The sequence below is a fragment of the Gordonia sp. QH-12 genome, from assembly GCF_001578675.1.
GTDB lineage: Bacteria > Actinomycetota > Actinomycetes > Mycobacteriales > Mycobacteriaceae > Gordonia > Gordonia sihwensis.
On record NZ_KQ969283.1, the window covers coordinates 227,817 to 284,032 of the forward strand.

Below are 56,216 nucleotides of genomic sequence, written 5' to 3' on the forward strand. Positions count from 1 at the left end.
GCGGGCGATCAGATCCCGCTGAAGCAGACCGAGCCCGCTCTGGACCTCGACAACCTGCTCGGCGGATTCAAGCCGCTGTTCCGGACGCTGGACCCCGATGAGGTCAATCAGCTGACCTCCTCGCTGATCGCGATCTTCCAGGGGCAGGGCGCGGGACTGAACACGCTGCTGGCCAGCACCTCGGAGTTCACGAACAAGATCGCCGACCGCGACCAGCTGATCGGCAGCGTCATCGACAACCTCAACAAGACGCTCTCCACGCTCGAGGCCGACCACAAGGGCCTGGACCAGAGCGTGGACCGGATGCAGAAGCTGATCTCCGGACTCGCCCAGGACCGCGGTGTGTACGGCGAGGCGATCAGCCAGGCGAGCCAGGCCACCACCGGATTGGCGAGCCTGATGAACGCCACCCGCCCGGATCTCAAGGAGACGGTGTCGGCGCTCGGGCGGACCAGCGAGCAGGCGCTCAAGGCCGAGCCCTTCATCCGCAATCTGCTCGGTCGCCTGCCCGGCGACTTCAAGATGCTCTCCAACCTCGGCAGTTACGGGGCCTGGCTGCAGATCTACTTCTGCCGTATCCGGCTGCTGCTGCCCGGTCCGGGCAACACCCAGTACTACTTCACGGCGATCGACGCGATGGGCGATCAGACCAGAGCGGGCGGGAGGTGCGCGAGTTGAGTGAGAACGTGAATCCCGAGCCCGCAGAGTCGCAGGATCCGGACGTCGACGTCACACAGGCCGAGACCAAGCCCTTCCACCGTGCGGGGCGGCCCAAGTATCAGGTCGGAATCATCGGCGCACTCATCACCGCGATGGTCGTGATCATGGCCATGCAGATGGACCGGCTGCCGTATCTCTCGCAGATCAGCACCTACGACGTCTACTTCGACGACGCGGGTGGTCTGGTCACCGGGGACGTGGTGCTGGTGGCCGGCGTCAACGTCGGCACCGTCGAGGGCATCAGCCTGGCCGAGACCGATCAGGGACTCAAGGCCAAGATCAGGTTCCGGCTCAACGACACGGTCGTCATGGGCGATCGCACCCGCGCGGCGATCAAGACCGAGACCGTCCTGGGACGGCGCAATCTGACGATCACACCGATCGGCACCGGCCGGATCAAGCCCGGCGGGTCGATCCCGGTGGACTCGACCGTGTCGCCGTACTCGCTGTCGGACGCTCTGGAGGATGCGACCTCCACCCTGGCGACCACCGACACCGATCAGCTCAACAAGGCGCTGGAAACCCTCACCGAGACGTTCTCGAAGACACCGGCCAATGTCAGCGGGGCCGTCGAGGGGGTGAGCCGGCTGTCGAAGGCGATCGCGGATCGCGACAACGCGCTCAGCGACCTGCTGCGGCAGGCCCGCGGGGTGACCCAGATCGTCGGTCAGCGCAGCAACCAGATCCGCGACATGTTGATCGACGCCAATGCACTGCTCGGCGAGCTCAACATCCGCCGCGAAGCGCTGCGTCAGGTGATCAAGGGGACCAAGGACGTCACCGCCGAGATCACCGGGTTCGTCGAAGACAACAACGCTCAGCTGAAGCCGGTGCTCGACAAGTTCAACGGCGTGCTCGACATCCTCAACGACAACGAGGAGAACTTCGGCAAGGCGATCGACAACCTCGGTCCGTACGCCAACATCCTCGGTGAGGCGGTCAGCTCGGGACCGTACTTCTCCTCGCTCGTCGGACTGCCGACGTGGGGCGACTACTTCGGCACGTTCCTGAAGGTCCTGCAGCGCAAGTACCCCGAGGCGGCGAAGTACTTCTACCAGTACTCGGGTAACCCGCTGTTCCCGAAGAACTGGAACCAGGGGCCGGATGCGGGCGCCCCGGACGTGGGACGTCCCTCGCCCAAGCGTCAGTACCCGACGCCCATCCCGCAGCAACCGCAGAACAACAATGACCTGAACCCCAGCCAGCGTCACGGAACGGGAGGCTGACGTGGGCATCTCGAAACGAGTGTGGGCGATCATCGCCGGAGTCGTCGTACTGGTGCTGCTGGCCGTCGGGGTGTTCCTCGGCGTCCAGAAGGCGACCACGCGGACCATCACCGCCTATTTCCCGTCGGTGAGCGGCCTCTACAGCGGCGACCCGGTGCGCGTGATCGGCGTCAATATCGGCAAGGTCTCGTCCATCGAGACCCGTCGCGGCGATGTCAAGGTCACGATGCGCATCGACGACGACACCCCGATCCCGGCCGATGCGCGTGCCGTGATCGTCGCGCAGTCGCTCGTGTCCGGCCGGTTCATCCAGCTGACTCCGGTGTACGACAAGGGCGCGAAGCTGCAGGACGGCGACTCGATCCCGATGGAGCGGACGGCCGTGCCGATGGAGTGGGACGACGTCAAGAAGCAACTCGACGAGCTCACCAAGGCCGTCGGCCCGCACGGCGCCGAGCCGGGCACCGCCGCCGACGCCATCAACGTGATGGATAAGAACCTGTCGGGCAACGGCCAGGCGATCGCCGACTCGATCAAGCAGATGTCGACGGTCATGGGCACGCTGTCGGACAACCGCGACGATGTCTTCGCCACCATCAAGAGCCTGCAGAAGCTGACCGACGCACTCTCGACGAGCCACGAGCAGTTGGTGCAGTTCAACGGGCGGATGGCCAGCGTCAGCAGCGTGCTCGAAGGCAGCAGCGACGATCTCGGCGATGCGATGACGAATCTGAACGAGGCGGTCGGTGAGCTCGAGGGCTTCCTCGGGACCAACAGCGGCGTCGTCACCTCCACGATGAGCAAGTTGGCGCAGCTGACCGGCACGCTCAAGCGCAAGGACGAGCAACTGCGCGGCCTGCTGCACTCCGCACCCAACCAGCTCGCCAACTTCTTCAACATCTACAACCCGCTGACCGGGTCGCTCGACGGCGTCTTCGGTCTCGGCATGGGCAACAACCTGATCACGCTGCTGTGCGGATCGATGGCGTCCACCGCTCGCCCCGGCGACACCGAGAAGGACATCGAGCAGTGCGTCGACATCATCGGTCCGGTGATGAAGGACGTCGTGGTCAACTACCCGCCCTTCATGGCGAACCCGGTGATCGGGCGTACGGCGAATCCGGACCAGATCACCTACCAGAACGAGAGCGTGAAGCAGCGCGCCCAGGCCGGCGTGCGTGAGCGCGATGCGGCCAGCCGCAACGCCAATCCCGATCCGCTGGGGAAGCTGCTGGTGCCGTTCGGAGGTGAGGGCTGATGAGGTCGAAGAAGTTGGTCGCCGCCGTGGCGTGTGCGGGCCTCATCGTCGTCCCCGTCATGGCGGGCTGCAGCAGCGGCACCATCTCCACGGTGTCGGCCGTCGGCGCCGCGGGAACGGGTTCGGACGCCTACCGGATCACCGCTCGCATCCCGTCGGCCGCGGGCCTGGTGCGCAACGCGCCGGTGATGATGAACGACGCGACCGTCGGCAGCGTCGGCGACATCACGATCGACGACTGGACCGCGAAGGTGACGCTCCGACTGAACGGGGACGTCAAGGTGCCGGTCGGTTCGCACGCGATGATCGGGATGACCAGCGTGCTCGGCTCGTCGCACATCGCGATCGTTCCGCCCGACCACCCGAGCGGGCAGTATCTCCGTGAAGGCGGCTCGTTGGCGCTGCCGAACTGCCCGGAGCAGCAGAACCTGGCCCAGACCGATCCCAAGAAGATCCCCGACATCACCTCGGCGCAGACGGTCGATCCGTGCATGTATCCGACCACCGAACAGGTGCTGAGCTCGCTGTCGGTGGTCCTCAACGGCGGCGGACTGTCGCAGATGGGCGACGTGGTCCACGAATTGGACCAGATCGTCGGAGGTAACGAGGGGACGCTCAAGAGCCTCATCCCGCGGCTGAACACCCTGGTCTCCGACTTGAACACGCAGACGGACAACATCATCGACGCCATGTCCGGCCTCGATCGGCTGGCGGAGACGATCAACCGCCAGACGCCGACCGTCCAGCGTGCGCTGGAGAGCGGCCCGAGGATTCTGCAACTGCTCGTGGATCAGCGCAAGAATCTGACCAGCGCGATGGACGGGGTCGGCAAGCTCTCGGCCACCGCCAACGAGGTGCTCCGCGAGAACAGCGACGACATCAAGACGATCGTGCCGAATGTGCGCGAGTTGCTCGATCAGCTGTCGATGACGGGTCCGGCGCTCACCAACTCACTGCGGATCCTGCTGACCTTCCCGTTCGTCGAGGATCTGATTCCGACGATCGTGAAGGGCGACTACGTCAACTCCGATCTCGTGCTCGACCTGACCTGGAACCGACTGGGCAAGACGATGGTCGCCTCGGTGACCGCGGCCGGGCCGGAGACCGTCGTCGGCAAGCCGGCGGGTGGGGCCAAGCAGGGTGCGAATCCGTACTCGGCGCCCTTGAAGAAGGGGCCGACAGAGCGTAAGCAGCAGAATTCGGCGAATCCCTCGCCGCTCGACCTGCTTCCGAAGATCCAGGGCGGCAACTGATGAAGATCACGCATTTCGTCCGTGTGCAGCTGATCATCTTCAGCATCGTCACGGTCATCTCGATGGTCGCGATGGCGGTGTTCTACATCCGGCTCCCGCAGATGTTCGGGATCGGCACCTACACGATGACGCTGGAACTGCCGTCGACCGGTGGCCTCTACGAGAACGCCAACGTCAGCTACCGCGGGGTGGACGTCGGCAAGGTCACCGGCGTCCGTCTGACGCCGACGGGCGTCTCGGCGACGCTGACGATCGACTCCGGCACCGACATCCCTGCGAACTCCGCGGCCTCGGTCCGCAGCGTCTCGGCGGTCGGCGAGCAGTTCGTGAACTTCGAGCCGCCCAAGAACCCGTCGAGCGACAACCTGGGCAATGGTGCGACGGTCACGAGCAGCGATGTCCCGGTGGAGATCTCCTCGATGCTCGACCAAGCCGACGCGCTGCTCAACCAGGTCAGCGACACCAAGCTCCGCTCGGTGATGGACGAGGCTTTCACCGCGTTCAACGGCACCGGTGAGGATCTTCAGCGATTGATGGACTCGATGGTGCTCTTCGTCGGCGCGTTGAACAAGAACGTGGACGCCACCATCGATCTGGTCGATCAGGCCGGGCCGATACTGGCGACCCAGAACCGCACCGCCGACCAGATCCGCTCGTGGACCAAGGATCTGACGAAGGTGACCGATCAGCTCCGCGCCAGCCGCCCCGACATCACCGACATCCTCGCCAAGGGTCCCGGTGTGGCGTCGCAGGCGCAGAAACTGTTCGAGGACATGAGTGACTCGTTCCCGCTGGCGATCTCGAATCTGTCGGTGGCCGCGCACACGCAGGCGGTGTATCTGCCGAATCTGCGGCAGACGATCGTGTTGTATCCGCGCGTGCTCTCCGCGCTGATCACCGCGATCAACTCCGGCTCCAACCGGCACGGTCCCAACGTGAACTTCACGCTCGGCTTCCAGGATCCGCCGACCTGTACTGTCGGGTTCATGCCGACCGACCAATGGCGTTTCCCGTCAGAGCAGGATGCCCGCGACCTGCCGCCGGGCCTGCTCTGCCGGCTTCCGCAAGACGCTCAGGCCGCGGTCCGAGGCGCACGAAACTTCCCGTGCGTCGAGTATCCGGGCCGCCGTGCTCCGACACCCGAGGAGTGCAAGACCGGTTTCGTTCCCTCCAAGCGCGACAACGTCGCCTTCCCGAACGGCCTGCCGGGCACCGACCTGCCGAAGCAGCCGGCCGGGCGCGTGGTGCCGGGAACCCCGAGCGACTACGATCCGTCGCCGGCGGTCTACGCGACCACCTACGATCCGCAGACGGGACAATTCATCGGACCCGACGGAAAGACCTATGTGACCGCTGAGAATCAGCAGGCGCAGGGCAAGAAGCAGAAATGGTACGACCTGATCACGAAGACGGTGGAGTCCTGAACTCGCCCGAAGACGACGTTGTCCGCCGCTCCAGTCCGCTGAGCCGACGACGCAAGAAGCCGAAGAAGTCCGAGGCCGAACCGGCCGTGGAGACCGAGACCGAGCAGCCGGCCGAGCCGGTCGACGAGGCCCCGGCCGCCGAACCGGAACCGGAGCCCGACCCCGAAGAGGTGGAGCGCAGCGCCGGATACCGTGAGCGTCGGCGCAGCCGCGGTGTGGTGCGCAAGTCCACGCGGCAGAAGGCCGGCGACGGCTCGAAGCTGATGATCGTCGCGGTGGTGCTCACGTCGCTCGTCCTGGTGATCGGCGCGGTGCTGTCGGGCGTGTTCGGCTACCAGTACCACCAGATCGAGCAGCAGCGGCAGTGGCGGGCCGAATACTCCACCTTCGCCCAGCAGATGGTGGTGTCGATGACCACGCTCGACCCGCAGAACGCCGACCAGATGTACAAGAACGCGATCGACAAGACCAGTGGCCGCGCGAAGCAGATGTTCCAGGAGAACATGAAGCAGGTCGCGGACATGGTCCGCAAGGGCGACCTGGTCACCAAGACGACGATTCTCGCCGACGCGGTGTCGAAGGCCGACGAGGACGAGGGCTCGGTGCTCATCGTGTACGGCTGGGAGGGCCACCCGAAGAACGACCCGAAGAGCAGCGAGTCGACGACCTTCCGCGCCCGCGTGGACATGACACGCATCAATGGTGAGCTGAAGATGACGTACTTCGATTGGGTGGCGTGATGAGTCGAGTGCAGCGCTGGCTGCTGCCGGTACTGGGATTGATCGTGGTGATCGTCGTCGGCGTGACGATCGCGCTGGGCATCGTCTACGCGAACGCGGCCGCGCAGGAGCGGGCGCGTGACTCCGCGCTGTCGGCTGCGCAGACGTACGTCGTGGACATGTTCTCGTGGAACTCGAAGACCGTCGACGCGCACATCAACACCACGATGGGCCGGCTCACGGGCGGGGCCCAGAAGGACTATCAGAAGCACATCGTCGAGTCGAAGGTGGCCGAGGGCGTCAAGCAGGAGGGGGTCTCGACCGTCGTGACGGTTCAGGACTCCGGCGTCATGGAGAACACCCGCGACACCGCGAAGGTGCTGCTGTTCATCAACCAGTCGTCGACCCGGAACAATGCCGAAGACGTTCAGGTCGACAAGAGCCGCCTGATCTTCGGCATGGAGAAGCAGGGCGACGACTGGAAGATCAACGAGATCGACATCCTCACCGACGACAGTCTGCAGAAGAACGTGCAGTCCGGTGGCGAGACGCCGCCGTCGAACGCCGTGCCCATTCCGAGCGCCCCGAGCTCTCCGGCACCGCAGTCGACGCCCGCGGGCTGAGCCTCGCGCCGCTCTCCGAGCGGCTCCGGTCTGGTTGAAGCCCTCGGCAGGCTGGTCCCAGGCTGGTTGAGCGGGTCCATCCCAGGCTGGTCCAGTGGCTCTTCCCAGGCTGGTTGAGCGGTCTTTCCCCCAGGCTGGTTGAGCGAGCGAAGCGAGTCGAAACCGCGTGACATCCGCTGATCCGCGAACCGCCACCGCGGCACTCACTCGAGCCCGTCCAACCGGTCAGGCGGAGAAGGCTCCTTCGATCCAATTGCTGAACTCGCACGCGAGATGCCAGCGGTGTTCTTTAACCATCTGCGGTGCCATGAGTTTCGGGAACTCCACGCACGCGCGGAGGTGAAAGCCGTACCTGTCGTCGCGAAGCTGATGACGTACGCCGCCGACTGCCGTATCCGCGCCGGTCCGAGCGACTCCGGCGAGTTCGAGTGCGAACGCCGGATCCCGCGCGGTGGTCAGCCGGGAGGTGTCGTCGTAGTCGACGAAGAACCGGGTTGCGAAGGGACTGCCACCGGTCGTCTCGATCACCTCCTGCCTGCCGTCCGCCGTGCTGTCGATGATGAAGTGGTCCGGACTCGCGACGACCATGCTCCACGCATAATCGTCGCGGCCCGCATCCGAGAACCAGTCCACGAACCCCTGAGCGTCCCCGCCCTCTACATACAGATCACAGACGCTGGTGGCTCTGCGACCTCCCGACAGCCCGCCGGTGACGCGTGCGACCGCATCCGACAGTCGGATGTCGCGGGCCAGGCGGCGCCGGATCTCATCGACCCCCAGCTCGAACTTGCCATCGCAGAACGCGCGCCGCATATCTTCGACCGGACCCGAGGGAGCCTTCATGCCGAGTTTCCTTGAGGCTCGCGGGATCCGGCGCGCCTCCCAGGCGAGCACTTCGTCGCGGCCGACTCTGCGGCCATCGATCACGGCTGTGATCGTCACATCGTTCTCGTTCACTCGAAAGCTCCGTCCGTCGGTCGCCAATGGAATTTAAAGCAACTATAGTTGCGTTTGTCCGGAGGTGCGACGAGTGCGGCGATGAAAGGGGCTGAGCGGAGATGACCGGCGATGCGGTATCCGAACGTCGACGTCCGGGCGGTCGTTCCGCCCGGGTGGTCGCAGCGGTTCACCAGGCGACGCTCGAGATCCTCGCGGAAGTCGGGTACGCGGGACTGCAACTCACCAACGTCGCGGATCGCGCTGGTGTCAACAAGACGACCGTCTACCGCCGATGGTCGACGAAAGCGGCACTCATCGGCGACATCCTGACTCGGTTCGCTCGCACGAACGTCGCGACGCCCGACACCGGCTCGTTGCGAGGCGACCTCGAACTGCTCCTGTCGGGCATCGTCGAGGCGCTGGGGGACCGCGCGATTCGCGCGGTCGTGCAGGCAGCGGTGACGGTGGACGTGGCAGAGGACGACGTACGCCGCGCTCGCGCCGCCTTCTGGGATGAGCGGTTCCTGCGCAGCGGTGTCATCGTCGAGCGCGCTGTCGCTCGAGGGGAACTCCCGTCGACTACCGATGTGCGGGAGTTTCTGGAGACCGCCGCGAGTCCGCTCTACTTCCGGATCCTGATGACTGACGACGTCGCCGATGCCGCGTACGTCGCGGCTGTGGCGGAGCGGACTGTCCGGGCGTTCGCTGGGGTGTGAGCCGCAGGCGCTGAATGAAATGGCGCCCGCCTCCGGGGTGATTCGGAGGCGGGCGCCGGCTCTTGGGAGGGAGCGCTACGAGGTGTAACCCATCGGCATGAGGATGGCCTTGTGCTCGAGGTAGCTCTCGAGTCCTTCGCGGCCGTTCTCTCGGCCGATGCCGGACTTCTTGTAGCCGCCGAAGGGCGACGACGGGTCGATCGCGTACCAGTTGATGCCCATCGTTCCGGTGCGGATCTGCTTGGCGACCTCGACACCCTTGTCGATGTCGGTGGTCCAGACCGAGCCCGCGAGACCGTAGTCGGAGTCGTTGGCGATGGCGATGGCCTCGTCGAGATCGTCGTAGGCGATCACGCTGATCACCGGACCGAAGATCTCTTCGCGGGCGATTGTCATGTCGTTGGTGACGCCGGTGAAGATGGTGGGACCGACGAAGTTGCCGGTGCCGATCTCCGGTGCGGGCACCTCGAGAACGGCGGTGGCCCCCTCCGACTTGCCCTTGGCGATGTAGCCGGTGACCTTGGCGTGCTGCTTGTCGTTGATGATCGGGCCGACCTTCGTCTCCGGGTCGTCGGGCAGTCCCGGGGTGAAGGTGGAGGCAACCGCGACCATCGCGTCGACCACCTCGTCGTGCTTGCTGCGGGGGACCAGCACGCGCGTCTGTGCGACGCAGGCCTGACCGGAGTTCAGGATGCCCGAGAAGACGAGCATCGGCGCGCTGGCGGCGATGTCGGCGTCTTCGAGGACGATGGCCGCGGACTTGCCTCCAAGTTCCAGCGAGCAGCGCTTGAGCTGGTCACCGCAGCGTGCGGCGATGGCGCGGCCCGCCGCGGTGGAGCCGGTGAACGTGATCTTGTCGACGTCGGGGTGATCGACGAGCGCCTGGCCGGTCTCGACGCCGCCGGGTACCACGGAGATCACGCCCTCCGGAATGCCCGCCTCGGTGAAGATCTCAGCCAGGAGATTCGCGTTCAGCGGCGTCTCGGGGGCGGGCTTGAGCACGATGGAGCAGCCGGCCGCCAGAGCGGGGCCGAACTTGTTGCAGAAAAGGAACAGCGGGACGTTCCACGCGATGATCGCACCGACCACCCCGACGGGCTCGCGGACCACGAGGCTCTCGCCGAACAGGCCGGTCCGCTTCTCCTCCCATTCGTATGCGTCGGCGGCGTCCGCATAGGCGTTCAGGACCCCGGTCCCGGCCAGCTGCTGCAGGGTCGCGACGTCGCCGGGAGTGGCGCCCATCTCGGCCGAGACGAGGGCGCCGATCTCGCCGCCGCGCTCATTGATCAGCTCCGCTGCCCGACGGATCACCGCAGCTCGCTGGGCCGGCGGCGTGTTGCGCCACACGCCGGAGTCGAACGCTTCGCGGGCGGCGCGGACGGCGTTGTCAACGTCGACCTCGTCGGCCAGCGGGACCGAGCCCACCTTCTCGCCGGTGGCGGGCGAGAACACCTCGAGAATCTGCGAGGAATGCGGTGCGACCCACTTCCCGCCGATGTAGAGCTGGGTGGTCTCGATGGGCTCGGTCATACGTGCTCCTAGTATCGGGAAACCTTATTTCCTCGATACTAGAACACGTTCTAAATCACTGCCAGCGTCTTGGCGCGAAAGACGTGTGCGTGACGATCCGTCAGGACTTCGGCTCGACCTCGATCACGACCTCGAACTCGAGGAGGTCGGCTCCGGTGGCGACGGGTTTGCGGTCGCTCTTGTGCGCGGCGCGGGCATCGCCACCGGCCCACGCCTGGTAGCTCGCGTCGTCCTTCCAATGCGTGACGACGAAGTACCGGTCCTCGCCCTTGACCGGACGCAGCAGATGGAAACCGAGGAATCCCTCGGCCTCGTCCACCACTCCCGCACGCGCGGCGAAGCGCTTCTCCAGTTCGGGGCCGGCGCCTTCGGGGATCTTGATCGCGTTGATCTTCACAATTGCCATGCCGTCCAGCCTACTGACGAACCGCCCGCCGGATTAGGGTCGAGAGTCGTGAATGGACTCCTGGACTACGGCGGCCTCGACAGGGACGAGGGCGGGCTCGGGGCGATCGTTCTGCTGCACGGACTGATGGGCCGCGGACGCACCTGGAGCCGTCAGATTCCCTGGCTGCGCCGCTACGGACGAGTGTTCACCTTCGACGCCGCCTACCATCAGGGCCGGTTCGACGATTCGCGCCCGCCCGCGCCCGAGGACATCGCCACCGAGCGGTTCGTCGCGGACGTCGGAGAGGTGATCACCTGGATCGACCGCGGACCCGCCGTACTCGTGGGTCACTCGATGGGCGGGCTGCACGCGTGGTGCGCGGCAGCCGAGTTCCCCGAACTGGTGAGCGCGATCGTGGTCGAGGACATGGCGCCGGATTTCCGCGGCCGCACCACCGGCGACTGGGCCCCGTGGTTCGACAGCTGGCCCGAACGATTCGCCGGGCTCGACGAGGCGGTCGCGATGTTCGGAGACGTCGCCGGCCGGTACTTCTACGAGGCCTTCGACGACGGTCGCCTCCACGGCAGCATCCCCGTCTGGGCAGCGATAGCCGAGGAGTGGGGCACCAGAGACTTCTGGGCGCAGTGGGAGGCGGTCGACGTGCCCGCGCTGCTGGTGGAGGCGGAGCACTCCGTGACGCCGCCCGGGCAGATGGCAGACATGGCCGTCCGCGGCGGTCAGGCGCGGTACCCGCAGTCGGCCTATCTGCGAGTTCCCGGCGCCGGGCACCTGGTTCACGACGACCGCCCCGGCGTGTACCGGGGCGCGGTGGAGGCCTTCCTGTCAGGCCTCGCCGGCTAGGCAGAACAATCCGTCGTCGTTGACCTCGATGAGCCCGTCGACGAGCAGTGAGTCGAGCGCGCGGTCGCGCTGGGCGGGGTCGGCGGTCCACGCGAGGTCGAGGCGGGCGCGTTCGACGGGGCCGCGACCGCTGCGCAGCACATCGAGGAGCCGTCCGCGGGCCTGGCGGTCGGTGCCCTCGAACTTCTGGGTGCGACGCGGGGGACCGTCGTGGGCGGGTCGTCCGCGCGCCACCCAGCGGCAGCTGCCGAGCAGGGGGCATTCCTCGCACCGCGGGTTGCGCGCAGTGCACACGAGCGCCCCGAGCTCCATCACCGCGGCCGAGAACGTCGGCGCGGTGCCGTCGTCGGGCAACAGTGCCGCGGCCTCCGCCAGATCGCGCTTGGCGGGATTTCCGGCCTGCGCCCGGCCGTGCACCGCGCGGGCTATCACCCTGCGCACGTTGGTGTCGACCACCGGGACCGATCGGCCGTAGGCGAAGCACGCGACGGCGCGGGCGGTGTAGTCGCCGATCCCCGGCAGCGCGAGCAGGGTGTCGACGTCGTCGGGGACCACGTCGCCGTGCTCGGCGGCCAGGACGCCCGCGCATTCGTGGAGCCGCATCGCGCGCCGGGGATACCCCAGCCGGCCCCACGCGCGGACCACTTCTCCGGTGGTCTCGGCGGCCATCGCGGACGGAACCGGCCACCGCCGCACCCATTCCTGCCAGGGCTCGAGGACGCGCGCGACTGGAGTCTGCTGGAGCATGATCTCGCTGATCAGAATGTGCCAGCCGGGTATGCCCGGTTCGCGCCACGGCAGCGGTCGACGGGCACGGGTGAACCAATCGAGTACATCGCGCGGTGGCATACTTGCGCTCATGGAGAACTTAACCCCCGCGCAAGCATGGCAGGTCATCAAAGAAGGCAACGAGCGTTTCGTCGGTGGGGGGTCGATTCATCCGAACCAGAGTAGCGACCAGCGGGCCGCTCTGGTCTCCGGCCAGAAGCCGCACGTGGTTCTGTTCGGCTGCGGCGACTCGCGGCTGGCCGCGGAGATCATCTTCGACCAGGGGCTCGGCGACATGTTCGTGGTCCGCACCGCCGGCCATGTGCTCGATGAAGCGGTTCTCGGAACCATCGAGTTCGGCCCCGACGTTCTGAATGTTCCGCTGATCGTGGTGCTCGGCCACAGCAGCTGCGGTGCCGTCGGCTCGACGCTCGAGTCCCTCGACAACAACACCCTCCCGAACGGCTACGTGCGGACGATCGTCGAGAAGGTGATGCCGAGCATTCTGGCCGGACGCGCCGAGGGCATCGACGACTACTACGGGTTCATCGGCAGGCACGTGAAGGAGACGGTGCATCTGCTGATGGACCGCAGCCAGATCATCGCCGACCGGGTCGAGAAGGGGACGCTCGCCGTCGTCGGCCTCACGTACCGTCTCGAAGACGGTCAGGTCGAGATGGTCGAGGTGATCGGCGACATCGGCGAGTGAGCCCTCGGTCGGCGGAATCGACGACACGCCGGACGGCCTCGCTGCTCTTGACAGGGGAGCGGCGATACCGTTGAGGGCGTGATTGAACCGCAAGGACCACTGCCGCCCGAGGTGTATTGGCGCCGGCGCCTCGTCGCCGGCGTCGGGGCGGTCGTCGCGATCGTTGTGGTCATCCTCCTGATCGTCTGGCTCAGCGGCGGTTCCGACAGCACCCCCGACTCGAAGAACGCCGCGGCGAAGTCCTCGACCGAGCCCGCGGCGCCTTCGACCGCAGTGGAGAGCGCCCCGCCGAGCAGTGAGGCGCCAAGCGGCGGAGGCGAGCACGGCCAGGGCGGCGATCCGAGTGCCACGCCCTCGGCTCCCGCCCCCGCGCCCGCGCAGCAGTCCGACGCACCCGCCGCGGACGCCGGTGCTCCCGGATGCTCCGACCAGAGCCTGTCGGTGGTGCTCTACACGGACAAGCCCACATACACCGTCGGCGACCAGCCGGTCTTCACGATCGTCACCACCAACGGCGGACTCGCCGCCTGTTCGCGCGACGTGGGCAAGGCCGCCCAGAACGTCATCGTCCGCACGCTGGACGGAAGCCGGACGCTGTGGTCGGCGCAGGACTGCGCGCCGGACAAAGGCGTGAACATCCAGGTTCTTGCGCCGGGCCAGCAGGTCACCGACACCATCACCTGGTCGGGCACCACCAGCAATCCCGGATGCACCAAGAAGCGCGTCCAGGTGGCGGCGGGCGGCTACCAGGCCACCGCGAAGCTGGCCGAGCGCGAGTCGGCGCCGATCACGTTCAACTTCGTCGCTCCGGCGCAGGCACCCGCACAGCAGTAGCGATCCGACGTCAGTCGAACCGTTCGAGGCTGCTCTCGGCGAGCCGCGAGAGCCCCTCCCGGATGTGCCGGGCCCAGATGCTCCCGATGCCCTCGACCGACTGAAGATCGGCTGCGCTGCTCGCGAGCAGCGACTGCAGGGTGCCGAAATGACGGACGAGCCGGTCGATGTGGCCGAACTGCAGGCGGGAGATGCGGGCCAGCAGACGGTAGCCGCGGGGGCTCATCGCGGTGTCCTGGGCCTCGAGCGAGGTCGGGTAGCCGAAGGCCCCGGCCACCATCGTCAGATCGAGCAGATCGGCGTCTGAGAGCGACTCCACCGCTTCGAGTATCTGGCGCACCTGTTCGGTGCTGGCCGGCTCCGGGCTCGCGTGGTAGTCGCGCACCAGCAGTTCGCGCATCGTGTCGTTGTCGTTGATCAACTCCTCCAACTGCAGCGACACCTGCCTGCCGTTGACTCCGAGTTCGAGGACGTACTCGTCGATCTCGACCGAGACGCGTCGGACCATCTCCATCCGCTGGGCGGCACTCATCGCATCGCGCAGCAGCACGTAGTCCTCGATCTCCGCGCGCGAGAGCTGGCTGCTGACCTCGTCGAGGCGAGACTTGTAGCGTTCGAGCGTGGTGAGCGCGACGTTGGCGCGCGAGAGGATGGCGTCCGGGTTCTCGACGACGCGACGCTGCCCGCCCACGTACACGCTCACGATCGACATCGACGCACTCACTGAGATCACCGGGACCCCGGTCTGGATGGCGGTCCGCTCGGCGGCGCGGTGCCGTGTGCCCGACTCCTCGGTGGGGATGGTGGGATCGGGCATCAGCTGGACGTTGGCGCGCACGATCCGTTTGCCGTCGTCGGAGAGCACCACGGCGCCGTCCATCTTCGACAGTTCGCGCAGACGGGTGGGGGCGAACTCGATGTCGAGGTGGAAACCGCCGTCGCAGAGCCGCTCGGTGTCGTCGTCGTATCCGAGGACGATCAGCGCGCCGGTGCCGCCGCGGAGGATGCGTTCGAGTCCGTCGCGAAGCCCGGTCCCCGGAGCCACGCGGCGGAGCGCGGAACGGATCTGCTCGGCGCGGCTGGACTCGGGGATAACGGTGTCGGTCACCTGAACTAGGGTAGCGGTACGTGAAGACCTCATTCGTGCTGCCCGCAGACATCGAGCCACTGTCCCGCGACCCGAAGGCGACGTCGCCCGGCCGTCGAATCAACCTGCATCACAGTATGTGTTTCGGATGCGGCGCCGACGCGCCGGTGGGCCTGCGAATCGACGTGATCGCGGGCGAGGGGCTCACGGTGTCCGCATCGATGAAGGTGGAGGACTGGATGCAGGGCGGTCCCGGCGTGATCCACGGCGGACTCCTCTCCACCGCCTTCGACGAGGTGATGGGAACCTCGCCGCTGCTGCTCCGCATGCCGGTGGTGACCGGGCACCTGGAGATCGACTACGCCAAGCCGATTCCGCTGGGCTCCACCGTGCAGTTCACCGGTGAGATCCTCGGGGGCGTGCGCCGCAAGGTCTACACGCGCGCCGTCGCCCATCTCGGCGATCCCCAGGAGCCCGTCGCCGCGGCGCACGGGCTGTTCATCGCCATCGATCTCGAGAAGCACTTCGCCGGATACCGCGATCGCGCGGTGCATCCCTCAGGGCATCAGAACGGGGCCTGAGCGTAGTCCGACCGCGCCGTCGCCGCCGACTGTGCCTCCAGGAGGTTGTTGACCCGGCTGATGCGGATTCCGCGCGGCAGATCCTCGTCCTGCGTTCCGGCGGGAATGATCGCGTGCCCGAACCCGAGCCGTTTGGCCTCGGCGACTCGGCGGCCCACCGACGACACACGGCGGACCTCGCCGGCGAGGCCGACCTCGCCGATCGCGACGGTCGACGACGGTACCGCGACGTTGTGGTGCGACGAGTAGAGCGCCAGGAAGATCGCCAGGTCGGCGGCCGGCTCGGTGACTTTCATCCCGCCGACGGTGGAGGCGTAGACCTCCTTGGTGCTGGCCTTGATGCCCGCGTGCTTCTCGGCGACGGCGAGCATCATCGCCACACGCGCCGAGTCCAGACCGGAGACCGCGCGCCTGGGCGAGGTCATCTGGGTGTCGTTGAGCAGCGCCTGGATCTGGCCGACGAGGGCGCGGCGGCCGTCCATCGCGACCAGGGCGGCGCTGCCCGCGACATCGGACTCGTGGTGGTGTACGAAGATGCCCGACGGGTCGCTGACCTGATGGATGCCGTCGGACCGCTGCTCGAAGCAGCCGACTTCGTCGGAGGGGCCGAATCGGTTCTTGATGCCCCGGATCATCCGCAGCGACGAGTGGCGGTCGCCTTCGAAGGCCAGCACCACGTCCACCAGATGCTCCAGTGAGCGGGGACCGGCCACGGTGCCGTCCTTGGTGACGTGACCGACCAGGATCACGGCGATTCCGCTCGTCTTGGCGAGCGAGACCAGTGCGGTGGTGACCGCCCGGATCTGCGTGACACCGCCGGTGACGCCGTCGGTGCCCGTCGCGACCATCGTCTGCACGGAGTCGACGATCAGCAGGGTGGGCGCCACCGCCTCGACGTGTCCGAGCACCGTCGCGAGGTCGGTCTCCGACGCCAGGTAGATGTTCTCGTGCACCGCGTCGGTGCGTTCGGCGCGAAGCCGGACCTGGCCGGCCGACTCCTCCCCGGTGACGTACAGGGCCGTCTTGCCTTGCGCCGCCCAGTGTTTCACGGTTTCGAGCAGGAGTGTCGATTTGCCGACCCCGGGCTCGCCCGCGAGCAGGATCACCGAACCGGGGACCACTCCGCGGCCGAGCACGCGGTCGAACTCGGCGATGCCGGTGGGGCATGAGCCCACCGCTCCGGAGACCACCTCGGTGATGCGGACGGCCGGACTGGACGGTGCCACCGACGTGGTGCCGGTGCGTGCGGCGGCGGCCGCCGGCGCCGATTCGGCGATGGTTCCCCATTCGCCGCACTCGGGGCATCTGCCGAACCACTTCGCCACCTGGTGACCGCATGCGGAGCAGCGGAACACCGATCGGGTCTTAGCCATGTCTTCCCCTGTCCGCCGACGCGCTCGTCACCCGGTCCGTCCGGCCACGCAGACACTGTAGGCGACCGGTACGACAAGAGCGGCGCCCCGGGTCGAGTGACCGGGGCGCCGCTGTGAGGAGTTCGGTGCGGCTCAGTGCTCGCTCTCGCCCTGCACGTCGCGGACGACGTCCTGGCGCTCGTTGAGCGTGCCGCCGTCGACCGGGGTGTCGACGGTGGTCGACACGGTCTCGACCTGCTTGCCGCCCAGGTCGTAGACGGCGAAGTTGAAGGTGATCGGGACGGTCAGACCGGCGGCGACGGTGTCGCCGGCGTTGGTGAGCTCCACCGTCCAGCGGCTGTCCGCTCCGGCGGCCAGATCCGGATCCGAGCCGGACGGCTGTCCGGCCAGCAGGGCCTTTCCGGGGGCGATGGAGGCGGGGTCGCCGCCGGTGGTCGAGGTCGGCGGCGTCAGCTTGATGTTGCCGGTCTTCGCCGAGACGCTCTGCAGCTTGACCACGCGAGTGGGGCTGTCGTTGGCGATGTTGAACGCGAGGGCGAACGGTCCGCCGTCGCCGAAGATCTGGTCGGCCTTCGAGACCGGGTACAGCACATGCGCATTGCGGATCGCGATCGATCCGTTCGACATCTCCTGGCCGTCGTACTCGGACGGGGTCAGAGTGATGGATCCGCTCGCGCCGTTGACGGCCGGCTCCTGATTCGCGGTCTGCGAGATCTTTCCCGCACCGCAGGCCGTGGTGCCGAGGGCGATCGCGATGCCGAGCGCGCCGACAGCGGCGGCCGAGGCCAGACGGCGGGTGGACCGATTGAGCACTGACACCATTTCCTCCGGGGTGGTCGTCGCGTTGTCCGCCGGTGATGCGAACTCTCACTACGCAGCGTAGTTGGCGAGGCCGGGAAAAGTTCGCCCGGGTCGCCAGATTGTCCCGATGATATTAGCGCCGGGCCGTTCGGTTCAGGCGTGCAACTGTGCTTCCCGAAGGTGGCAGGCGGGGCGCAAATACCGTCGTTCACCTGCTTGCACCTCGGTTGACCTGCACCGTTGGAGAAGGCTGTCGGCCCTCGCGTGTTAGACTGGTTACATTCGAAAGGGGCAGTGGACATTGAATTTCAAAGTTGGCGACACCGTTGTATACCCCCATCACGGTGCTGCTCGAGTCGAAGACATCGTCATTCGGACCATCAAGGGTGAAGAGATCGAGTACCTGGTCCTGAAGGTTGCCGACGGTGACATGACAGTTCAGATCCCGTCCAGCAAGCTCGATTACGTCGGTGTGCGCGACGTGGTCGGCCAGGAGGGTCTGGATCAGGTCTTTCAGGTGCTGCGCGCACCGCACACGGAGGAGCCCACCAACTGGGCCCGCCGATTCAAAGCCAATCAGGAGAAGCTGATCTCCGGCGACATCATCAAGGTGGCCGAGATCGTCCGCGATCTGTGGCGCCGCGAGCAGGACCGCGGTCTGTCGGCAGGCGAGAAGCGCATGCTGACCCGGGCCCGGCGCGTGCTGGTCGACGAGCTCTCGCTCGCACAGCACACCAACGACGCCAAGGCCGACAGCATGCTCGACGAGATCCTGGCTGCGGCGTCCTGACAGCAGGCAGTGGCCCGGTAGCCGCACTGATCCCGGCAGCGGGAAGAGGTACGCGTCTCGGTGAGACCGTGCCGAAGGCGTTCGTCGAGCTCGACGGCGTCACGCTGCTCGAGCTGAGCGCCTCGGCGGCACGCAGGTCCGGCGTCGTCGACGTCATCGTCGTGGCCGCACCTCCGGAACTGCTCGACCGCGCCGCAGCGCTCGTCCCGGACGCCGTCGTGGTGCCGGGCGGAGCCGAGCGGAGCGATTCGGTCCGGGCCGGTCTGGCGGCCGTGCCCGAAGCGGAACTGATCCTGGTGCACGATGCGGCCCGGGCTCTCACCCCGCCGGCCCTCTTCGCCTCGGTGGTCACCGCGCTCCGGGGCGGCGCCGACGCGGTGGTCCCGGGGATCGCGGTCGCCGACACGCTCAAACGGGTCGACGTCCACGGCTTGGTGCGGGAAACTCCCGACCGGTCGGAGCTGCGTGCCGTGCAGACCCCGCAGGGTTTCACCGCACAGGTGCTGCGCCGGGCGCACGACGCACAGGCAGACGCCACCGACGACGCCGGACTGGTCGAAGCCCTGGGCATCCCGGTTCGAGTGATCCCGGGCGACGCGATGGCGTTCAAGGTGACCACCCAGTTCGACCTGGCACTGGCCAGGCTCATCACCGCACAGGAGCACTGAGTGTCTGCGATGGACATGCGCGTCGGCGTCGGGACCGACGTCCACCCGATCGAGGCCGGCCGACCCTGCTGGATGCTGGGGCTGCTCTTCGACGACGCCGACGGCTGCTCGGGGCACTCCGACGGCGACGTCGGCGTTCACGCACTCTGCGACGCACTGCTCTCGGCCGCCGGGCTGGGCGATGTCGGCGCGGTCTTCGGCGTGGGGCGACCGGAGTGGTCCGGGGTCACCGGCGCGGCGATGCTCGGCCACGTCCGCGGCCTTCTCGACGAGGCGGGCTTCGCTCCGGTGAACGCCTCGGTGCAGATCATCGGGGAGCGGCCGAAGGTCGGGCCGCGTCGTGCGGAGGCCCAGCGGGTGCTGTCCGATCTGCTGGGGGCACCGGTCTCGGTCTCCGGCACCACCAGCGACGGACTGGGTCTGACAGGACGCGGCGAGGGCATCGCGGCGGTGGCCACCGCACTGCTGGCCCTCAAGTAGAATCGCAGGCCGTGACTCTACGCCTCTACGACTCGGCTGCCCGCGAGGTTCGCGACTTCGTTCCCCTTCGTCCCGGAACGGCATCGGTGTACCTGTGCGGTGCGACGGTTCAGGGCGTTCCCCACATCGGTCACGTCCGGAGCGGCATCGCGTTCGACGTGCTGCGGCGGTGGCTCGCCTACCGCGGGTTGGACGTGCTCTTCGTCCGCAACGTCACCGACATCGACGACAAGATCTTGAACAAGGCCGCCGAAGCGGGCCGTCCGTGGTGGGAATGGGCGGCCACGCACGAGAGGGAGTTCACCCGGGCCTACGACGCCCTCGGTGTGCTGCCGCCCTCGGCGGAGCCGCGTGCCACGGGCTTCATCACCCAGATGGTGCAGTACATGGAGCGTCTCATCGAGCGCGGTCACGCGTACGCCGCCGACGGCAACGTCTACTTCGACGTGCGCAGTCTGCCCGACTACGGAAGCCTCTCCGGCCACCGGCTCGAGGACGTACACCAGGGTGAGAGCGCGGGCACCGGCAAGCGCGATCCCCGTGACTTCACGCTGTGGAAGGCCACCAAGCCCGGGGAGCCGTCGTGGCCGACGCCGTGGGGCGACGGGCGTCCCGGCTGGCACCTCGAGTGCTCGGCGATGGCGACCTCGCTGCTCGGTGCCGAGTTCGACATTCATTGCGGCGGAATGGATTTGATCTTTCCGCATCACGAGAACGAGATCGCTCAGAGCCACGGTGCCGGCGACGGCTTCGCTCGGTACTGGCTGCACAACGGCTGGGTCACGATGAGCGGCGAGAAGATGAGCAAATCGCTCGGCAACGTGGTCGCCATCCCGGCGATGCTGGAGCGGGCCCGGGCCGTGGAACTGCGCTACTACCTCGGGAGCGCGCACTACCGGTCCATGCTCGAGTACTCCGACGGCGCGCTGGCCGAGGCCGCGGCCGGCTATCGGCGTATCGAGTCGTTCGTGCATCGCGTCGCCGAACGCGTCGGCGACGTCGAGGTCGGCGAGGTGAACGACGACTTCGCCGCCGCCCTGGACGACGACCTCGGAGTTCCGGCCGCGCTCGCGGCCGTGCACAACGCCGTCCGCGAGGGCAACACCGCCCTGGAGTCGGGCGACGGTGGCCGCGCGAGGCAGATCGCGGCGCAGGTGAGGGCCATGACCGCGGTCCTCGGGACCGATCCGCTCGACCCGCACTGGGCCGCCGAGGGCGTCGATGACGACGCTCACGCTGCGCTCGACGTGCTCGTCAAGGCAGAATTGGACCGGCGGGCGCAGGCCCGCGCCGCCAAGGACTGGACCACCGCGGACGAGGTCCGCGACCGGCTCGCCGCAGCCGGCGTCGAAGTGACCGACACCCCAGACGGCGCCCAGTGGGCGCTCAAATCGAAGGAACACTGATGGCCGGAAACTCACAGCGTCGCGGGGCGACCAGGAAGGCCGGAAGCAAGAAGGGCCAGGTCGTCGGGTCCGGCGGGCAGCGCCGGCGCGGTCTCGAAGGCCGCGGAGCCACTCCGAAGGCCGTCGACCGCACCTACCACCCCGCTCACAAGAAGGCGAAGGCCGCGGCCAAGGCCGCGGGGCGTCGAAATCACCGCAAGTCCGAGGACGGCGGTCCGGAGTACGTCGTGGGCCGCAACCCGGTCGTCGAATGTCTGCGTGCCGGGGTGCCCGCCACCGCGCTGTATGTGATGACGACAGTGGACGCCGACGAGCGCGTCAAGGAGGCGGTGCACACCGCGGGAGACCGCGGGATCTCGATCCTCGAGGTCGCGAAGCCGGAACTGGACCGGATGTCGCCGAACGGGCTGCATCAGGGGCTCGCACTGCAGGTGCCGGAGTACCAGTACGCGCACCCGGACGATCTCATGGCGGATGCCCTCGCCGCGCCGCAGGCGCCGTTGCTGGTGGCGCTCGACAACATCACCGACCCGCGCAACCTCGGTGCGGTGATCCGCAGTGTGGCCGCGTTCGGCGGACACGGTGTGGTGATCCCGCAGCGGCGCAGCGCGGGGATGACCGCCGTCGCGTGGCGCACCAGCGCGGGTGCTGCGGCCCGGATGTCGGTGGCGGCCACGCCGAATCTGAACCGCACCCTGCTCGACTGGGCCAAGAAGGGCGCCCAGATCGTCGGACTCGACGCGGGCGGCGACGTCTCGCTCGACGACTACGACGGCACGGGCCCCACGGTGATCGTCGTCGGTTCGGAGGGCAAGGGGCTGTCGCGTCTGGTTCGCGAGAACTGCGACTCGATCCTGTCGATCCCGATCGCGGGCGAGGTGGAGAGCCTCAACGCCTCAGTCGCGGCAGGTGTGGTCCTGGCGGAGTTCGCCAGGCAACGCCGCGTCGGCTGAGTGCTGCGGGTCACGTTGTTCGTTCGGTTGAATGACGATTGCGTCACTCTGATTCCTACTGTTAAGTATTCGTTTACTAACGTGTAAGGAATGTTTGCTGAGGATTCCTTGCGGTCGATGTGGGCGCAGCTGCGTTCGGGGCGCCGTCTCGAGTTCTCGGGCCGTGTCTGGGCGCTCATCGTCGGAATCCTGGTCGGGTTCGTCATCCTGATCGAGGTCGTCGCTCGGCTGAACCACCTGCGCGGACCGCTGGATCTCCTCGCCACCGATCTGGTGGGACGGCCGCAGATCGGTGAGATCAAGATCGCGGGCATGCTGCTCGCACTCGTGTGCATGCCGTCGCGGATGCGACTGCCCGTGGTGGGCGCGGCCGTCGCACTCGAACTCGCCTGGAACACGCAGCGTCTGATCGTCGGCAACGCCCCGACCGTCGGGAACGGCATCCTGTTCGCGTTGATCGGCACGGCCGCCTTCGCGGGATGGCGACTGCACGGGCGCGAGCGGGCCGGAACTCTCAAGGCGGTGGGCCTCGGGCTGCTGTTGATCGTGATGGGTCGCGTCGGCGACGTGTGGCTGGTGCTGTCGAGCCGGGCCAACCCGAACGTGCTCGACGAATACGTCGAACTCGCCGACCGGGCCCTCGGCAGCCCGTCGTGGGCGATCGGCTCGGTGGTCTCCGGCACCCCGTGGCTCACAGAGGTCCTCAGCAAGGTCTACGTGTACCTGCCGGTGGCCGCGGCGGTGATCGCCTTCTTCCAACTCCGCAACAGCACCCGCGACGGCTTCCCGCGGCATCACATCGTGCGGACCTTCCTGCTGATCGGGCTGATCGGTCCGGTGATCTACTTCCTGTTCCCCGTCGTAGGCCCCACCTACGCCTTCGGTCACGAGCTGCTGGGCGCGGACTGGCAGGACGTGTGGCCGCAGCAGTTGCCGGTGATCGGCGATCCCGCGGCGCACTACTACAACCAGAGCGTGGCACGGAACTGCATGCCGAGCCTGCACACCGCATGGGCGATGTGCATCTTCCTGCACGGATGGCGGGGTCCGGTGCTGTCGAAGGTGTTCGGCACGTTCTGGTTGATCTGCACCACCGGCGCGACCCTCGGCTTCGGCTTCCACTACGCGATCGACGTCCTCGCCGGAGCGATCTTCACCCTCACGCTGGAGGCGGCGCTCACCCGCCCCGAACTGGGCTGGTCGCGTCACCGGCTCGCGGTGGTCGTCTTCGGCACCGCGGCCTTCTCCGGGCTGCTTCTGGCCACGCGGTACCTGGCCGTCGAGATGTCCGACAGCGGCGTGCTCGGCGGGCTCGCGCTGATCGCCACCGTGCTCGCGGTGGCGGCGGCCTTCCTCACCGTGGAGATGCACCCCGGTCGCGATCGGATCCCGGCCGGCGAGATCCCCGCCGAGACCGGCCCGATGGTGCGGAGGGGACGCGAATGGGCCGCCGCGGCGCGGACCTGGGGAAGCGAGGCCTGGTCCTCGATCACGCGCGAGGCGAAGAAGGCCGGTTCCACCAAGCTCTGAGGACGCTGTCGGTCGCCAGCAGCGCCAGCGCCACCCACACGATCGCGAATCCGATCCAGCGTTCGGGCGGCAGGTGTTCGTCGAGGATCAGCACCGCGCACAGCAGCTGCATGATCGGTGTGACGAACTGGATCAGCCCGACGGTCACCAGCGGGATGCGACGGGCGGCAGCGGCGAACAGCAGCAGCGGCACCGCGGTCGCGACGCCGGAGAACACCAGCAGGCCGGTGTGCCCGACGCCGTCACCGAACGTGAGACCGGCCGGAGTGAATGCGACGACCACCAGGATGACGGCCGCGGCCGGCGCCAGTATCGCCGTCTCCAAGGTGAGTCCGTGAAGCGCGGGCAGAGTGTCGCCGACCTTCTTCTTGACCAGCCCGTACAGGGCGAACGACGCGGCCAGGGCCAGCGCCGTGGTCGGAAACACGCCCGCGGCGAAGGTGAGATAGCCGCCCGCGACCACGCCGACCGCCACCGCCGCCCATTGCAGTGGCCGCAGGCGTTCCCGCAGCAGCACCACGCCCAGGGCCACGGTGACGATCGGATTCAGGAAGTAGCCGAGGGCGGCGTCGCTGGTGTGGCCGGAGGTGACAGCTGCGACGTACACGACCCAGTTGGTGGCGATGAGCAGGGCGGCGGCGGTGACGCCGGCGATCAGCCGGGGTCGTCGGCGGAGCGGCGCGATCCACGACCAGTCGCGCAGCACGGCGAGAATCGCAGCGCACAGCACGAGCGTCCACAGGATGCGGTTGGCGAGGATCTCCCACGGACCGGCCGGGAGCATCGCGTCGAACAGGATCGGGAACAGGCCCCACAGCGCGTAGGCGCCGAATCCCGCGGCCACCCCGCGGGCGCTGTCGGCGGGTACGGGGGTTCTCACCGAGCGCGCACGTCGACGCCGGCGCGTGCGAGCGCGGCGCGGACACGACGGGCGTGCTCCACCGCGCCGGGGGTGTCGCCGTGCAGGCACACCGAGTCGGCGACCACTTCCACCACCGTGCCGTCGATCGCCGTGATCCGTCCGGTCTCCGCCAACTCGAGCACTCGCGATGCCACCTCGGCCGGATCGGTGAGCAGGGCACCGGGCTCGGACCGGGGCACCAGCGTGCCCTCGGGGGTGTAGCCGCGATCGGCGAAGGCCTCGCGGATGACCGGCACGTCCGCTGAGCCGGCGATCCGCTCCACCTCCGATCCGGGCAGGCACATGAGGGGGAGGCCGGACGCGGCCGCCGCCTCGACGACGACGCCGGCCTGCGTCGTGTGATGCACCACCGCGTTGTAGAGCGCGCCGTGCGGCTTCACGTATTCCACGGTGGCGCCGACGGATTCGGTGAGCGCCCGCAGAGCGCCGATCTGATACACGATGTCGGCGAACAGGTCGTCGGGGGCGAGATCCATGAAACGGCGGCCGAACCCGGACAGGTCCGGGTAGGAGACCTGCGCGCCGATCCGCACGCCGGCGGCGGCGGCCTCGCGGCAGGTGGCCAACAGTTCGCGCGGAGTGCCTGCATGGAAGCCGCACGCGACGTTAGCGCTCGTCACCAGGGTGATCATCGCCGAGTCGTGGCCGACCCCCTCGCCGAGGTCGGCGTTCAGATCGATGACGCGAGAAGAGAGGCCCACGGTGTCGATGGTAATGACCACGCTCGGGTTAGGGTCGACGCCATGGCAGTAATGGACACTGTGGTTCAGACCCTCGACGGTGCGGTCGACGGCAAGCGCGGGCGCGGAGCGCGTCGCGGCACCATCTCATGGCGGGGCATCCCCTTCGCGGAGCCGCCCGTGCGGCAGCACCGGTGGCGGGCACCGCGCCCGGTGACACCCTGGCCGGGGGTACTCGAGTGCTACGACTACGGGGCCGCACCGATCCAGGACAAGCTCTTCACGGCGCGCGGGGCCGGTAAGTTCCAGCCGCGCAGCGAGGATTGTCTGACCCTGAACGTCTTCGCGCCGTCGACCGTCTCGGCTACGCCGCGCCCTGTGATGGTGTTCAACTACGGCGGTGCCTACATCCTCGGCGGCACGTCGACACCGATCTACGACGGCGCGTACCTCGCTCGGGCGCGCGACGTGATCGTGGTGACGGTGAACTACCGCTACGGTCCGCTCGGATTCCTCGACTTCAGCGAGTACTCGACCGACGAGCGGCCGTTCGACGCCAACGTGGGGCTGCGCGACATGGTCGCCGGTCTGGAGTGGGTGCAGCGCAACATCTCCGCGTTCGGCGGGGATCCGTCGCGGGTGACGGTGTTCGGTGAGAGCGCGGGCGGGTCGGCGGTGCTCACGCTGCTGTCCACGCCGTCCGCGAAGGGACTGTTCTCCGGAGCAATCTCGCAGAGCCCTGCCCCGGACCTGATCGTCAGCAAGGACAATGCGCGCCTGTTCGCCGACGAGTTCGTCCGGATACTGATCGATCCCACCCGGCGCAAGGGGCCCGAGCGCGACGAGCCGCCTCACGATCCGGCGCTGGTGGCACGCGTCCTCGGGGGCGCCACCGCGACCGAACTGCTGCGCGCGGGCAACAAGCTGATCGGCTTCACCCGCGGTGCCCGGCTCACCGACCCGATTCCCTTCGCCCCGGTGGTCGACGGCGACTATCTCCCGCAGCATCCGCTCGACGCGGCGCGCGACGGCAACACCATCTCGGTCCCGACCATCATCGGCAACAACAAAGACGAGGGCGAACTGTTCGCCCGGTTCTGGAACATCCTTCCCGACAGCGACCAGGCACTCGTGGGGCTCGGCGACACCGGCGACGCCGATCTGCTGCAGAACCTCTATCCGGTCAAGCGCCGCGATGTGATGATCGCCGCCGATGCGACGTTCTGGACCCCGACGATCCGGTTCGCCGGGTATCACAGTGACCACGCGCCCACGTACGTGTACCGCTTCGACTACGCGCCGCTGCTGCTGAAGGCCACCGGAATCGGTGCGACCCACGCGACCGAACTGCTGGCGGTGTTCGGCACGTACCGGGATCCGATCGGCGTCGGTCTCGCCGCCGCGGGCAGTTGGGGGTCGACGAAGCGGATCACCGCGACGATGCAGTCGATGTGGAGTTGGTTCGCGCGCACCGGCGTGCCCGCACCGGACTGGCCGCGCTATTCGCGCGAGGATCGCAGGGTGATGGTGCTGGACGATCCGACGCGCGTAGAGATCGATCCCGACCGGGACCGCCGCGAGGCGTGGGACCGAATTCATCTGGGGGAGCCTTCGTGAGACGTCCCGCGATGCTCGCGGCGGTGACGTGCACCGCCGCGATCGCGCTCGCGGGATGTTCCGGCGGGAACGAGTCGGCGGTGTCGCCTTCGGACTCGACCCCGACCCGGGTCACGGCCTCGTCCTCGGTCACGAGCAGCGCCCCGACTCCGGTGCTTCCGCCGCCGTACATCGCGTCGGCCGATTGGGTGCAGACCGAAGTGGGACCGAGCCTGCAGATCGCCCCCACTCCCAACGGCCGGAGGGTGCAGTCGCCGACGGCGGGCGACGAGGCGTGGCGCGAGGTCCTTCGACTCGATCCGGGCGCGGACACCCCGGGGATGAAGGCGCAGTTCGACTGTCACTGGACGTTCGCCCGCATAGTCCAGCCGGACAAGCCGACCTGGAACATCGAACCGAACCGTCCCGTGGTGTCGCCCGAGGAGATGATCTCGAGCCGCTGCAATCCGGGCGGTCCGGAGGAGTAGGGGACTGAGGTTCCCAGGCCGGTCGAGCGAGTCGAGGAGCGTCGCTCGGCCGCCGCCTCAGTCGCGCGACCGCATCCCCACCACGCGGCAGACGAGGTAGATGGCGAACGAGATGGTGGTGACCATCACCGACACCGGGAGTTCTGGCGCGAGCGACAGGATGAGCCCGCCGATGGCGGAGACTCCGGCGAAGACGACCGACAGCACCACCACGACCGTCGGATTGGCCGACAGCCGGACCGCCGCTGCGGCCGGAGTGATCAGCAGGCTCATCACCAGCAGGGCGCCGATGATCTGCACGCCCTGCGCGGCCGCGAGACCGACCAGGATCGCGAACACCACCGACAGCAGCCGTACCGGGACGCCGGACGCCGCGGCGACCCGCGGATCCAGGCTGGCGAACATCAGCGGACGGTAGATGATCGCGTACACCACCACCACGACCGCCGCGGTCACCGCGACGGCGATCAGTCCGGTGCGTCCGACACTCGCCACCTGCCCGGCCAGCAGTGCGAAGCCGGTGCCGACCCGGCCGTAGAGGCTCAGGAACAGCACGCCGAGACCGAGGCCGAAGGCCATGACGGCACCGATCACCGAGTCCCGTTCCCTCGCGCGACGACCCAGGAGCCCGAACACCGCGGCCGCGAACACCGCGCCGATCACGCCGCCGATGTTCACCCCCACGCCGGCGAGCAGCGCGGCGGCCGCACCGGTGAACGAGAGCTCTGCGGCACCGTGGACGGCGAAACTCATCTGCCGTGCGACGATCATCGGACCCAGCAGGCCACCGAGCAGCGCGAGCAACGCGATGGCGAGCACCGACTGCTGAACGAAGTCGCGGGAGAGCAGGTCTGCCGTCTGCGAGAAGTTCCAGAAGTTGCCGATGTCGGCGGCGAGCACGGTCGTCGTCGGCGCGATCACAGATCCTCCCCGGCGACCGCGAATCCGGCGTCGGTCCCGAGGACGTCGCCCGGATACTGATGAGCGACGCAGTGGTGATCGTCCTCGCCTCCGATCACCACGAGCCGCCCGCCGATCCGGAGCACCTCCACCGGGCTGCCGTACAGCTCGGTCAGGGTGCGCGTGTTCATCACCTCTTCGACGGCGCCGATGCGGAACGATCCGCCGGCCAGGTAGAGCACGCGGTCGACGAACGGCAGCACCGGATTGAGTTCGTGAGTGACGAACAGGACCGCGGTGTCATCACGCCGCCTCCGGGCGTCGAGCAGATCGACCACCACCCGCTGGCTCGCGAGATCGAGACTGGCGAGCGGCTCGTCGCACAGGAGGATGGCCGGGTCGCGGGTGAGCGCCTGCGCTATCCGGAGCCGTTGCTGCTCGCCGCCCGACAGCAGCCCCAGCGGCCGGTTCGCGAAGCCGGTGGCGCCGACCTGTCGGAGCGCCGAGTCGACGGCGGTGCGCCGACGGGACATACCGCGCAGCCCGATGCCCCAAGCGGAGCCGTCGACGCCGAAACCCACCAGGTCGCGGCCGCGCAGCATCATCGTGTCGGAATCCTCGGCGTGTTGCTGCGGCACGTATCCGAGACTGCCGTGAGCGGAGATGGTCCCGGTGGTGGGTTCGGTCTGGCCGAGGATCGCGCGCAGCAGTGAGGTCTTGCCCGAACCGTTGGGGCCGAGGACGGCGATGAACTCGCCGGGCGCGATGTCGAGATCGAGGCCGCGCCAGAGGACGCGGTCGCCGAACTGCAGTCCGACGTCGCGAAAGCTGAGTACCGCGTCGGTCATCCGTTCAACGCCTTCGCCAGCGCGTCGATCTGGCCGCGCTGCCACGCGATGTAGTCGGTCACGCCCTCGGGCAGGCTCTCGGTGAACTCGACCACCGGGATTCCCGCCTTGCGGGCGGTGTCGAGCACGGCCTGAGTGCTCGGGTCGACGGCCTGGCGGTTGTAGATCAGGACCTTGGCGCGGTGCTGGGTCAGCAGATCATCGAACTTCGCGCGGTCGGCGGCCGACGGCGACTGTCCCTGCTCGACGGCGTCGACGAAGCCCGGGGGAGCGATGTCGACCAGTCCGGCGTCGGTGAGGACGGCCGCGGCGAGCGGTTCGGTGGACGCCACCTCGGCGCCGTCGTGGTGCGCCTTGATGTCGGCCAGAGCGGCCCGCAGTCCGTTGATCTGGCTGTTGAAGACGCCGGCGCGGTCGCGGTAGTAGGCGGCGTTGGCCGGGGCGATCTCGGCGAGCTCGTTCGCGATCGCGTTCGCGGTGTCGGCGACGGCGGCGAGGTCGTAGAAGACGTGCTCGTTGCCGCGCGTCTTGTCCGACCGCACGTCCGCGGCCACCACCTCGGCACCCTTCGCGTCGGCGGCCGCCTCCTCCATGAAGTGGTCGTAGTGGTCGCCGTTCATGACGATGAGGTTGGCGTCCTGGACGCGAGCGGTATCCGCACTCGACGGCTCGAACTCGTGGGGATCGCCGTCGGGCGAGGTGTACAGGGCGCTGACGTCGGCGTGTTCGCCGCCCACCGCGCTCGCGACGGAGGCCCACACGTCGGTGGACGCGACGACGACGGGTTTGTCGGTGGGCGCGGGACCGTCGTTGCCGCCGCATGCGGCGGTGGCGACGGCGATGAGGAGGGCGAGGGGCGCCAGGAGGGCGCGGCGCGCGGACCCGGTCTTCGTCATCGGGAGGTTCCTTTGGAAGATAATGAAAATCGTTACCGGGAAAGTGTATTACCGGGGTGCCGTTGATGTCGAAGCGATGCTCAAGTGCGCATGAGTCGCCGCCTGCGCATGTGTCGAGCGCGGCCGGCCGCATTAGTCTGGGGTCATGACCGCTGGCTCCGCCCCGAGACGCATCGCTCTGATCTCGGTGCACACCTCCCCGTTGGCGCAGCCGGGCACCGGTGACGCCGGAGGAATGAACGTCTACGTCTGGCAGACGGCCACCAGGCTGGCGCGCCGCGGTGTGGAGGTCGAGATCTTCACGCGTGCCACGTCGTCGGCGGACGCGCCGGTGGTCGCGGCCGCCCCCGGGGTCACCGTGCGCAATGTGGTCGCGGGTCCCTTCGACGGCCTCGACAAGCGTGACCTGCCGAGCCAGTTGTGCGCGTTCTCGGCGAACGTACTGCGGGCGGAGGCCGCCCAGGAGCCCGGCTACTACGACCTGATCCACTCCCACTACTGGCTCTCGGGCCAGGTCGGCTGGCTCGCGCGCGACCGCTGGGGAGTGCCGCTCGTGCACACCGCGCACACGCTCGCCGCGGTCAAGAACGCCTCGCTGGCGGCGGGGGACGCCGCCGAGCCGATGCTGCGTGTGGTCGGTGAGCAGCAGGTGGTCGACGAAGCGGACCGTCTCGTCGCGAACACCGCCACCGAGGTCGGCGAACTGGTCCAGATGTACGGCGCCGATCCCTCCCGCATCGACGTGGTGGTGCCCGGCGCCGATCTGGACCGCTACTCCCCGGGCGACCGAGCGGCCTCCCGCGCCGCGCTCGGGCTGGATCAGAACGATGTGCTCGTCACCTTCGTCGGCCGGATCCAGCCCTTGAAGGCGCCGGACGTCCTGGTCTCGGCGATGGCGCCGCTGATCGCGGGCGACTCCTCCGGGCGTCTGCGCGTGCTGGTGGTGGGCGGACCGTCGGGCAGCGGACTGGCCCAGCCGTCGGCACTCATGGACCTCACTCGGCAACTGGGAATCGCCGACCGCGTCGACTTCCTGCCGCCGCAGCCGCCGGAGCGGCTGGTGCACGTCTACCGGGCGTCCGATCTGGTGGCGGTGCCGAGCTACTCGGAGAGCTTCGGGCTGGTCGCGATCGAGGCGCAGGCGTGCGGAGTGCCGGTGATCGCCGCGCGCGTGGGCGGACTCGGCGTGGCGGTGGACGACGGCCGCACCGGTGTGCTGGTGGACGGTCACGACATCGGCGTCTGGACCGACCGCCTCGCCGAACTCGTCGCCGACCCGGATCGCCGCGCGGGAATGGGGCGGGCGGCCGCTCTGCATGCGCGGCAGTTCTCGTGGGAGCACACCACCGACGCGCTGCTGGAGAGTTACGACCGAGCGATCGCGGCGTTCGGCGGCGACGTTCGACGCGATGCCGGGCGATTCGGCATCCGACGCTGGAGGAACCGATCGAGGGTGATGGTGTGAACGCAGACGAGACGGCCGCGGCCCTGAGCGCCGCTCTGGACGAGACCGGCATCGAGTACGTCCGGAAGTCGTCGGGCGGTGCGAAGTCCGAGCACTTCGTTCTCGAGCTTCCCGGAGAACGGAAGCTCAAGACCACGGTGCTGCTCACCGCCGGCGCGCACGGGGTCCGAGTGGAGGCCTTCGTCTGCCGCCGCGCGGACGAGAACCTCGAGGCCGTGTACCGGTATCTCCTCAAACGCAATCGCCGGCTCTACGGGGTGGCGTACACCCTCGACAACGTCGGCGACATCTACCTGGTGGGGCGGATCTCCGCGGAGGCGCTCTCGCGCACCGAGGTGGACCGGGTGCTCGGCCAGGTCCTCGAGGCCGCCGACGGCGACTTCAATCAGATCCTCGAGATCGGTTTCCTCACCTCGATCCGTCGCGAATGGGCCTGGCGCAAGGCCCGGGGCGAGTCGATGCGGAACCTCGCGGCCTTCGAGCATCTGATCGACGAGGACGATCTGCCGCAGATCGCGCCCCTCGACGATCCCGACGCGGAACCGGTGTGGTCGGTCGGCGACGCCGGAACAGCCCCGTCGTAGTGTCTCGAATGTCGGGTAGCGTGGGGACCTGATCAACACGACAATGCCCATTGTCGAATATCCCGTCATCTCCAGAAGGGTCACCATGAGCTTCGCATCGCCGTATCCCGACGTCGAGATCCCGAACGTCAGCGTCTACGACTACCTGTTCGGTGGACTCGAGGAGAACGACCTCGACCGGGTCGCGCTCATCGACTCGAAGTCGGGTGCGCAGACCACGTACCGGCAGTTGGTCGGACAGATCGACGCCGCGGCGGGTGCGATCGCGGCGCGCGGGCTCGGCGTCGGCGACGTGGTCGCGATCCTGTCGCCGAACATCCCGGCGTTCGCCACGGTGTTCCACGGCGTGCTCCGCTCCGGCGCGACCGCCACCACGCTCAACGCACTGTTCACCGCACCCGAGATCAAGAAGCAGCTCCTCGACTCCGAGGCGAAACTGCTCATCACCATCTCGCTGCTCGCACCGGCCGCGATCGAGGCGGCCCGCGAGGTGGGACTGGCGGACGACGCCGTGATCGTGCTCGACGGCCAGGGCCAGGCGGCCACCGGGCATCCGAACGCCGCCGAACTCCTGGGGGGAGGGCATCGCGCACCGGAGGTGAGCTTCGACCCGGCCACCCACATCGCGGTGCTGCCGTACAGCTCGGGCACCACCGGCAACCCCAAGGGCGTGATGCTCAGTCACCGCAACCTGGTCGCCAACGTCGCGCAGATCGAGCCGCTGCAGGGGATGAAGTCCGACGACGTGATCCTCGCCGTCCTCCCGTTCTTCCACATCTACGGCATGACGGTGCTCCTGAACGCCGCACTCAAGGCCCGGGCGAGCCTGTTCGTGATGCCGCGCTTCGACCTCGTCGAGTTCCTCGAGGGCATCCAGAAGCACAAGGTCACCTATGCCTTCATCGCGCCGCCCGTGGCCGTCGCGCTCGCCAAGCATCCGATCGTCGATCAGTACGATCTGTCGTCGCTGCACACCATGCTCTCCGGCGCGGCGCCGCTGGACGAGGAACTGGGCCAAGCTGTGGCCAAGCGTCTCGGCCTGCACATGCTGCAGGGCTTCGGCATGAGCGAGCTCTCGCCGGTGAGCCACCTGATCCCGTTCGACGGCGGTACGGGCACGCGCGGTGTCGAGGCACCGCTGTCGTCGGTCGGCTGGGCCGTACCGAACTCGGAGAACCGGATCGTCGATCCGGCCACCGGGGAGGACATCGACATCCCCGCCGACGGCGTGTCCGAGCCCGGTGAGCTGTGGGTCCGCGGACCCAACGTGATGGTCGGCTACCTCAACAACGAGGCGGCGACCGCCGAGACCATCGTCGAGGGCGGCTGGCTGCGCACCGGCGACATGGCGACGGTCGACTCGACCGGCTGCGTCACGATCGTCGACCGGCTCAAGGAGCTCATCAAGTACAAGGGTTATCAGGTTCCGCCGGCCGAGCTGGAGGCGCTGCTGCTGACGCATCCGAAGATCGCCGACGTCGCGGTGGTCGGCGCGCTCGACGCCGACGGCGAGGAGATCCCGAAGGCCTTCGTCGTGGTCGCCGAGGGCGCGGAGCTGACCGCGGACGAGGTCATGGCGTTCACCGCCGAACGCGTCGCGCCGTACAAGAAGGTCCGGGCCGTCGAGTTCATCTCGGCCGTCCCCAAGTCGGCCTCCGGCAAGATCCTCCGCAAGGATCTGCGGAAGTAGGCGGTCGGGGCGCGTCACTCGGTCGCTCGACCGCCGCGGCCGTATGGGAAACTATGCGGCATGAGCAACGGCACCCTGATCCTGACGCGACACGGCGAGAGCGAATGGAACGCGTCCAACCAGTTCACCGGCTGGGTCGACGTCGCCCTGACCGACAAGGGACGGGCGGAAGCCGTCCGTGCGGGAGAACTGCTGGTGGAGCACGATCTGCTGCCCGACGTTCTGTACACGTCGCTGCTGCGCCGTGCCATCACCACCGCGCAGATCGCGCTCGACACCGCCGACCGTCACTGGATCCCGGTGGTCCGCGACTGGCGGCTCAACGAGCGTCACTACGGCGCGCTGCAGGGGCTCAACAAGGCGGAGACGAAGGCGAAGTACGGCGACGAGCAGTTCATGCTGTGGCGCCGCAGCTACGACACCCCGCCGCCCGCGATCGCGCCCGACAGCGAGTACAGCCAGGTCGGCGATCCGCGCTACGCCGGCATCGAGGTGCCCCTCACCGAGTGCCTTCAGGACGTGGTCGAGCGGCTGATCCCGTACTACACCGAGGCCATCGAGGCGGACCTGCGCGCCGGTAAGAACGTTCTGGTCGCCGCCCACGGCAACTCTCTGCGGGCACTGGTGAAGCACCTGGACGGCATCTCGGACGCCGACATCGCCGGGCTGAACATCCCGACCGGCAACCCGCTGCGCTACGACCTCGGCGACGACCTCCGCCCGACCACCGCGGGCGGGGTGTACCTGGATCCCGAGGCCGCGGCCGCGGGTGCGGCAGCCGTTGCGGCGCAGGGCAATAAGTAGCCCGAATCCGCATGGCGCCGCCGGTGTGGCCTGCGCTACATTGGTACGTATGACTGACGGTACTCTAGAGGTCACCCATCTCTCGGTGCAGGAGCGCTACCGCGCCCATCTGACCGACGGAGACGGTGAACCGGTCGAGGTCGGGTACATCGACTACACGCAGGACGGTGATCGGCTCGCGCTGACCCACACCGTCGTCTACGAGCGCTTCGGCGGGCGCGGCTTCGCGGCCCAGTTGGTCAAACACGTTCTCGAGGACGTTCGCGCCAACGGGCAGCGGGTCGTGCCCGTCTGTTCGTATGTTCAGAAGTACGTCGAGAAGCACCCCGAGTACTCGGACATCGTCGTCTCCTGATCGTTAATCTCCCCGCAACCCAGGAGAACCCGGCGTGAACGAGCGCCGAAAACTGTTCGCCCAGGCTGCGAACACCCGTCGATCCGACGTAAGCTTCGGGATGTGTCCGGCGATCGGACACATTCTGTTCGAATGTCGTTGAGGCGAAGCAGGGAGTCGTGCGGCGGAAGACGCGATCACGGTGAGTACCCGATCTGACGAATCCGGTTCGGAGGACACACCACTGGAAGATCTGGTGATCGTCGACGACGGCCGGTCAAGGCCCGACCTCCTCGGACTGATCGTCGCGCACACCACCACCGGGATGGTCGCCGTCGACGAGTTCCACAACGTGGTCCTCTACAACAAGCGCGCCGTCGAACTCGGCATGGTTCGCGACACGATCGCCGACGGAGTGGCCGAGGCCGTCACCGAGGTCTTCGTCACCGGCATCGATCGGCATTTCGATTTCGTTCCGCCGCATTCGTCGCTGGGCTTCCTGTCGACGGGCCGCACCATGCCGCGGCAGGTGGAGAACGTCCGCTGCATCGCACGGCTCGCGTCCCGAGACGGCGAGCGGTACGCCCTGGTGTTCGGCGACGACGACTCCACCAATCAACGGGTGGAGGCCACGCGACGCGACTTCGCCGCCAACGTCTCACACGAGTTGAAGACGCCGCTCGGCGCCATCAGCCTGATGGCCGAGGCGATGCTCGAGTCGCGCGACGACCCCCAGGCGGTGGAGCACTTCGGCCGTCGGGTGCTGAAGGAAGCGACCCGGATGGGCACGCTGGTCAACGAGCTGATCGGGCTGTCGCGCCTGCAGGAGGGCCGGATCCCCGAGTTCCAGGCGGTCGACGTCGACTCGCTGGTGGAGGATGCGGTGGCCGCCGCCGGCGTCTCCGCGGAGGTCGCCGAGATCGAACTCGTCGCTGATGCGGCCAGCGGACTGCAGATCCAGGGCGACCGCACCCTGCTGCTGACCGCACTGTCGAATCTCCTGGTGAACGCCATCAATCACTCGCCCGCGGGCGAGGTGGTCTCGGTGAGCCGCAAGGTGGTGAACCTCGACGACGAGGAGATGGTCGTGATCGCGGTCACCGACCGCGGTATCGGGATCGCACCCGCCGACCAGCAGCGGGTCTTCGAGAGGTTCTTCCGCGTCGACAAGGCGCGGTCGCGCGCGACCGGCGGCACCGGGCTCGGGCTGGCGATCGTCAAGCACGTGGCGGCCAGTCATGGCGGTCACATCGGACTGTGGAGTCGGCCCGGAACCGGATCGACCTTCAGCCTGTACATCCCCATCGACCCGGCTTCACCGAGCGACGACGGGTCGACGAACGCAGAGGAACTCACGAGTTGACGCACGTACTGATTGTCGAAGACGAGGAATCGCTGGCCGATCCGCTGGCCTTCCTGCTCCGTAAGGAGGGGTTCGAGGCCAGCATCGTCAACGACGGTTCGGAGGCGGTCTCGACCTTCGAGCGAGTCAATCCCGACATCGTCCTGCTCGACCTGATGCTGCCGGGTGTCTCCGGCACCGAGATCTGCAAGTCGATCCGGGCCAAGTCGGCGGTGCCGGTCATCATGGTGACCGCGCGTGACAGTGAGATCGACAAGGTCGTCGGACTGGAGCTGGGGGCCGACGACTACGTCACCAAGCCGTACTCGGCACGCGAGCTCATCGCCCGCATCCGCGCGGTCCTGCGGCGCGGGGGAGTGGTGGCCGACGACGAGGACGCCGCCATCGGCGTCGTCGAGGTGGGACCGGTGCGGATGGACGTCCAGCGGCACACCGTGACGGTCTCGGGCGAGGAGGTCACGCTGCCGCTCAAGGAGTTCGACCTCCTGGAGTATCTGCTCCGGAACTCCGGCCGGGTGCTCACCCGCAGCCAGCTGATCGACCGGGTGTGGGGCGCCGATTACGTCGGCGACACCAAGACGCTCGACGTGCACGTGAAGCGTCTGCGTTCGAAGGTCGAGCCCGATCCGTCGCAGCCGCGCCATCTCATCACCGTCCGCGGCCTCGGATACAAGTTCGAGCCCTGACAGAGCAGCGGGCCCTGACAGAGCAGCGAGCCCTGACAGCGCAGCGGGCCGGTGCGGTCACAGCTGTTCGTACTTGATGTCGGTGCTTCGGCGGGAGGTGGCCGCGGCGGTCGCCGGATGCACCGCGACGAGTCCGAGGTCGTTGCGCCGGCGGCAGGCCGCCGCGAGAACCTCGTAGGCCGCCTCGCCGATGAGCTCGATCAATTCGGGCCGGTACGACTCGAAGACCTGCTTGGCGCCCGTGTGCGCCTCGGGTGAGCCGGAGCAGTACCAGTCGAGGTCGTGGCCGCCCTCGCCCCAGCCCCGGCGGTCGAACTCCGTGAGCGTGGTCTTGAGGATCTCACTGCCGTCCGGCCTGGTCACCCAGTCCTGCTCGCGGCGCATCGGCAACTGCCAGCAGACCTCGGGTTTCACCGTCAGCGGCTCGATGCCGCGGCGCAGCGCCATCGAATGCAGCGCACAGCCCTGACCGGCGGGGAATCCCGGGCGGTTGAGGAAGATGCACGCTCCGTCGTGCAGACGGGTCTTGAGCGACGGTTCGCCCTCCAGATCCTCGGCCTCCTCGAGGTAGCCGTCGTCGCCGAGCGGGTCGGGCCCAGAACCGCGGTCGAAGAGCTCCCAGTCGTCGCGCGTCAGGAGCGCCACTCCTGCGGCGAGCTTCTCGCGATCGTCGTCGTCGGTCAGGTAGGCGCCGTGTGTGCAGCAGCCGTCCGACTGCCGGCCGGCGACGATTCCGTGACACGCCGGGGTGCCGAAGACGCAGTTCCACCGCGACAGCAGCCACGTCAGGTCGGCGCTGATCAGGTGCTCGTCGTCGTCGGGGTCGACGAACTCGTACCACTCGCGCGGGAAGTCGAGGGGCACTTCGGGGACGCGGTCATTCCGCCGCTTCTTCCCGGGCTTCTTACTAGAGCCAGACACGGGGTTCCTCCATCGGTACAACGCTCCACGGTAGACCTTCGGCTCGCATCGCCGTCCGCCGCGCAGTAATTTTGGTCAGGTGCGATTAGGAGTGCTCGACGTGGGCAGCAACACCGTTCATCTGCTGGTGGTCGACGCGCATCGGGGCGGTCATCCGACGCCGATGAGTTCGACGAAGGCGGTGCTGCGGCTGGCGGAGGAGATCGACGGCACCGGAAAGATGACCAAGGCCGGTGCGGATTCGCTGACCGCGACAGTCAAGGACTTCACCCGGATCGCCAAGGCCTCGGGCTGCGAGCAGGTGATGGCCTTCGCGACCTCCGCGGTACGCGACGCCACCAACACCGGAGAGGTCCTCGACCAGGTCAAGAAGGCCTCCGGGCTCACCGTCGACGTACTGGAAGGCGTCGACGAGGCGCGGCTGACCTCCCTCGCGGTACGCCGCTGGTACGGCTGGAGCGCGGGCCGGATCCTCACCTTCGACATCGGCGGCGGCAGCCTGGAGATGACCAACGGGGTCGACGAGGAGCCGGATGTCGCGCTGTCGCTGCCGCTCGGCGCCGGGCGGCTGACGCGCGAATGGCTGCCCGGCGACCCGCCGAGCAAACGTCACGTCTCGGTGCTGCGGGACTGGCTCGACGCCGAGCTGAAGCAGCCCGCCAAGGAACTCCGTGCCGCGGGGAAGCCGGATCTGTCGGTGGGTTCGTCGAAGACCTTCCGGTCGCTGGCGCGTCTGACCGGTGCCGCGCCCTCCGGTGCCGGGCCGCGGGTGCGACGGACGCTCACCGTGAGCGGCCTGCGTCAACTGATCGCGTTCATCTCGCGCATGACGGCCGCCGATCGCGCCGATCTGGAGGGGGTCAGCGCCGATCGCGCGGCGCAGATCGTGGGCGGCGCACTGGTGGCGGAGGCGGCGATGAGGGCCACCGGTGTGGATACACTTGAGATCTGTCCGTGGGCTCTGCGGGAGGGCGTCATTCTCCGTCGTCTGGATGCGGAGCCGGCCGGGGCGATGGTGAGCACCGGCTAGTCGATCGACTTTTTACGGGGGTACCCCAGGTATGGCGAAGGATTCCGAACCACGCGCGAAGCCGATCACGGTCTCGGAACTGATCGCTCGATCCGAGTCGAGCGGTTCCGCGTTTCCCAAGTCCGATGAGGACGACCGCCCGACGCGACCGGTCATCGGGGCATCCGGAATGCCGTCGCACGTTCCCGCCGCACCGAAGCTCCCCGACCCCGTAGACGACGCCGATCCGAATGTGGTGACCGGAATCATCCCCATCGTCGACGACGATGACGAGTCGCCGCTGGCGCCGGTGCCCGGCGACGATCTGGTCGGCGTCGACCTGCCGCCGCTGGAGTACCGGTCGGCCGTCACCGATCCGGGCCCGGAGCCGGACCCCGATCTGGTCGGTACCGCGCAGTTGAGCCCGATCACCGACTCGGCGGCCGAGCCGGTGGCAGGCGACGACGTCGCCGACGATCATCGCCGTGTCGCGTCGGCCGCCGATCTGGAGGCCGCGGAGGCCGAAGAGGCCCAGGCCGAGATGGAAGCCCAGCAGCGTGCCGAACACCTCGCCGAAGAGGAGTCGGAGAAGCGCAGGAAGTCGCACAGTCCCTCCGCACTGATGGGCTGGCTGAGTCTTATCGCCGAGGTGGTGATCGGTCTGGCTGCCGGTGCCGGTCTGTTCTGGGGCTTCACCGAACTGTGGAAGCGCTACATCTACCTGGCGCTGATCCTGGCCGTCGTGGTGATCTTCGCGATCGTCACCTTCGCCCACGTCCTGCGGAAACGAGATCTGCCGACCACATTGTTGGCGCTCGGCGTCGGAATGCTGGTGACCATCGGGCCACTGGTCCTTCTGGCGGCCTGAGTCGGTCCCGGTGTCGCAACTGCGTTTCCCGATCCCGATCGGGCTGTCCACCGCGTCGGTCTACCCGCAGAGCACCGAAGCAGCGTTCGGCTACGCCGCCGATCTGGGCTACGACGGGGTCGAGTTGATGGTGTGGGGGGAGGGCGTGAGCCAAGACATCGCCCACGTCGCCCATCTGTCCGCTCGGTACCAGGTGCCGGTGCTCTCGGTCCACGCGCCGTGCCTGCTGATCTCGCAGCGCGTGTGGGGACGTGACCCGAAGGCCAAGCTGCGGCGATCGGTGCAGGCGGCCGAAGACCTGGGGGCGACGACGGTCGTCGTCCACCCGCCCTTCCGCTGGCAGCGCGACTACGTGCGTGGCTTCGACGATCTCGTCAAAGAACTGGAGGCCTCCTCCGATGTGGCGGTGGCCGTGGAGAACATGTTCCCGATGCGGGCCGACAGGTTGTTCGGCGCCGGTCACAAGGCGGCCAGGCGGATGGCAGAGCGGGGCGGGTCTCCGGGACCGAGCGCGTCGGCCTTCGGCAAGTCCATCGATCCCACGGTGGACGGATACGAGCACTACACCCTCGACCTCTCCCACGCCGCGACGGCAGGCGCCGACGCCCTCGCTCTGCAGACGCGGATGGGGGCCGGACTCGAGCATCTGCACCTCACCGACGGCACCGGCGCCGCCCACGACGAGCATCTGATCCCCGGGGACGGCTCGCAGCCGTGCATCGAAGTGTGCAAAAGGCTCGCCGACAGCGACTTCTCCGGCGCCGTGATCCTCGAAGTGCACACCGGATCGGCGCGGACCCGGAACGAGCGCGCCGCGATGCTCGCGCGGTCTCTGGACTTCGCCCGCACCCATCTTCACCGCGACCCGAAGGACACTCGGCATGACGACTGATCTGGCCTCCCTGACCGACCTGGAACCGATCGGGGTGAGCTCGGACGGCCGCGCGGCCTATCGAGCCCGGATCGATCCGGTCTTCACGATCGGGCCCAAGGTGCACGGCGGGAGCGTTCAGATGGTGGTCGCGGCCGCCGCCGAGCGTGCCTACCGCGATCTGGGCGGGCCGGACCCGCAGGCGGCGGTCCTGGCCGTCTCGAGTGATTTCCTCCGGGCTCCGGATCCGGCGGAGGTCGACGTGACGGTGTCGTTGGTGAAGACCGGCGCGACCGTGTCGCTGGTGCGAGTCGATGTGCGCCAGGACGAGCGCGTCTGCGTGACGTCCACGGTGACGCTCGGGCGCCCGGATCACGGAGACGCGCGCTACCGGGGCCACTCGAGCGTCGCTGACCTGCCGGCCGGCCCGCCGGCGGGTTCGGCCGACCTCTACTCCACGCCGGTCGGCGAGGTGGTGCATCTCGGGGCGGCACTCGACGTGGTTCTGGACATGGACCGTTTCCCGGCGCTTCGCGGCGAGACCGGCGACCCGGTGGTCCGCGGCTGGACTCGACCCAAATGCGCCGACCGCCTGCCCGTCGCCGTGAGCGCGGGGTTCCCGATCCTGGTGTGCGACCTGTCTCCTCCGGTGGTGATGAACCTCGGTATGTTCGGCTGGGCTCCCACGGTGCAGCTGACCACCTACCTGACCAGAGTCCCCGCTCCCGGATGGCTGCGATTCGCGGCCGAGAGCCAGGAGGTGGGGCAGCGGATGTTCGCCGAGGACCACATCGTGGTGGACTCGACCGGTGCGACGGTGGCTCGCTCGCGGCAACTGGCACTGACCCCCGCCGGGCGATGACTCTCCCCGGCGCTGATACGCAAGACTTCGACAAACTGTGAAAGGTAGTGATCGCCCATGACCGAGCGGGTCGCGATTATCGGTGGCGGCAAGATCGGCGAGGCACTCCTCGCCGGACTGATCAGCGCGGGGAAACCCGTCAAAGACCTGGTGGTCGCCGAGCGCTCGCCGGAGCGGTCGGCCGAGTTGGTCGCCGACTACGGCGTCCGGGTCTCCGACGACATCCCCGACGCCGTCGAGGGGGCGCGCGTGGTCTTCATCGCGGTGAAGCCGGACGCCGTCGACATGGTGCTGCAGAAGCTGTCCGTCGCCGAGGACAACGGCGAACTGGAGCGGATCACGGTCACCCTCGTCGCAGGTATTCCGACGCCGCGGTACGAGGCGGCGCTGCCCGCCGGTTCGCCGGTCATCCGCGTGATGCCGAATACGCCGATGCTGGTGAACGAGGCCATGTCGGCGGTCAGCCCCGGCCGGTACGCCGAAGACGACCAGGTGGCGCTCACCGTCCGCCTCCTCGAATCGGTCGGCAAGGTGATGGTGGTGCCCGAGAAGCTGATGGACGCCGTCACCGCGATCTCCGGCTCCGGTCCGGCGTACTTCTTCCTGATGGTGGAGGCGATGATCGACGCCGGTGTGGCGCTCGGACTGACCCGTCCGCAGGCGAGCGAACTGGCCGTGCAGACGATCAAGGGAGCCGGGTTGCTCCTGAGCGAGTCGGGACTGTCGCCGGTGGAACTGCGCGCGGCCGTCACCTCGCCCGCCGGTACCACCGCGGCGGCGTTGCGCGCGTTCGAGCGCGAGGGCCTGCGGCATGCGGTGAACGAGGCCACGCTGGCTTGCGCGGAGACGAGCGCCAAAACTGCACGTCGAGTGGAAGTTGAGGGTTCGGGCGGAGGTGTCCAGCTGGGCGCCGAGACCGCAAGCGAGCAACAGTAGCGCCTCAGCCTGCGCTTATCCGGGATCTGCCGTCGGCGCGGCGAGTTGCACCCCTGGGATTCCGCCACTCACGTCGCACTTTTCACATTGGTCACGCTAGGCTGCTAGCAGCACGTACGTGTCTGATGTCCGCCGGAGGGGAAGCCGGTGGCCGCGATGCGTGCACTGAAGGTTGGTATTTTCATGGCTGCTGCAGAAAAGCCCGGCGAACGGAATGAATTCACTGATCGCGGAGTCGGCAACTCCTCCGCCACGCAGTTCCTCACCGTCGCCGAAGTCGCATCGCTGATGCGAGTGTCGAAGATGACCGTGTACCGACTCGTCCACAACGGTGAACTGCCGGCTGTGCGCGTCGGCCGGTCGTTCCGCGTTCACGCCAAGGCCGTGCACGAATACTTGGAGACCTCGTACTTCGACGCCGGCTGACCGGTCGAGATCGCCTGCGATCCCCCTCGCGCCCCGCGCCGAGGGGGTTTCGGCGTCTCTCCGGCGGATCCGCCCGAACGGTGGCGTGGGGCTGATTAGCCTCACGTTCGTCCGATCGGTAAGATTATCCGTCAGGTCGCTGTCGCCTGGTTGCAACCCCTGTCGGCGACGGCCCGGCATGAGTCCTCGGGCCAGGCCACATGAGTTCATCAGTACCGATCGTGAGGGAGACCCCATGGGTTCCGTAATCAAGAAGCGCCGCAAGCGCATGTCGAAGAAGAAGCACCGCAAGCTTCTGCGCCGCACGCGAGTCCAGCGCCGCAAGCTCGGCAAGTGAGCCACTCAGAACCCGCCCTCGTGGCGGGTTCTGTGCTTTGCGGGGTCGGCGATAAAGTGGGCCCATGACCGAGGACCGGAGTGGCGAGCAGCCGCCGCGCTCAGTGCTGGTGACCGGGGCGTCCACCTTCCTGGGCGGGTACCTGGTCACCCGATTGGCGGCGAACCCCGACATCGAACGGGTCGTCGCCGTCGACTCCCGAGTGCCGACCAAGGTGCTGATGCGCCGGATGGGACGCGCCGACTTCCTGCGTCTGGACATCCGGCGTCCGGCGATCGCGAAGGCCATCGCGAGCTACGACGTGGACACCGTGGTGCACGCGGCGCCGTCGATCCTCGACAGCGTGGAGCACACCGCCGCGATCAAGGAACTCAACGTGGTCGGCACCATGCAGGTCTGCGCGGCGTGTCAGCGGAGCCCGTCGGTGCGGCGGCTGGTGCTGCGTTCGAGTGCGATGGTCTACGGTGCGGGGCCCAGCGACCCGGGCTTCTTCTCGGAGGGTACGCCGGCGCGCAAGGAGCCGCGGCGGGGCTACGGTCGCGACCTGATCGACATGGAGGGCTATGCGCGCGGACTCGCGCGGCGCCGACAGGACATCGACGTCTCGATCCTGCGGTTCCAGTCGATCCTCGGCCCGCGGATCCGGACCCGCATGAGCGCGTATCTGTCGCTGCCGGTGGTGCCGACGGCCTTCGGGCGTCAGCCCCGGTTCCAGTTCCTTCACGAGGAGGACGCGCTCGCCGCCCTCGAGCACGCCACCCTGAACCGGCGTCCGGGCACCTTCAACATCGCAGGCGACGGTGTGGTGACGCTGTCGCAGTCGGTGTACCGCGCAGGACATCTGAAACTTCCGGTGCCGGCAGGGTTGATCTCGCCGCTGACGGGCGTGCTGCAGGGCGGCGGCCTGCCGGGCATACGGTCGGAGAACACCTCGTACCTGTCCTACGGGCGGGTTCTCGACACCACCCGGATGCGGACCGAGCTCGGCTTCGTTCCGCGGTATTCGTCGCTGGAGACGCTCGACGATTTCATCGAGCGGGGCGGAAGCGAGCCGGTGATCTCGTCGGACACGTGGCGGGCGTTGGAGCATCAGGCCGTCGCGGCGGCGACGCGGCTTCAGTAGACCGGTGTCGCGCGCATACGATATGAGCAGGGTTTTCCAGAGCGGGGGTATCGAAGATGGCAGCGGCCGAACGGCCCGGTGATTCGCGTACGGCGAAGGTCATCGCGCTCTACACGGATCCGAACGCGCAACGACGTTCAGCGGGAACCGGGCATCCGAACACCGACGGTTTCGGCCGCCCCGCCGCCGGCGTGACGCCGATCCACGAGGGCATCGAACTCCACGACGAACCATCCGCCCCGGTCGAACCGGTGCGGCATTCGCCGCTGTTCAGTCTCGGTGGGCTGCGCGGGGCGATTGCGGACTCGCTGATCGCCACCAGCGGGTTCATCAGGGAACGGCTCACCGGCGACTACGAGGTGGACGAGTTCGGTTTCGATCCACACTTCACCGAATCGGTCTTCTTCCCGGCAGTGCGCCAGGTGTACGAGAAGTGGTTCCGTGTAGAGGTGACCGGAGTCGAGAACCTGCCGACCGCCGGAGCCGGCCTGCTGGTGGCGAACCATGCGGGATCGATCCCGATCGACGCGGTGATCACCTCGCTCGCCGTGCGCGACAACCATCCCGAGGGCAGGTACCTCCGACTGCTGGCCGCCGACATGGCGTTCGAGACGCCGGTGGTCGGAGACCTGGCCCGGCGGGTGGGCGCGACCCTGGCGTGCAACGACGACGCCGACGCGCTGCTGCGTCGCGGGGAGCTCACGGCGGTGTGGCCCGAGGGGTACAAGGGCATCGGCAAGCTCTACAAGGACCGCTACAAGCTGCAGCGCTTCGGCCGCGGCGGATTCGTGACCACCGCATTGCGCACCGGTGCGCCGATCATCCCGGTCTCGATCGTCGGATCGGAGGAGATCTACCCGATGATCGCCGACCTGAAACCGCTGGCGCGGGCACTCGGTCTGCCGTACTTCCCGATCACGCCGCTGTTCCCGTGGCTGGGGCCGCTCGGGGTGATCCCCCTCCCGTCCAAGTGGCACATCCACTTCGGCAAGCCCATCCGGACCGACGGTTACGACGAATCGGCCGCCGACGACCCGATGACCGTCTTCGACCTCACCGATCACGTCCGCGAGGAGATTCAGCAGACCCTCTTCCGGATGCTGAGCCGCAGGGGCTCGGTCTACCTCGGCTAGCGGCACCGCCAGCCGGCCACCGCGCACTGGTGATCGGCGTCGCTGCCCGCCGCCAGGACCGTTCCGTCGGCTCGCAGGCCCAGGCTGTGCTCCGCGCCCGCCGCGACGGCGACCACATCCCGCCACGACGACACGGCGCACTGTCCGCGACTGTCGTCCCCCGCGGCCAGCACACGTCCGCGCTCGTCGACTCCCAGCACGTGGTGGCTGCCCGCGGCGATGTCGACGATCCCTCGCCATCGGCCCGTCTCGGCCAGGCCTTCGCCGGTGGTCAGCACCCGGCCGTCGCGGGTGACCGCCACCGTGTGCAGAGAGCCTGCGGCGACAGCGCGGACCCGTCGCCAGTCCGCGACCTCGCACTGGCCGCGACGATCGTTGCCCGTCGCGACCACGGTGCCGTCATGGCGGAGGCCCACTGAGTGCCAGTCTCCGGCCGCAACAGCCACCACGTCTCTCCAGCAGCCCACCTCGCACGCACCTTCCGCGGTGCGTCCGGCGGCCGCCACCGTCCCGTCGGCCAGGACCCCGAGGGTCCGGCGCCAGCCGGCGGCGATGGCGACGACCCCGGTCCAGTCGGAGACCTCGCACTGGCGGTCGCCGTTCCACCCGGTCGCCGTCACCGTCCCGTCGGCGCGCAAGCCGACGGTGTGCGAGCGGCCGGTGTTGGCAGCGGCGTGGACGTTGCCCGCCGCCACGGCGACCACCTCACGCCAGTGGCTCACGGCGCACTCGGGAGCATTCGGCCTGCCTGCGGCGACCACGCGGCCGTCCCGCCGGACTCCGACGGAGTGGCGGCGCCCGGCCGCGATGACGGGACGCGGATTCACCGCCGGGTCACCTGCGGCGCAGCACCTTCGATGCGACCGCGGCCGCGCCGCCCGCGGCACCGACCACCATGGCGGTCTGCACGCCGTACTTCGCCGCTTTGCGTGCGGTGCGGAAGTCGTACTGCTCCCAGCCCCGCACGCGGGCGATCTCACGCAGGTCGGGGTCCGGGTTGATCGCGACGGCGGTGCCGACCAACGAGAGCATCGGAACGTCGTTGTGCGAGTCGGAGTACGCGGTGCAGCGTTTGAGGTTGAGGCCCTCGCGGACGGCGATCGTGCGGACCGCGTGAGCCTTGCCCGGACCGTGCAGGATGTCGCCGACGAGCCTGCCGGTGAAGACGCCGTCGACGCTCTCGGCCACGGTTCCGAGCGCGCCGGTGAGCCCGAGCCGCTTGGCGATGGTCTGTGCGAGTTCGACCGGAGTGGCGGTGACGAGCCAGACCTGCTGTCCCGCATCCAGATGCCGTTGGGCGAGCGCCGCGGTGCCCGGCCAGATCTTGTCAGCGATGTACTCGTCGTAGATCTCCTCGCCGAGTCGGACGAGTTCGGCGGTCTCACGCCCGGCGATGAACGACAGCGCCTTGTCTCGGCCCTCGGCGACGTCGCCGGCGTTCTCCTTGCCGGTGATCCGGAACTTGGCCTGCTGCCACGCGAATTCCATGATGTCGGTGTAGGAGAAGTAGTTCCGTGCGGCGAGGCCGCGGGCGAACAGCACGATCGACGCACCGTGCACCAGCGTGTTGTCGACGTCGAAGAAGGCGGCTCCGGTCAGGTCGGTGACCTGGCCGCCGTCCGTGTCGGGGGTCCGCGCGCGCAGTGATTCGATCGCGGCCTTCGCGGCGGCCTCGCCGGCGAGCACCTGGCGGAGTTCGCCGGCCGTCTGACGGAACCGGCCGGCGCGCTGGGAGATCCATTCGCCGACCCGTCGAGCGTCCTCATCCTCCGAGCGCTCCTCCGCACGGCCGGCTTCGCTCCCGTCCGGACCGTCGAGCAGGCCGCCGTCCCGGTCCTCGCGCGGTTCGTCGTCGTGCGCCACGTCGTACTGCTCCGCCTCCAACTCGGCGGCCTCGTGCCGGTCCGCCTCGAGCTCGGCCGCCTCCTCGGCGGTGAGGTCCTCCGAATCGGGACGGTCCATCGAGTCGCGGCTCACGGGCCACCCTCCTTCTCCTGGGCGGAATCGGTCGGAGTCCAGCCTATCGCGGGACGGGGCCGGTCGCGCCGGGCCCGTGCGGGGTGGACGGCGGTGATCTTTCGTACACTCGCGGTGTGGAAGCAGTCGTCGAATTGATGTCGCGCACCGGATGTTCGGCGTGTGCCCGCGCCGAAGAGGAACTGCGGGGGATCCTGGCCGACTACGGGCTGGCGATGCAGGTGATCGACGTCGATCGACGTGCACGGGAGGGCGACCCGCTGCCGCGCGCCGAGTACGGCGACCGGCTCCCGGTGGTCGTCCTGAACGGCGTCGAGCACAGTTACTGGGAAGTCGACGAGGGCCGTCTGCGTGCCGACCTGGAGGCCCTGCGGTAGCGGCCGCGGTGTGCGTGCGAGCGTGCATTTGCCTGTGCGCTTGATCTAGCCTGAAAACTGTATGTCCACTCGGCCGACCGGGCCGGGGCTGGAAAGAGGAGCGAGCACCGGCGGGTGGTCGGCGGGCATCGAGGTGTCTCCGGCGACGGCGGGTGGGAGGCGTGTCACTGTGAGTGTCTTGTTGTTCGGCGTGTCCCATCGGAGTGCTCCGGTATCGGTCCTCGAACGACTCGCCGTCTCCGACTTCGACCGCCCGAAGCTGGTCGACGCGCTGTTGTCCTCACGCACCGTCTCGGAGGCCATGCTGGTCTCCACCTGCAACCGAGTCGAGATCTACGCCGTCGTGGACGCTTTTCACCCCGCCCTCGAAGCCGTCGGCAGGGTGATCGGAGACCACAGCGGGCTCTCGGTCGCCGAACTCACCGACCACGCCTATGTGCGGTACTCGGAGGCGGCGGTGGAGCATCTGTTCACCGTGGCCGCGGGTCTTGACTCGATGGTGGTCGGCGAACAGCAGATCCTCGGGCAGATCCGGTCCGCGTACTCCGACGCCGATGACAACCAGTCGGCGGGCAGCACGCTGCACGAGCTGGCGCAGAAGGCGCTCCGGGTCGGCAAACGCGTCCACACGGAGACCGGCATCGACCGCGCAGGCGCCTCGGTGGTCTCGGTGGCCATCCATCGCGCCAAAGCCATCCGGGGCGATCAGGCGCCGATCCGCCGAGCCGTCGTTCTCGGTGCCGGCGCCATGGGGTCGCTGGCGACGAGCCGGCTGGCCGGCGACGGCGTCACCGACATCACCGTCGTCAACCGCACCGCGGCGCGCGCGGACGAGGTCGCCGCGACGGTGGCGGAGAAGTACGGGATCACCGCGCGCGGAGCCACTTTCGACGACATCGCGACGGTGATGGCCGACGCCGACATCGTCGTCACCTGTACCGGTTCGGTGGCCGCGGTGGTCCAGGTGGGCGACGTGCACTCCGCGCTGACTCGACGGACCAACGTGGCACCGCTGATGATCTGCGACCTCGGTCTCCCGCGCGACGTGGATCCAGCCGCGGGCCGGCTGCCCGGCGTGCACATCGTCGACATCGAGGGTCTGCGCGGCGACGACCAGACCCGCGCGGCCGAAGCCGATGCGCTCGCGGCCCGCTCCATCGTCGCGGGCGAGCTGGCCGAGTACCTCGCGGTGCAGCGTCAGGCGGAGGTCACCCCCACCGTCGCCGCACTCCGTCAGCGGGCCGCGGACGTGGTGGAGGCGGAGATCCTGCGACTCCAGAGCCGGTTGCCGGACCTCGACAGTGGCCAGCGCGACGAGGTGGCCAAAGCGGTGCGCCGCGTGGCGGACAAACTGCTGCACGCCCCGACCGTTCGGGTCAAGCAACTCGCGTCGTCCGGTCGCGGTGACCACTACGCGGAGGCACTCCGCGAACTGTTCGAACTCAAGCCCGGGGCGGCCGAGTCCGTCGCGGCTTCCGAGTCGGGCATCGACGAACTGCGCTGACCGCTCCGGTCGGCGCAGGCATCACCACATCCAGCAGAACAGGACGAGTCAATCGTGCAGGATTCCGCCAGCCGGACCATTCGCATCGGGACCCGCGGGTCGCTGTTGGCGACCACGCAGGCGCAGGACATCGCCGACCGGCTCACGGCGGCCGGGCACCCCGCGGAGCTGAAGATCATCAGCACCGCGGGCGATACGTCGACCGCGCCGGTGGCGCAGATCGGCGTCGGCGTCTTCACCACCGCGATCCGGCTGGCGTTGCGCGCCGGCGAATGCGACGTCGCGATCCACTCGTACAAGGATCTGCCCACCGCGCCCGAGGACGATCTCGCCATGGGTGCGGTGCCGACTCGGGTGGATCCCCGAGACGCGCTGGTCAGCCGTGGTGGCATGGTGCTCGGTGAGCTGCCGAGCGGCTCGGTGATCGGCACCTCGTCGCCCCGACGTGCCGCGCAGCTTAGAGCACTGGGTCTCGGTTTGGAAATTCGCCCCCTAAGAGGCAACCTTGATTCTCGGTTGGGCAGAGTCGCGAGCGGTGAGCTGGACGCGATTGTGGTAGCCCGAGCCGGGCTGGTGCGGATCGGCAAGGCCGATGTCGTCACCGAGGCACTTGACCCCTTGGTCATGCTGCCGGCACCGGCACAGGGCGCCCTGGCTGTGGAATGTCGTTCCGACGATGCCGAACTGGTGAGAATTCTCGCCGAGTTGGACGATCCGTCCACCCGCGCAGCGGTCGACGCCGAGCGTGCGGTACTCGCGGCCCTGGAGGCCGGGTGCACCGCGCCGGTCGGTGCGCTTGCCGAGGTGGTCGAATCGATCGACGACGATGGGCGCATCTTCGCCGAACTGTCGCTCCGTGCGGTGGTGGCGGCCGAAGACGGATCCGAAGTGATCCGGGCTTCGGTGGTGGGCCCGGTCGATCGGGCCGCACAACTCGGCAAGGACCTCGCCGCCGAACTGCTCGAGCTCGGTGCCGCCGCACTGGTCCCCAAGGGGGACTAGCCCGCGGCCACGCCGAACCCGCGCAGTAGGAGAACCTTTATCCCGCCGTGGCGGGGTAGGAACGAACTGCAGCCCCGGGGGCGGGGCAGGAGAGTGCGAACGCATGAGCCGTACGAAGAATGCTAATCCCGGCCGGATCCTGTTCGTGGGGTCGGGTCCCGGAAATCCGGATCTGCTTACCGTGCGAGCGCAAAACGTCCTGGTGAACGCGACCTCCGCGTACGTCGATCCCGACGTGCCCGCCGGTGTGCTCGCGGTGATCGGTTCGGCGCACGCCGTGGCCGAGCCCGCGCCGACCAGGGCCGGCCGCAAGGCCGCCGCCGAGCAGGCGTCCGAGGCGCCCGAGGTGACCAAGCCCGCGCTCGGTGATCCCGCGCAGGTCGCCAAGACGCTCGTCGCCGAGGCCAAGACCGGAGTCAACGTCGTTCGCGTGGTCGCGGGCGACCCGATGAGCTCCGACGCCGTTCTCGCCGAGGTCACCGCCGTGGCCCGGACCAGCGTGCCCTTCGAGGTGCTGCCGGGCATTCCGGCGGCCTCCGCCGTCCCGAGCTTCGCCGGCATGCCGCTGGGATCGGGTCACACCGTCGCCGACGTGCGCGGCGACGTCGACTGGGCGGCTCTGGCCGCGGCACCCGGCCCGCTGATCCTGCACGCCACCTCTGGCCACCTCGCCGAACTCGCCAGCGCGCTGACCGAGCACGGTCTCGCGCCGCAGACACCGGTCGCGATCACCGTGAACGGCACCACCTGCGCGCAGCGGACCATCGAGGCGACGCTGGCGACCCTCAACGAGAACGGCAACGCTCTCAACGGCCCCCTGGTGGTCACCGTCGGAAAGATCGTGACCCAGCGGGGCAAGTTCTCGTGGTGGGAGTCGCGGGCGCTGTACGGCTGGACGGTCCTGGTGCCGCGCACCAAGGACCAGGCGGTCGACATGAGCGATCGACTCGTCTCGCACGGAGCCATCCCCAAGGAGGTGCCGACCATCGCGGTGGAGCCGCCGCGCAGCCCGGCGCAGATGGAGCGCGCGGTGAAGGGCCTGGTGGACGGCCGGTACCAGTGGGTCGTGTTCACCTCCACCAACGCTGTTCGCGCCGTCTGGGAGAAGTTCGCCGAGTTCGGTCTGGACGCGCGCGCCTTCTCCGGTGTGAAGATCGCCTGCGTCGGAGAGGGGACCGCGGCGAAGGTCCGCTCGTTCGGTGTGGAGCCGGAACTGCTGCCGACCGGCGAGCAGAGTTCGCTCGGCCTGCTCGAGGTGTTCCCGCCTTACGACGAGGTCTTCGACCCGGTGGACCGCATCCTGCTTCCGCGTGCCGACATCGCCACCGAGACGCTCTCGGAGGGCCTGCGCGATCGCGGTTGGGAGATCGACGACGTGACCGCGTACCGCACCGTGCGCGCCGCACCGCCGCCCGCCGAGACGCGCGAGATGATCAAGACCGGCGGCTTCGACGCGGTCTGCTTCACCTCGAGCTCCACCGTCCGGAACCTGGTCGGCATCGCGGGCAAGCCGCACGCACGGACCATCGTCGCGTGCATCGGTCCCAAGACGGCCGAGACGGCGGTCGAGTTCGGTCTGCGCGTGGACGTGCAGCCCGAGACGGCGTCGATCGTCGATCTGGTCGACGCGCTGGCCGCACACGCCGCACAGCTGCGTGCCGAGGGGGCGCTGCCTCCGCCGCGCAAGAAGTCCCGACGTTCGCGGTCGTGAGGTGAGCTAGCGAGATGACCGGGCCGTTCATCCGCCCGCGCCGGCTGCGGCAGACCCCCGCCATGCGGCGGCTGGTCGCCGAGACCCGGCTGCATCCGTCCCAGCTGGTGCTCCCGATGTTCGTCGCCGACGGCATCGACGAGCCCCGGCCCATCTCCTCGATGCCCGGCGTGGTGCAACACACCGTCGACTCGCTGCGCGCCGCGGCGCACGACGCGGTCGACGCGGGAGTCGGTGGACTCATGCTGTTCGGGGTACCGCGAGCCGAGGACAAGGATGCGACCGGTTCGGCCGGCGACCGCCCCGACGGAGTGCTGAACCGCGGGCTCGAGGCCCTGCGGGCGGACTTCGGCGACGAGACCGTCCTGATGGCCGACACCTGTCTGGACGAGTTCACCGATCACGGACACTGCGGGGTGCTGACCGAGAGCGGTGACGTCGACAACGACGCCACCCTGCGCCGATACGAGTCGCTCGCCGTCGCGCAGGCGCGGGCCGGTGCGCACGTGGTGGGGCCGAGCGGGATGATGGACGGCCAGGTGGCCGCGATCCGCGACGCTCTCGACGCCGAGGGCTTCATCGACACGACCATTCTCGCGTACACAGCCAAGTACGCTTCGGCGTTCTACGGGCCGTTCCGGGAGGCCGTCGATTCATCACTCGTCGGCGACCGCCGCACATATCAGCAGGATCCGGCGAACCGGCTGGAGTCCGCGCGCGAACTGCTCGCCGACCTCGAAGAGGGCGCCGACATGGTGATGGTCAAACCCGCCATGAGCTACCTCGACATCGTCCGGGACGTCGCCGACCGGACCGACGCGCCCGTCGCCGCGTACCAGGTCAGCGGTGAGTACGCGATGATCGCCGCGGCCGCCGAGCGCGGCTGGATCGACTTCGACGCGGCCATCGACGAATCGGTGCTGTCGATCGCCCGCGCCGGTGCGTCGATCGTGCTGACGTACGCCGCGCCCGAGGTGGCGCGTCGACTCGCCCGCCGGTGATTAGGCTGGAGTCATGACCGCTCCTGGACTGCCGACTGCGGACCCGACCGCGCCACCGCGACGACCGGAGACGATCCGGCTGGCGGTGCAGCTGTGGGTGGCTGTGATCGTCTTCCAGATCGTCGCCGTCGCGTCGCGATTCAACGTCCTCAAGGCAAGCTACGAGAAGCAGGCCCGAGAACTCAGCGACCGGATGAACGAGCCGTCGCTGACCGAGAACATGGGCGTGACCGTGCTCGTCGGGATCGTGGTCATCGTGGTACTGCTGACCGCCGTCGCCGCGCTGTTGATGTGGTTCACCTACTCCGGCCGGACCTGGGCCCGACTGCTCCTCGGCTGGGTGAGCGCGTTCCTGACCGTCGAACTGGTCTTCGCGGTGATCGGTCTGTTCGTCGACACCCAGGGCGGTTCGGATCTGCCGGAGGCACCCGCGTGGGGAATGGTTCCGACCATTCTCGGCGGTGTCTGCGCCGTGGGCGCCCTCGCTGCGCTGATGCACCGCGACAGTGCGGCGTTCTGCCGTGAGGTCGCTGCATACCGTTCCCGCAACCGGCAGAATGGCGCCCGATGATTGACATTCCTTCTCGACGGAGGCCGGAGCGGCCCGATCCCAAGGATCGGCCGGCGCTGGTGGTGTGGGCCCTGCGCCTGTGGATGATCTCGGGTGCCCTGCTGATCGCGCTGGGCGTGCTGGGAGTGATCGCCGACGCGATCAAGCTCGGTTTCGATTTCGGGGTCCTGGCGATCGACGTGCTGGTGATGCTGCTCGGCCTCGCCTACTTCCTGCTGGGCGCCAAGACCTATCGGGGAGCGGTGCAGTGGCGGTCGTCGCTGTCGGCTCTGACGTGCGTGGTGGTCGCGATGCTCCTGCCGTTGACCATCGGCTTCCAGAGCGGTGGTCTGGCCCTGGTGCTGGCATCGGCGGTGGTGGGTCTGTTCGGCTCGGTGCTCGCGTACCGTCCGCAGGCCGACCGTTGGTTCAAATGTCGACTCGGTGACTGCCCCGAGCCCGATTCACCCGAGTCCGCTCCCTCCGCGCCCGATTCGCCCGGAGACGGTCGTCCCGGTGAGTGAGGACGCCGCACCGGACCGGAGCGAGGACCACCGGGAGCCGGGCGCCACGCTGCTCCGCGAGCCCGGCGGCAGTTGGTGGGTGGTCGCGATCGGGCCGGTGCTGATCGTCGCGACCCTCGTCATGGAGATCCTGGGCAAGGGACGCATCCACTGGGAGGTGCTCACCATCTTCGGTGTGGTCCTCGTCGGTTTCTCCCTGCTCCAGGTGGTCGCGGCGCGACAGCACGTGTCGATGCACCTGACCGAGACCACCCTTCGCGAGGGCACGGAGACCATCGACATCGCCGACATCGTCAAGATCTTCCCGGAGAACAACGGCGTAGAGCCGCAGGACTGGGAGAGCGCGCCGGCGCTCGGCGAACTGCACGCCGTGCCGCGCCGCCGGAAGGGGATCGGCCTGCGGCTGGCAGACGGCCGGCTGGTCCAGGCCTGGGCCCGCGACGTCGACCGTCTGCGAACCGAACTGACCGAGGCTCATCTGGCCGTCAAGATGGGTCTGCCACCGAAGGGGAACCGGTAACTCTTGGCTGTGACACCGACGCTGCGGGGAGCGCTGGTATCGGCATCGGTGGCCGTGGTGGCGCTCGTCGCCGTCGTCGCCGGTGCCGTGTGGATGATCGATGCGACGCCCCATGACCATCCCGAGCCGGCAGCGCCTGCGATGCGCCCCGCACTCGTGCATCTGGGCGACAGCTACGCCTCCGGTGCGGGCACGTCGCCGCTGGTGGAGGATTCCCCGCTGATGTGCCAGCGGTCGGCGGTCAACTTCGGCGAGACGGTCGGGCGGATGCGCGGCCTGAAGGTCACCGACGTCTCGTGCGCGGGCGCGACCACCGACGATCTGAGCGCCTCGCAGTACGACGGGGTGGCTCCGCAACTCGACGCACTGGGACCGGACACCGCATACGTGACGGTGATGATCGGAGGCAACGACTCCGCCCTGTTCACCACGCTGGTGGGCGAATGCACCCGGCTGGCCCAGGACGATCCCACCGGAGCACCGTGCCGGAGCGCGCTCGGCAGGCGACCGTTCCGAGAGATCTCGGCCGGGACCGGACCGGCCGTCGCGGCAGGTCTGCGGGAGATCCGCAGCAGGGCGCCCCGGGCGGAGGTCTTCATCGTCGGCTATCCGTGGTTGATGCCGGAGAAGACCACCTGCCGGCCGGCCGTCGGTATCGCCGACGGCGACGCCGAGTACGTCCACCGGGTCGAGGCCGCGCTGAACGGCGCGATCGCCACGGCCGCGCGGGAGACCGGTGCGACGTACATCGACATGGCCGCCCGTTCGATCGGTCACGAGGCGTGCAGCCCGCGGGGCATGCGATGGATCGAGCCGCAGATCGGCGCCGATTCGCCGATCGTCATGCATCCCAATGAAGCCGGTCAGCGCGCGATCGCGGATGCCGTCGCGCAGCACATCCGCTAGCGCGGCGTGCCTGAGGCCCCTTTAGCGCACCAACCTGGGAATATGCTCAGAACCGGCACTGCGGTGTGACGGAGTAGGCAGCGATTGGGCCGAGCGGCTCTGATTTGGAACACTGGAGGCCATGGCCGCACCTCTCGACGATCCCGTGCAGAACACCGCCGTCAGCGCACAACTGTTCAAACGGGCGTCGCAGGCGGTTCCCGGAGGAGTGAACTCGCCGGTCCGCGCCTTTTCGTCGGTCGGCGGCGATCCGCGTTTCATCACGCGAGCGCAGGGCTGGAAGCTCACCGACGCCGACGGGAACGACTACGTCGACCTCATCTGCTCGTGGGGACCGATGATCCTGGGTCACGCGCATCCGGCGGTCGTCGAGGCGGTGCGAGAGGCCGCCCGGACGGGTCTGTCGTTCGGCGCGCCGACCGTCGGTGAGATCGAGTTGGCGGAGGAGATCATCGACCGAGTCGATCCGGTCGCGCGCGTCCGGCTGGTCAACTCCGGCACCGAGGCGACGATGTCCGCGGTCCGGCTGGCGCGCGGGTTCACCGGCCGCGCCAAGATCGTCAAATTCGCCGGCTGCTACCACGGGCATGTCGACGCCCTGCTGGCCGACGCCGGCTCGGGTGTCGCCACGCTCGGCCTGCCGACCTCGCCGGGCGTCACCGGAGCCGCCGCGCACGACACGCTCGTCCTGCCGTACAACGATCTCGCCGCCGTGGAACGGGCGTTCGCCGAGCACGGTCCCGACATCGCCGCCGTCATCACCGA

General features: G+C 68.5%; 61 protein-coding genes (2 of these 61 cut by a window edge). 46 read left to right on the forward strand and 15 right to left on the reverse strand.

The features are described from left to right. From Y710_RS03050 to Y710_RS03080, 7 genes are all read left to right on the forward strand, one after another. A protein-coding gene (locus Y710_RS03050; RefSeq protein WP_062366272.1) for an MCE family protein crosses the window boundary here: on the forward strand, nt 1-678 show its 3' portion. The gene continues 378 nt to the left of window position 1, outside the view; only the last 678 of its 1,056 coding nucleotides appear in the window; its start codon lies beyond the left edge, outside the window; its stop codon occupies nt 676-678. A 110-nt stretch (nt 679-788) separates the two neighbouring features. After that, nucleotides 789-1,946, forward strand: a complete 1,158-nt coding sequence (locus Y710_RS03055) for an MCE family protein (RefSeq protein ID WP_231649998.1) — start codon at nt 789-791, stop codon at nt 1,944-1,946. A 1-nt stretch (nt 1,947) separates the two neighbouring features. Further along, a complete protein-coding gene (locus Y710_RS03060; protein WP_006894246.1) occupies nt 1,948-3,204 on the forward strand; it encodes an MCE family protein in 1,257 nt (418 codons plus the stop codon). After that, nucleotides 3,204-4,457, forward strand: coding sequence for an MCE family protein (locus tag Y710_RS03065; RefSeq protein ID WP_062366274.1), 1,254 nt, complete (start codon nt 3,204-3,206; stop codon nt 4,455-4,457). Before Y710_RS03060 ends, Y710_RS03065 begins: the two co-directional genes overlap by 1 nt. Then, complete coding sequence (locus Y710_RS03070) at nt 4,457-5,881, forward strand: MCE family protein (protein ID WP_006894248.1); 1,425 nt, start codon at nt 4,457-4,459, stop codon at nt 5,879-5,881. The genes Y710_RS03065 and Y710_RS03070 overlap by 1 nt, the downstream gene beginning before the upstream one ends. After that, complete coding sequence (locus Y710_RS03075) at nt 5,845-6,621, forward strand: YfgM family protein (protein WP_006894249.1); 777 nt, start codon at nt 5,845-5,847, stop codon at nt 6,619-6,621. Before Y710_RS03070 ends, Y710_RS03075 begins: the two co-directional genes overlap by 37 nt. Beyond that, nucleotides 6,621-7,223, forward strand: coding sequence for a hypothetical protein (locus Y710_RS03080; protein WP_006894251.1), 603 nt, complete (start codon nt 6,621-6,623; stop codon nt 7,221-7,223). The genes Y710_RS03075 and Y710_RS03080 overlap by 1 nt, the downstream gene beginning before the upstream one ends. 225 nt (nt 7,224-7,448) lie before the next feature. Here Y710_RS03080 and Y710_RS03085 read toward each other — a convergent pair whose 3' ends face one another. After that, nucleotides 7,449-8,165 carry a hypothetical protein gene (locus Y710_RS03085; protein WP_039866630.1) on the reverse strand — a complete coding sequence of 239 codons (717 nt, stop codon included), beginning with the start codon at nt 8,163-8,165 and terminating at the stop codon, nt 7,449-7,451. Between the two features lie 116 nt (nt 8,166-8,281). Here Y710_RS03085 and Y710_RS03090 point away from each other — a divergent pair, with 116 nt between their 5' ends. Further along, nucleotides 8,282-8,878 carry a TetR/AcrR family transcriptional regulator gene (locus tag Y710_RS03090; protein WP_062366276.1) on the forward strand — a complete coding sequence of 199 codons (597 nt, stop codon included), beginning with the start codon at nt 8,282-8,284 and terminating at the stop codon, nt 8,876-8,878. Between the two features lie 75 nt (nt 8,879-8,953). Here the strand turns inward: Y710_RS03090 and Y710_RS03095 are convergent, their stop codons facing one another. Together Y710_RS03095 and Y710_RS03100 are read right to left on the reverse strand one after the other, a co-directional pair. Beyond that, nucleotides 8,954-10,408 (reverse strand): aldehyde dehydrogenase, encoded by a 1,455-nt coding sequence (locus Y710_RS03095; RefSeq protein ID WP_062366278.1) that lies wholly within the window; start codon nt 10,406-10,408, stop codon nt 8,954-8,956. A gap of 100 nt (nt 10,409-10,508) precedes the next feature. Next, nucleotides 10,509-10,814: an antibiotic biosynthesis monooxygenase family protein gene (locus Y710_RS03100; protein WP_045536843.1), complete on the reverse strand. Its 306-nt coding sequence runs from the start codon at nt 10,812-10,814 to the stop codon at nt 10,509-10,511. Nucleotides 10,815-10,862: 48 nt separating this feature from the next. Here Y710_RS03100 and Y710_RS03105 point away from each other — a divergent pair, with 48 nt between their 5' ends. Continuing rightward, on the forward strand, nt 10,863-11,657 hold the full coding sequence (locus Y710_RS03105) for an alpha/beta fold hydrolase (protein ID WP_045536844.1): 795 nt from the start codon (nt 10,863-10,865) through the stop codon (nt 11,655-11,657). Here Y710_RS03105 and Y710_RS03110 read toward each other — a convergent pair. Continuing rightward, nucleotides 11,640-12,506 carry an HhH-GPD family protein gene (locus tag Y710_RS03110; RefSeq protein ID WP_082083865.1) on the reverse strand — a complete coding sequence of 289 codons (867 nt, stop codon included), beginning with the start codon at nt 12,504-12,506 and terminating at the stop codon, nt 11,640-11,642. The two genes, Y710_RS03105 and Y710_RS03110, sit on opposite strands and share 18 nt — an antisense overlap. A 10-nt stretch (nt 12,507-12,516) precedes the next feature. Here Y710_RS03110 and Y710_RS03115 point away from each other — a divergent pair, with 10 nt between their 5' ends. Together Y710_RS03115 and Y710_RS03120 are read left to right on the forward strand one after the other, a co-directional pair. Continuing rightward, on the forward strand, nt 12,517-13,134 hold the full coding sequence (locus tag Y710_RS03115; RefSeq protein ID WP_006894259.1) for a carbonic anhydrase: 618 nt from the start codon (nt 12,517-12,519) through the stop codon (nt 13,132-13,134). Between the two features lie 78 nt (nt 13,135-13,212). Beyond that, complete coding sequence (locus Y710_RS03120; RefSeq protein ID WP_045536848.1) at nt 13,213-13,968, forward strand: hypothetical protein; 756 nt, start codon at nt 13,213-13,215, stop codon at nt 13,966-13,968. 10 nt (nt 13,969-13,978) lie between these two features. Here Y710_RS03120 and disA read toward each other — a convergent pair whose 3' ends face one another. Then, nucleotides 13,979-15,076, reverse strand: a complete 1,098-nt coding sequence (gene disA / locus Y710_RS03125) for a DNA integrity scanning diadenylate cyclase DisA (protein WP_006894261.1) — start codon at nt 15,074-15,076, stop codon at nt 13,979-13,981. Between the two features lie 20 nt (nt 15,077-15,096). Here disA and Y710_RS03130 point away from each other — a divergent pair, with 20 nt between their 5' ends. Further along, a complete protein-coding gene (locus Y710_RS03130; protein WP_006894262.1) occupies nt 15,097-15,636 on the forward strand; it encodes a PaaI family thioesterase in 540 nt (179 codons plus the stop codon). Here Y710_RS03130 and radA read toward each other — a convergent pair. Both radA and Y710_RS03140 read right to left on the reverse strand, forming a co-directional pair. Next, complete coding sequence (radA, locus tag Y710_RS03135) at nt 15,621-17,009, reverse strand: DNA repair protein RadA (protein WP_062366280.1); 1,389 nt, start codon at nt 17,007-17,009, stop codon at nt 15,621-15,623. The genes Y710_RS03130 and radA overlap by 16 nt on opposite strands. 132 nt (nt 17,010-17,141) lie before the next feature. Then, complete coding sequence (locus tag Y710_RS03140; protein WP_062366282.1) at nt 17,142-17,831, reverse strand: copper chaperone PCu(A)C domain-containing protein; 690 nt, start codon at nt 17,829-17,831, stop codon at nt 17,142-17,144. 280 nt (nt 17,832-18,111) lie between these two features. Here Y710_RS03140 and Y710_RS03145 point away from each other — a divergent pair, with 280 nt between their 5' ends. From Y710_RS03145 to Y710_RS03170, 6 genes are all read left to right on the forward strand, one after another. Next, on the forward strand, nt 18,112-18,600 hold the full coding sequence (locus Y710_RS03145; protein WP_006894267.1) for a CarD family transcriptional regulator: 489 nt from the start codon (nt 18,112-18,114) through the stop codon (nt 18,598-18,600). Continuing rightward, a complete protein-coding gene (gene ispD, locus Y710_RS03150; RefSeq protein ID WP_062366351.1) occupies nt 18,597-19,268 on the forward strand; it encodes a 2-C-methyl-D-erythritol 4-phosphate cytidylyltransferase in 672 nt (223 codons plus the stop codon). The genes Y710_RS03145 and ispD overlap by 4 nt, the downstream gene beginning before the upstream one ends. Nucleotides 19,269-19,283: 15 nt before the next feature. Continuing rightward, the gene (ispF, locus tag Y710_RS03155; protein WP_062366353.1) at nt 19,284-19,748 is read left to right on the forward strand and encodes a 2-C-methyl-D-erythritol 2,4-cyclodiphosphate synthase; all 465 of its coding nucleotides are present in this window, start codon (nt 19,284-19,286) and stop codon (nt 19,746-19,748) included. 11 nt (nt 19,749-19,759) lie between these two features. Continuing rightward, nucleotides 19,760-21,154, forward strand: coding sequence for a cysteine--tRNA ligase (gene cysS / locus Y710_RS03160; RefSeq protein ID WP_062366284.1), 1,395 nt, complete (start codon nt 19,760-19,762; stop codon nt 21,152-21,154). After that, complete coding sequence (gene rlmB, locus Y710_RS03165) at nt 21,154-22,107, forward strand: 23S rRNA (guanosine(2251)-2'-O)-methyltransferase RlmB (protein WP_062366286.1); 954 nt, start codon at nt 21,154-21,156, stop codon at nt 22,105-22,107. Before cysS ends, rlmB begins: the two co-directional genes overlap by 1 nt. Before the next feature lie 90 nt (nt 22,108-22,197). Beyond that, nucleotides 22,198-23,637, forward strand: a complete 1,440-nt coding sequence (locus Y710_RS03170) for a phosphatase PAP2 family protein (RefSeq protein WP_231875659.1) — start codon at nt 22,198-22,200, stop codon at nt 23,635-23,637. On the opposite strand, the gene rarD is transcribed toward Y710_RS03170, so the two are convergent. After that, entirely contained in the window at nt 23,597-24,517 is a 921-nt protein-coding gene (gene rarD, locus Y710_RS03175; RefSeq protein ID WP_062366288.1) for an EamA family transporter RarD, read from the reverse strand. The genes Y710_RS03170 and rarD overlap by 41 nt on opposite strands. After that, a complete protein-coding gene (locus Y710_RS03180) occupies nt 24,514-25,260 on the reverse strand; it encodes a 5-oxoprolinase subunit PxpA (protein ID WP_197462900.1) in 747 nt (248 codons plus the stop codon). The genes rarD and Y710_RS03180 overlap by 4 nt, the downstream gene beginning before the upstream one ends. Before the next feature lie 42 nt (nt 25,261-25,302). Here Y710_RS03180 and Y710_RS03185 point away from each other — a divergent pair, with 42 nt between their 5' ends. Further along, entirely contained in the window at nt 25,303-26,856 is a 1,554-nt protein-coding gene (locus Y710_RS03185; protein WP_062366290.1) for a carboxylesterase/lipase family protein, read from the forward strand. Between the two features lie 11 nt (nt 26,857-26,867). Continuing rightward, a complete protein-coding gene (locus tag Y710_RS03190) occupies nt 26,868-27,323 on the forward strand; it encodes a DUF2599 domain-containing protein (protein ID WP_062366292.1) in 456 nt (151 codons plus the stop codon). Nucleotides 27,324-27,380: 57 nt separating this feature from the next. On the opposite strand, the gene Y710_RS03195 is transcribed toward Y710_RS03190, so the two are convergent. The 3 genes from Y710_RS03195 to Y710_RS03205 are packed head-to-tail and all read right to left on the reverse strand — an operon-like array spanning nt 27,381 to nt 29,967. Beyond that, nucleotides 27,381-28,244: a metal ABC transporter permease gene (locus Y710_RS03195; RefSeq protein WP_062366294.1), complete on the reverse strand. Its 864-nt coding sequence runs from the start codon at nt 28,242-28,244 to the stop codon at nt 27,381-27,383. After that, a complete protein-coding gene (locus Y710_RS03200; protein ID WP_045536869.1) occupies nt 28,241-29,071 on the reverse strand; it encodes a metal ABC transporter ATP-binding protein in 831 nt (276 codons plus the stop codon). The genes Y710_RS03195 and Y710_RS03200 overlap by 4 nt, the downstream gene beginning before the upstream one ends. Next, entirely contained in the window at nt 29,068-29,967 is a 900-nt protein-coding gene (locus tag Y710_RS03205; RefSeq protein WP_045536871.1) for a metal ABC transporter solute-binding protein, Zn/Mn family, read from the reverse strand. Before Y710_RS03205 ends, Y710_RS03200 begins: the two co-directional genes overlap by 4 nt. Before the next feature lie 145 nt (nt 29,968-30,112). Here Y710_RS03205 and mshA point away from each other — a divergent pair, with 145 nt between their 5' ends. From mshA to Y710_RS03240, 7 genes are all read left to right on the forward strand, one after another. Beyond that, on the forward strand, nt 30,113-31,432 hold the full coding sequence (mshA, locus tag Y710_RS03210) for a D-inositol-3-phosphate glycosyltransferase (RefSeq protein WP_006894283.1): 1,320 nt from the start codon (nt 30,113-30,115) through the stop codon (nt 31,430-31,432). Beyond that, nucleotides 31,429-32,016 carry a type III secretion system chaperone family protein gene (locus tag Y710_RS03215; protein WP_006894284.1) on the forward strand — a complete coding sequence of 196 codons (588 nt, stop codon included), beginning with the start codon at nt 31,429-31,431 and terminating at the stop codon, nt 32,014-32,016. The genes mshA and Y710_RS03215 overlap by 4 nt, the downstream gene beginning before the upstream one ends. 85 nt (nt 32,017-32,101) lie before the next feature. Then, a complete protein-coding gene (locus Y710_RS03220; RefSeq protein WP_062366296.1) occupies nt 32,102-33,706 on the forward strand; it encodes an AMP-binding protein in 1,605 nt (534 codons plus the stop codon). A gap of 60 nt (nt 33,707-33,766) precedes the next feature. After that, the gene (locus Y710_RS03225) at nt 33,767-34,510 is read left to right on the forward strand and encodes a phosphoglyceromutase (RefSeq protein WP_062366298.1); all 744 of its coding nucleotides are present in this window, start codon (nt 33,767-33,769) and stop codon (nt 34,508-34,510) included. 49 nt (nt 34,511-34,559) lie between these two features. Continuing rightward, entirely contained in the window at nt 34,560-34,865 is a 306-nt protein-coding gene (locus tag Y710_RS03230) for a GNAT family N-acetyltransferase (RefSeq protein WP_006894288.1), read from the forward strand. Nucleotides 34,866-35,088: 223 nt separating this feature from the next. Next, nucleotides 35,089-36,207, forward strand: coding sequence for a sensor histidine kinase (locus Y710_RS03235; protein ID WP_231650000.1), 1,119 nt, complete (start codon nt 35,089-35,091; stop codon nt 36,205-36,207). After that, nucleotides 36,204-36,893, forward strand: a complete 690-nt coding sequence (locus Y710_RS03240; protein WP_006894290.1) for a response regulator transcription factor — start codon at nt 36,204-36,206, stop codon at nt 36,891-36,893. Before Y710_RS03235 ends, Y710_RS03240 begins: the two co-directional genes overlap by 4 nt. A 57-nt stretch (nt 36,894-36,950) precedes the next feature. On the opposite strand, the gene Y710_RS03245 is transcribed toward Y710_RS03240, so the two are convergent. Next, nucleotides 36,951-37,814 carry a DUF3109 family protein gene (locus tag Y710_RS03245; protein ID WP_006894291.1) on the reverse strand — a complete coding sequence of 288 codons (864 nt, stop codon included), beginning with the start codon at nt 37,812-37,814 and terminating at the stop codon, nt 36,951-36,953. Between the two features lie 79 nt (nt 37,815-37,893). On the opposite strand from Y710_RS03245, the gene Y710_RS03250 reads away from it, so the two are divergent. The 9 genes from Y710_RS03250 (at nt 37,894) to Y710_RS03285 (ending at nt 45,379) form a co-directional block, all read left to right on the forward strand. Further along, on the forward strand, nt 37,894-38,844 hold the full coding sequence (locus Y710_RS03250) for a Ppx/GppA family phosphatase (protein ID WP_006894292.1): 951 nt from the start codon (nt 37,894-37,896) through the stop codon (nt 38,842-38,844). Between the two features lie 31 nt (nt 38,845-38,875). Next, nucleotides 38,876-39,691 (forward strand): hypothetical protein, encoded by an 816-nt coding sequence (locus Y710_RS03255; protein WP_006894293.1) that lies wholly within the window; start codon nt 38,876-38,878, stop codon nt 39,689-39,691. A gap of 10 nt (nt 39,692-39,701) precedes the next feature. Next, entirely contained in the window at nt 39,702-40,583 is an 882-nt protein-coding gene (locus tag Y710_RS03260; RefSeq protein WP_062366301.1) for a sugar phosphate isomerase/epimerase family protein, read from the forward strand. Then, a complete protein-coding gene (locus Y710_RS03265) occupies nt 40,573-41,424 on the forward strand; it encodes a thioesterase family protein (protein WP_062366309.1) in 852 nt (283 codons plus the stop codon). Before Y710_RS03260 ends, Y710_RS03265 begins: the two co-directional genes overlap by 11 nt. Nucleotides 41,425-41,481: 57 nt before the next feature. Next, entirely contained in the window at nt 41,482-42,360 is an 879-nt protein-coding gene (gene proC / locus Y710_RS03270; RefSeq protein WP_006894296.1) for a pyrroline-5-carboxylate reductase, read from the forward strand. Nucleotides 42,361-42,543: 183 nt separating this feature from the next. Next, the gene (locus tag Y710_RS03275) at nt 42,544-42,786 is read left to right on the forward strand and encodes a helix-turn-helix domain-containing protein (protein WP_039866574.1); all 243 of its coding nucleotides are present in this window, start codon (nt 42,544-42,546) and stop codon (nt 42,784-42,786) included. A gap of 235 nt (nt 42,787-43,021) precedes the next feature. Continuing rightward, the gene (locus tag Y710_RS18395) at nt 43,022-43,123 is read left to right on the forward strand and encodes a 30S ribosomal protein bS22 (protein WP_003402602.1); all 102 of its coding nucleotides are present in this window, start codon (nt 43,022-43,024) and stop codon (nt 43,121-43,123) included. 64 nt (nt 43,124-43,187) lie between these two features. Then, nucleotides 43,188-44,246: an NAD-dependent epimerase/dehydratase family protein gene (locus Y710_RS03280; RefSeq protein ID WP_062366311.1), complete on the forward strand. Its 1,059-nt coding sequence runs from the start codon at nt 43,188-43,190 to the stop codon at nt 44,244-44,246. Between the two features lie 56 nt (nt 44,247-44,302). Next, entirely contained in the window at nt 44,303-45,379 is a 1,077-nt protein-coding gene (locus Y710_RS03285; RefSeq protein WP_006894299.1) for a lysophospholipid acyltransferase family protein, read from the forward strand. Here Y710_RS03285 and Y710_RS03290 read toward each other — a convergent pair. Then, a complete protein-coding gene (locus tag Y710_RS03290; protein ID WP_062366313.1) occupies nt 45,376-46,206 on the reverse strand; it encodes an RCC1 domain-containing protein in 831 nt (276 codons plus the stop codon). The genes Y710_RS03285 and Y710_RS03290 overlap by 4 nt on opposite strands. 7 nt (nt 46,207-46,213) lie before the next feature. After that, nucleotides 46,214-47,356: an HAD family hydrolase gene (locus tag Y710_RS03295; RefSeq protein ID WP_006894301.1), complete on the reverse strand. Its 1,143-nt coding sequence runs from the start codon at nt 47,354-47,356 to the stop codon at nt 46,214-46,216. A 116-nt stretch (nt 47,357-47,472) separates the two neighbouring features. On the opposite strand from Y710_RS03295, the gene Y710_RS03300 reads away from it, so the two are divergent. From Y710_RS03300 to hemL, 10 genes are all read left to right on the forward strand, one after another. Further along, nucleotides 47,473-47,733 (forward strand): glutaredoxin family protein, encoded by a 261-nt coding sequence (locus tag Y710_RS03300; RefSeq protein WP_231649996.1) that lies wholly within the window; start codon nt 47,473-47,475, stop codon nt 47,731-47,733. A gap of 169 nt (nt 47,734-47,902) precedes the next feature. Next, nucleotides 47,903-49,237: a glutamyl-tRNA reductase gene (locus Y710_RS03305; protein ID WP_006894303.1), complete on the forward strand. Its 1,335-nt coding sequence runs from the start codon at nt 47,903-47,905 to the stop codon at nt 49,235-49,237. Nucleotides 49,238-49,291: 54 nt separating this feature from the next. Beyond that, nucleotides 49,292-50,239, forward strand: a complete 948-nt coding sequence (gene hemC / locus Y710_RS03310) for a hydroxymethylbilane synthase (protein ID WP_006894304.1) — start codon at nt 49,292-49,294, stop codon at nt 50,237-50,239. A 103-nt stretch (nt 50,240-50,342) separates the two neighbouring features. After that, complete coding sequence (locus Y710_RS03315; protein ID WP_006894305.1) at nt 50,343-51,950, forward strand: bifunctional uroporphyrinogen-III C-methyltransferase/uroporphyrinogen-III synthase; 1,608 nt, start codon at nt 50,343-50,345, stop codon at nt 51,948-51,950. Nucleotides 51,951-51,964: 14 nt separating this feature from the next. Continuing rightward, nucleotides 51,965-52,951 (forward strand): porphobilinogen synthase, encoded by a 987-nt coding sequence (hemB, locus tag Y710_RS03320; protein WP_006894306.1) that lies wholly within the window; start codon nt 51,965-51,967, stop codon nt 52,949-52,951. 13 nt (nt 52,952-52,964) lie between these two features. After that, entirely contained in the window at nt 52,965-53,522 is a 558-nt protein-coding gene (locus Y710_RS03325) for a hypothetical protein (protein ID WP_006894307.1), read from the forward strand. Next, nucleotides 53,519-54,025 carry a hypothetical protein gene (locus Y710_RS03330; RefSeq protein ID WP_006894308.1) on the forward strand — a complete coding sequence of 169 codons (507 nt, stop codon included), beginning with the start codon at nt 53,519-53,521 and terminating at the stop codon, nt 54,023-54,025. Before Y710_RS03325 ends, Y710_RS03330 begins: the two co-directional genes overlap by 4 nt. 49 nt (nt 54,026-54,074) lie before the next feature. Then, on the forward strand, nt 54,075-54,545 hold the full coding sequence (locus Y710_RS03335) for a DUF3093 domain-containing protein (RefSeq protein ID WP_231875663.1): 471 nt from the start codon (nt 54,075-54,077) through the stop codon (nt 54,543-54,545). A 9-nt stretch (nt 54,546-54,554) separates the two neighbouring features. Next, the gene (locus tag Y710_RS03340; RefSeq protein ID WP_231875664.1) at nt 54,555-55,451 is read left to right on the forward strand and encodes an SGNH/GDSL hydrolase family protein; all 897 of its coding nucleotides are present in this window, start codon (nt 54,555-54,557) and stop codon (nt 55,449-55,451) included. A gap of 121 nt (nt 55,452-55,572) precedes the next feature. After that, on the forward strand, nt 55,573-56,216 hold the beginning of the coding sequence (gene hemL / locus Y710_RS03345) for a glutamate-1-semialdehyde 2,1-aminomutase (RefSeq protein ID WP_006894311.1). Its footprint extends 715 nt past the window's final position; only the first 644 of its 1,359 coding nucleotides appear in the window; the start codon lies at nt 55,573-55,575; its stop codon lies off the right edge, out of view.

What these genes read in the sequence shown, in the direction of transcription:
- Y710_RS03170 (WP_231875659.1), top strand. Translation starts at nt 22,198, where the DNA reads ATGTTTGCTGAGGATTCCTTGCGGTCGATGTGGGCGCAGCTGCGTTCG.
- Y710_RS03330 (WP_006894308.1), top strand. Translation starts at nt 53,519, where the DNA reads ATGATTGACATTCCTTCTCGACGGAGGCCGGAGCGGCCCGATCCCAAG.
- Y710_RS03065 (WP_062366274.1), top strand. Translation starts at nt 3,204, where the DNA reads ATGAGGTCGAAGAAGTTGGTCGCCGCCGTGGCGTGTGCGGGCCTCATC.
- Y710_RS03140 (WP_062366282.1), bottom strand. Translation starts at nt 17,831, where the DNA reads ATGGTGTCAGTGCTCAATCGGTCCACCCGCCGTCTGGCCTCGGCCGCC.
- Y710_RS18395 (WP_003402602.1), top strand. Translation starts at nt 43,022, where the DNA reads ATGGGTTCCGTAATCAAGAAGCGCCGCAAGCGCATGTCGAAGAAGAAG.
- Y710_RS03100 (WP_045536843.1), bottom strand. Translation starts at nt 10,814, where the DNA reads ATGGCAATTGTGAAGATCAACGCGATCAAGATCCCCGAAGGCGCCGGC.
- Y710_RS03205 (WP_045536871.1), bottom strand. Translation starts at nt 29,967, where the DNA reads ATGACGAAGACCGGGTCCGCGCGCCGCGCCCTCCTGGCGCCCCTCGCC.
- Y710_RS03220 (WP_062366296.1), top strand. Translation starts at nt 32,102, where the DNA reads ATGAGCTTCGCATCGCCGTATCCCGACGTCGAGATCCCGAACGTCAGC.
- Y710_RS03110 (WP_082083865.1), bottom strand. Translation starts at nt 12,506, where the DNA reads ATGCCACCGCGCGATGTACTCGATTGGTTCACCCGTGCCCGTCGACCG.
- Y710_RS03070 (WP_006894248.1), top strand. Translation starts at nt 4,457, where the DNA reads ATGAAGATCACGCATTTCGTCCGTGTGCAGCTGATCATCTTCAGCATC.
- Y710_RS03265 (WP_062366309.1), top strand. Translation starts at nt 40,573, where the DNA reads ATGACGACTGATCTGGCCTCCCTGACCGACCTGGAACCGATCGGGGTG.
- Y710_RS03280 (WP_062366311.1), top strand. Translation starts at nt 43,188, where the DNA reads ATGACCGAGGACCGGAGTGGCGAGCAGCCGCCGCGCTCAGTGCTGGTG.
- Y710_RS03090 (WP_062366276.1), top strand. Translation starts at nt 8,282, where the DNA reads ATGACCGGCGATGCGGTATCCGAACGTCGACGTCCGGGCGGTCGTTCC.
- Y710_RS03095 (WP_062366278.1), bottom strand. Translation starts at nt 10,408, where the DNA reads ATGACCGAGCCCATCGAGACCACCCAGCTCTACATCGGCGGGAAGTGG.
- radA (WP_062366280.1), bottom strand. Translation starts at nt 17,009, where the DNA reads ATGGCTAAGACCCGATCGGTGTTCCGCTGCTCCGCATGCGGTCACCAG.
- Y710_RS03115 (WP_006894259.1), top strand. Translation starts at nt 12,517, where the DNA reads ATGGAGAACTTAACCCCCGCGCAAGCATGGCAGGTCATCAAAGAAGGC.
- hemB (WP_006894306.1), top strand. Translation starts at nt 51,965, where the DNA reads ATGACCGGGCCGTTCATCCGCCCGCGCCGGCTGCGGCAGACCCCCGCC.
- rlmB (WP_062366286.1), top strand. Translation starts at nt 21,154, where the DNA reads ATGGCCGGAAACTCACAGCGTCGCGGGGCGACCAGGAAGGCCGGAAGC.
- Y710_RS03200 (WP_045536869.1), bottom strand. Translation starts at nt 29,071, where the DNA reads ATGACCGACGCGGTACTCAGCTTTCGCGACGTCGGACTGCAGTTCGGC.
- Y710_RS03225 (WP_062366298.1), top strand. Translation starts at nt 33,767, where the DNA reads ATGAGCAACGGCACCCTGATCCTGACGCGACACGGCGAGAGCGAATGG.
- proC (WP_006894296.1), top strand. Translation starts at nt 41,482, where the DNA reads ATGACCGAGCGGGTCGCGATTATCGGTGGCGGCAAGATCGGCGAGGCA.
- mshA (WP_006894283.1), top strand. Translation starts at nt 30,113, where the DNA reads ATGACCGCTGGCTCCGCCCCGAGACGCATCGCTCTGATCTCGGTGCAC.
- Y710_RS03190 (WP_062366292.1), top strand. Translation starts at nt 26,868, where the DNA reads ATGCTCGCGGCGGTGACGTGCACCGCCGCGATCGCGCTCGCGGGATGT.
- ispF (WP_062366353.1), top strand. Translation starts at nt 19,284, where the DNA reads ATGCGCGTCGGCGTCGGGACCGACGTCCACCCGATCGAGGCCGGCCGA.
- Y710_RS03275 (WP_039866574.1), top strand. Translation starts at nt 42,544, where the DNA reads ATGGCTGCTGCAGAAAAGCCCGGCGAACGGAATGAATTCACTGATCGC.
- Y710_RS03075 (WP_006894249.1), top strand. Translation starts at nt 5,845, where the DNA reads ATGGTACGACCTGATCACGAAGACGGTGGAGTCCTGAACTCGCCCGAA.
- Y710_RS03230 (WP_006894288.1), top strand. Translation starts at nt 34,560, where the DNA reads ATGACTGACGGTACTCTAGAGGTCACCCATCTCTCGGTGCAGGAGCGC.
- Y710_RS03285 (WP_006894299.1), top strand. Translation starts at nt 44,303, where the DNA reads ATGGCAGCGGCCGAACGGCCCGGTGATTCGCGTACGGCGAAGGTCATC.
- Y710_RS03315 (WP_006894305.1), top strand. Translation starts at nt 50,343, where the DNA reads ATGAGCCGTACGAAGAATGCTAATCCCGGCCGGATCCTGTTCGTGGGG.
- Y710_RS03185 (WP_062366290.1), top strand. Translation starts at nt 25,303, where the DNA reads ATGGCAGTAATGGACACTGTGGTTCAGACCCTCGACGGTGCGGTCGAC.
- Y710_RS03255 (WP_006894293.1), top strand. Translation starts at nt 38,876, where the DNA reads ATGGCGAAGGATTCCGAACCACGCGCGAAGCCGATCACGGTCTCGGAA.
- Y710_RS03080 (WP_006894251.1), top strand. Translation starts at nt 6,621, where the DNA reads ATGAGTCGAGTGCAGCGCTGGCTGCTGCCGGTACTGGGATTGATCGTG.
- Y710_RS03325 (WP_006894307.1), top strand. Translation starts at nt 52,965, where the DNA reads ATGACCGCTCCTGGACTGCCGACTGCGGACCCGACCGCGCCACCGCGA.